This is a genomic window from Streptomyces sp. GbtcB7, assembly GCF_019091445.1.
GTDB lineage: Bacteria > Actinomycetota > Actinomycetes > Streptomycetales > Streptomycetaceae > Streptomyces > Streptomyces mirabilis.
This window is the reverse complement of record NZ_JAGXJM010000010.1, coordinates 171,759-229,429: the sequence shown is the minus strand read 5'-3', so window position 1 is coordinate 229,429 and position 57,671 is coordinate 171,759. Positions and strand designations below refer to the sequence as shown.

At 67.6% G+C, this 57,671-nt stretch carries 48 protein-coding genes, 1 tRNA gene and 4 pseudogenes (2 of these 53 cut by a window edge); 18 read left to right on the top strand and 35 right to left on the bottom strand.

Going from position 1 to position 57,671, the window contains the following annotated elements; all coding sequences use genetic code 11:
• The 25 genes and pseudogenes from KVT44_RS18735 to KVT44_RS18615 form a co-directional block, all read right to left on the bottom strand.
• On the bottom strand, positions 1–640 hold the 5' portion of the coding sequence (locus KVT44_RS18735; protein WP_099920644.1) for a F0F1 ATP synthase subunit gamma. It extends 275 nt beyond the left edge of the window; 640 of the gene's 915 nt are visible here — the first part of the coding sequence; the start codon lies at positions 638–640; its stop codon lies off the left edge, out of view.
• Between the two features lie 21 nt (positions 641–661).
• Positions 662–2,251, bottom strand: coding sequence for a F0F1 ATP synthase subunit alpha (gene atpA, locus KVT44_RS18730; RefSeq protein ID WP_054233223.1), 1,590 nt, complete (start codon positions 2,249–2,251; stop codon positions 662–664).
• A gap of 124 nt (positions 2,252–2,375) precedes the next feature.
• Entirely contained in the window at positions 2,376–3,200 is an 825-nt protein-coding gene (locus tag KVT44_RS18725) for a F0F1 ATP synthase subunit delta (protein ID WP_217567846.1), read from the bottom strand.
• On the bottom strand, positions 3,197–3,745 hold the full coding sequence (locus tag KVT44_RS18720; protein ID WP_099920646.1) for a F0F1 ATP synthase subunit B: 549 nt from the start codon (positions 3,743–3,745) through the stop codon (positions 3,197–3,199). The genes KVT44_RS18725 and KVT44_RS18720 overlap by 4 nt, the downstream gene beginning before the upstream one ends.
• 39 nt (positions 3,746–3,784) lie before the next feature.
• On the bottom strand, positions 3,785–4,021 hold the full coding sequence (locus KVT44_RS18715) for an ATP synthase subunit C (protein ID WP_045558932.1): 237 nt from the start codon (positions 4,019–4,021) through the stop codon (positions 3,785–3,787).
• 76 nt (positions 4,022–4,097) lie between these two features.
• Positions 4,098–4,868: a F0F1 ATP synthase subunit A gene (gene atpB / locus KVT44_RS18710; RefSeq protein WP_217567879.1), complete on the bottom strand. Its 771-nt coding sequence runs from the start codon at positions 4,866–4,868 to the stop codon at positions 4,098–4,100.
• A gap of 273 nt (positions 4,869–5,141) precedes the next feature.
• A complete protein-coding gene (locus KVT44_RS18705; RefSeq protein ID WP_099920648.1) occupies positions 5,142–5,579 on the bottom strand; it encodes a hypothetical protein in 438 nt (145 codons plus the stop codon).
• A gap of 284 nt (positions 5,580–5,863) precedes the next feature.
• Positions 5,864–7,246 carry an MraY family glycosyltransferase gene (locus KVT44_RS18700; protein ID WP_217567845.1) on the bottom strand — a complete coding sequence of 461 codons (1,383 nt, stop codon included), beginning with the start codon at positions 7,244–7,246 and terminating at the stop codon, positions 5,864–5,866.
• Positions 7,247–7,372: 126 nt separating this feature from the next.
• A complete protein-coding gene (gene glyA / locus KVT44_RS18695) occupies positions 7,373–8,614 on the bottom strand; it encodes a serine hydroxymethyltransferase (RefSeq protein ID WP_217567844.1) in 1,242 nt (413 codons plus the stop codon).
• A 112-nt stretch (positions 8,615–8,726) separates the two neighbouring features.
• A pseudogene (locus KVT44_RS18690) lies at positions 8,727–8,954 on the bottom strand (protein-tyrosine-phosphatase); the annotation flags it as partial.
• A gap of 107 nt (positions 8,955–9,061) precedes the next feature.
• A pseudogene (locus KVT44_RS18685) lies at positions 9,062–9,289 on the bottom strand (protein-tyrosine-phosphatase); the annotation flags it as partial.
• Between the two features lie 107 nt (positions 9,290–9,396).
• Positions 9,397–10,062 carry a low molecular weight phosphatase family protein gene (locus KVT44_RS18680; RefSeq protein WP_054233230.1) on the bottom strand — a complete coding sequence of 222 codons (666 nt, stop codon included), beginning with the start codon at positions 10,060–10,062 and terminating at the stop codon, positions 9,397–9,399.
• On the bottom strand, positions 10,059–10,706 hold the full coding sequence (locus KVT44_RS18675) for an L-threonylcarbamoyladenylate synthase (protein ID WP_054233231.1): 648 nt from the start codon (positions 10,704–10,706) through the stop codon (positions 10,059–10,061). The genes KVT44_RS18680 and KVT44_RS18675 overlap by 4 nt, the downstream gene beginning before the upstream one ends.
• A gap of 53 nt (positions 10,707–10,759) precedes the next feature.
• A complete protein-coding gene (gene prmC / locus KVT44_RS18670) occupies positions 10,760–11,605 on the bottom strand; it encodes a peptide chain release factor N(5)-glutamine methyltransferase (protein WP_054233232.1) in 846 nt (281 codons plus the stop codon).
• A 122-nt stretch (positions 11,606–11,727) separates the two neighbouring features.
• On the bottom strand, positions 11,728–12,804 hold the full coding sequence (prfA, locus tag KVT44_RS18665) for a peptide chain release factor 1 (RefSeq protein WP_054233261.1): 1,077 nt from the start codon (positions 12,802–12,804) through the stop codon (positions 11,728–11,730).
• 137 nt (positions 12,805–12,941) lie between these two features.
• Positions 12,942–13,163 (bottom strand): 50S ribosomal protein L31, encoded by a 222-nt coding sequence (rpmE, locus tag KVT44_RS18660; RefSeq protein WP_033323852.1) that lies wholly within the window; start codon positions 13,161–13,163, stop codon positions 12,942–12,944.
• A 195-nt stretch (positions 13,164–13,358) separates the two neighbouring features.
• Positions 13,359–14,498 carry an LCP family protein gene (locus KVT44_RS18655; RefSeq protein ID WP_190172738.1) on the bottom strand — a complete coding sequence of 380 codons (1,140 nt, stop codon included), beginning with the start codon at positions 14,496–14,498 and terminating at the stop codon, positions 13,359–13,361.
• Between the two features lie 208 nt (positions 14,499–14,706).
• Positions 14,707–16,590, bottom strand: a complete 1,884-nt coding sequence (locus KVT44_RS18650; protein WP_217567843.1) for a trypsin-like serine protease — start codon at positions 16,588–16,590, stop codon at positions 14,707–14,709.
• Between the two features lie 126 nt (positions 16,591–16,716).
• Positions 16,717–18,756, bottom strand: a complete 2,040-nt coding sequence (rho, locus tag KVT44_RS18645) for a transcription termination factor Rho (protein WP_217567842.1) — start codon at positions 18,754–18,756, stop codon at positions 16,717–16,719.
• A gap of 388 nt (positions 18,757–19,144) precedes the next feature.
• Positions 19,145–20,074 (bottom strand): homoserine kinase, encoded by a 930-nt coding sequence (gene thrB, locus KVT44_RS18640; RefSeq protein WP_054233236.1) that lies wholly within the window; start codon positions 20,072–20,074, stop codon positions 19,145–19,147.
• 467 nt (positions 20,075–20,541) lie between these two features.
• Positions 20,542–21,600 (bottom strand): threonine synthase, encoded by a 1,059-nt coding sequence (gene thrC / locus KVT44_RS18635; protein WP_217567841.1) that lies wholly within the window; start codon positions 21,598–21,600, stop codon positions 20,542–20,544.
• A gap of 6 nt (positions 21,601–21,606) precedes the next feature.
• The gene (locus tag KVT44_RS18630; protein WP_075028992.1) at positions 21,607–22,896 is read right to left on the bottom strand and encodes a homoserine dehydrogenase; all 1,290 of its coding nucleotides are present in this window, start codon (positions 22,894–22,896) and stop codon (positions 21,607–21,609) included.
• A 240-nt stretch (positions 22,897–23,136) separates the two neighbouring features.
• Positions 23,137–24,528, bottom strand: a complete 1,392-nt coding sequence (gene lysA, locus KVT44_RS18625) for a diaminopimelate decarboxylase (RefSeq protein WP_054233238.1) — start codon at positions 24,526–24,528, stop codon at positions 23,137–23,139.
• Positions 24,529–24,545: 17 nt separating this feature from the next.
• Entirely contained in the window at positions 24,546–25,730 is a 1,185-nt protein-coding gene (gene nrtL, locus KVT44_RS18620; protein ID WP_217567840.1) for an ArgS-related anticodon-binding protein NrtL, read from the bottom strand.
• 361 nt (positions 25,731–26,091) lie between these two features.
• A complete protein-coding gene (locus KVT44_RS18615) occupies positions 26,092–26,628 on the bottom strand; it encodes a response regulator (RefSeq protein WP_308314043.1) in 537 nt (178 codons plus the stop codon).
• Between the two features lie 158 nt (positions 26,629–26,786).
• Between KVT44_RS18615 and KVT44_RS18610 the strand changes: the two genes are divergently transcribed.
• Together KVT44_RS18610 and KVT44_RS18605 are read left to right on the top strand one after the other, a co-directional pair.
• A tRNA-Arg gene (locus KVT44_RS18610) sits at positions 26,787–26,858 on the top strand.
• 178 nt (positions 26,859–27,036) lie between these two features.
• A complete protein-coding gene (locus KVT44_RS18605; RefSeq protein WP_217567839.1) occupies positions 27,037–27,276 on the top strand; it encodes a YozE family protein in 240 nt (79 codons plus the stop codon).
• Positions 27,277–27,431: 155 nt separating this feature from the next.
• Here the strand turns inward: KVT44_RS18605 and KVT44_RS18600 are convergent, their stop codons facing one another.
• On the bottom strand, positions 27,432–28,115 hold the full coding sequence (locus KVT44_RS18600; protein ID WP_217567838.1) for a calcium-binding protein: 684 nt from the start codon (positions 28,113–28,115) through the stop codon (positions 27,432–27,434).
• A gap of 140 nt (positions 28,116–28,255) precedes the next feature.
• Here KVT44_RS18600 and KVT44_RS18595 point away from each other — a divergent pair, with 140 nt between their 5' ends.
• Together KVT44_RS18595 and KVT44_RS18590 are read left to right on the top strand one after the other, a co-directional pair.
• Positions 28,256–28,669 (top strand): hypothetical protein, encoded by a 414-nt coding sequence (locus tag KVT44_RS18595; RefSeq protein WP_217567837.1) that lies wholly within the window; start codon positions 28,256–28,258, stop codon positions 28,667–28,669.
• 586 nt (positions 28,670–29,255) lie between these two features.
• The gene (locus tag KVT44_RS18590; protein ID WP_217567836.1) at positions 29,256–29,726 is read left to right on the top strand and encodes a PH domain-containing protein; all 471 of its coding nucleotides are present in this window, start codon (positions 29,256–29,258) and stop codon (positions 29,724–29,726) included.
• On the opposite strand, the gene KVT44_RS18585 is transcribed toward KVT44_RS18590, so the two are convergent.
• A complete protein-coding gene (locus KVT44_RS18585) occupies positions 29,727–29,876 on the bottom strand; it encodes a hypothetical protein (RefSeq protein WP_217567835.1) in 150 nt (49 codons plus the stop codon).
• Positions 29,877–30,272: 396 nt separating this feature from the next.
• Between KVT44_RS18585 and KVT44_RS18580 the strand changes: the two are divergent.
• The 3 genes and pseudogenes from KVT44_RS18580 (at position 30,273) to KVT44_RS18570 (ending at position 32,149) form a co-directional block, all read left to right on the top strand.
• Positions 30,273–31,142 (top strand): annotated as a pseudogene (locus KVT44_RS18580) (IS5 family transposase).
• The gene (locus tag KVT44_RS18575; RefSeq protein ID WP_254649552.1) at positions 31,139–31,342 is read left to right on the top strand and encodes a hypothetical protein; all 204 of its coding nucleotides are present in this window, start codon (positions 31,139–31,141) and stop codon (positions 31,340–31,342) included. Before KVT44_RS18580 ends, KVT44_RS18575 begins: the two are co-directional and overlap by 4 nt.
• Positions 31,343–31,798: 456 nt before the next feature.
• A complete protein-coding gene (locus KVT44_RS18570; protein ID WP_217567834.1) occupies positions 31,799–32,149 on the top strand; it encodes an antibiotic biosynthesis monooxygenase in 351 nt (116 codons plus the stop codon).
• 1,090 nt (positions 32,150–33,239) lie between these two features.
• Here the strand turns inward: KVT44_RS18570 and KVT44_RS18565 are convergent.
• Positions 33,240–33,431 carry a hypothetical protein gene (locus KVT44_RS18565; protein WP_217567833.1) on the bottom strand — a complete coding sequence of 64 codons (192 nt, stop codon included), beginning with the start codon at positions 33,429–33,431 and terminating at the stop codon, positions 33,240–33,242.
• Between the two features lie 398 nt (positions 33,432–33,829).
• On the opposite strand from KVT44_RS18565, the gene KVT44_RS18560 reads away from it, so the two are divergent.
• Positions 33,830–34,675: a GAF domain-containing protein gene (locus KVT44_RS18560; RefSeq protein ID WP_217567832.1), complete on the top strand. Its 846-nt coding sequence runs from the start codon at positions 33,830–33,832 to the stop codon at positions 34,673–34,675.
• A gap of 733 nt (positions 34,676–35,408) precedes the next feature.
• On the opposite strand, the gene KVT44_RS18555 is transcribed toward KVT44_RS18560, so the two are convergent.
• A complete protein-coding gene (locus KVT44_RS18555; protein ID WP_217567831.1) occupies positions 35,409–38,141 on the bottom strand; it encodes an SIR2 family protein in 2,733 nt (910 codons plus the stop codon).
• A 203-nt stretch (positions 38,142–38,344) separates the two neighbouring features.
• Between KVT44_RS18555 and KVT44_RS18550 the strand changes: the two genes are divergently transcribed.
• Entirely contained in the window at positions 38,345–39,391 is a 1,047-nt protein-coding gene (locus KVT44_RS18550) for a macro domain-containing protein (RefSeq protein WP_217567830.1), read from the top strand.
• A 433-nt stretch (positions 39,392–39,824) separates the two neighbouring features.
• Here the strand turns inward: KVT44_RS18550 and KVT44_RS18545 are convergent, their stop codons facing one another.
• The 3 genes from KVT44_RS18545 to KVT44_RS18535 are packed head-to-tail and all read right to left on the bottom strand — an operon-like array spanning position 39,825 to position 41,002.
• Positions 39,825–40,148, bottom strand: coding sequence for a hypothetical protein (locus KVT44_RS18545; RefSeq protein ID WP_217567829.1), 324 nt, complete (start codon positions 40,146–40,148; stop codon positions 39,825–39,827).
• Between the two features lie 4 nt (positions 40,149–40,152).
• Positions 40,153–40,461, bottom strand: a complete 309-nt coding sequence (locus KVT44_RS18540; protein WP_217567828.1) for a hypothetical protein — start codon at positions 40,459–40,461, stop codon at positions 40,153–40,155.
• Positions 40,451–41,002 (bottom strand): bifunctional DNA primase/polymerase, encoded by a 552-nt coding sequence (locus KVT44_RS18535; RefSeq protein ID WP_217567878.1) that lies wholly within the window; start codon positions 41,000–41,002, stop codon positions 40,451–40,453. Before KVT44_RS18535 ends, KVT44_RS18540 begins: the two co-directional genes overlap by 11 nt.
• Before the next feature lie 272 nt (positions 41,003–41,274).
• On the opposite strand from KVT44_RS18535, the pseudogene KVT44_RS18530 reads away from it, so the two are divergent.
• From KVT44_RS18530 to KVT44_RS18515, 4 genes and pseudogenes are all read left to right on the top strand, one after another.
• A pseudogene (locus KVT44_RS18530) lies at positions 41,275–42,268 on the top strand (hypothetical protein); the annotation flags it as partial.
• Positions 42,269–42,545: 277 nt separating this feature from the next.
• Positions 42,546–43,550: a DUF6215 domain-containing protein gene (locus tag KVT44_RS18525; protein ID WP_217567827.1), complete on the top strand. Its 1,005-nt coding sequence runs from the start codon at positions 42,546–42,548 to the stop codon at positions 43,548–43,550.
• A 392-nt stretch (positions 43,551–43,942) separates the two neighbouring features.
• Positions 43,943–44,341, top strand: a complete 399-nt coding sequence (locus KVT44_RS18520; protein ID WP_217567826.1) for a hypothetical protein — start codon at positions 43,943–43,945, stop codon at positions 44,339–44,341.
• A 643-nt stretch (positions 44,342–44,984) separates the two neighbouring features.
• On the top strand, positions 44,985–45,425 hold the full coding sequence (locus tag KVT44_RS18515) for a hypothetical protein (RefSeq protein ID WP_217567825.1): 441 nt from the start codon (positions 44,985–44,987) through the stop codon (positions 45,423–45,425).
• Between the two features lie 681 nt (positions 45,426–46,106).
• Here KVT44_RS18515 and KVT44_RS18510 read toward each other — a convergent pair.
• On the bottom strand, positions 46,107–46,289 hold the full coding sequence (locus tag KVT44_RS18510; RefSeq protein ID WP_302832068.1) for a hypothetical protein: 183 nt from the start codon (positions 46,287–46,289) through the stop codon (positions 46,107–46,109).
• Between the two features lie 204 nt (positions 46,290–46,493).
• Between KVT44_RS18510 and KVT44_RS18505 the strand changes: the two genes are divergently transcribed.
• Positions 46,494–47,216, top strand: a complete 723-nt coding sequence (locus KVT44_RS18505; protein WP_217567886.1) for a hypothetical protein — start codon at positions 46,494–46,496, stop codon at positions 47,214–47,216.
• 41 nt (positions 47,217–47,257) lie between these two features.
• On the opposite strand, the gene KVT44_RS18500 is transcribed toward KVT44_RS18505, so the two are convergent.
• Positions 47,258–47,761: a CAP domain-containing protein gene (locus tag KVT44_RS18500; protein WP_217567824.1), complete on the bottom strand. Its 504-nt coding sequence runs from the start codon at positions 47,759–47,761 to the stop codon at positions 47,258–47,260.
• A 438-nt stretch (positions 47,762–48,199) separates the two neighbouring features.
• A complete protein-coding gene (locus KVT44_RS18495) occupies positions 48,200–49,039 on the bottom strand; it encodes a patatin-like phospholipase family protein (protein ID WP_308314041.1) in 840 nt (279 codons plus the stop codon).
• Between the two features lie 219 nt (positions 49,040–49,258).
• On the opposite strand from KVT44_RS18495, the gene KVT44_RS18490 reads away from it, so the two are divergent.
• The 4 genes from KVT44_RS18490 to KVT44_RS18475 form a co-directional block, all read left to right on the top strand.
• Entirely contained in the window at positions 49,259–50,920 is a 1,662-nt protein-coding gene (locus KVT44_RS18490; protein WP_302832067.1) for a M1 family metallopeptidase, read from the top strand.
• Positions 50,921–51,262: 342 nt separating this feature from the next.
• Positions 51,263–53,230 carry an N-acetylmuramoyl-L-alanine amidase gene (locus KVT44_RS18485; protein ID WP_217567822.1) on the top strand — a complete coding sequence of 656 codons (1,968 nt, stop codon included), beginning with the start codon at positions 51,263–51,265 and terminating at the stop codon, positions 53,228–53,230.
• 775 nt (positions 53,231–54,005) lie between these two features.
• A complete protein-coding gene (locus KVT44_RS18480; protein ID WP_217567821.1) occupies positions 54,006–56,588 on the top strand; it encodes a Pls/PosA family non-ribosomal peptide synthetase in 2,583 nt (860 codons plus the stop codon).
• Positions 56,585–57,671: the start of an amino acid adenylation domain-containing protein gene (locus KVT44_RS18475; RefSeq protein ID WP_217567820.1), read on the top strand. 2,162 nt of this gene lie beyond the right edge of the window; 1,087 of the gene's 3,249 nt are visible here — the first part of the coding sequence; it begins with the start codon at positions 56,585–56,587; the stop codon falls past the right edge of the window. The genes KVT44_RS18480 and KVT44_RS18475 overlap by 4 nt, the downstream gene beginning before the upstream one ends.

Sequence of the window (57,671 nt, the reverse complement as noted above, 5' to 3'; positions counted from 1 at the left end):
ACAGCGGAAGGATCTCGCCCTTGGGCGCCTCTTCCGCGACCTCTTCGAGGCGCAGTGGCAGCAGGCGGCCGTCGACCGCCGTCTGCGTCATCATCGACACGAACTCGGTGTAGACGATGTGGAGTTCATCCACGCCGCCGTCCGCCGTCGCCGTCTCGATGGCCTCGATCAGCGGCGCCGCGACCTTCTTGGCGTCCGCGTAGGTGGGCTCGTCGGTGAAGCCCGACCACGACTGCACGACCGTGCGCTCGCGGAAGTTGTAGTGGGCCAGACCGCGGCGGCCGACGATGTACGTGTCGACCTCCTTGCCCTCCTCCTCAAGACGGGCGGTCAACAGCTCCGCCGCCTTGATGGCGTTGGAGTTGAAGGCGCCGGCCAGTCCGCGGTCGCTCGTGAGGAGCAGCACCGCGGAACGGGTCGCCGTCTCCGCCTCCGTGGTCAGCGGGTGCTTGGTGTTCGAGCCGGTGCCGACCGCCGTGACCGCGCGAGTGAGCTCGGTCGCGTACGGCGCGGAGGCCCTCACCTTGCGCTGCGCCTTGACGACGCGCGAGGCGGCGATCATCTCCATCGCCTTGGTGATCTTCTTGGTCGCGGTGACGGATCGGATGCGACGCTTGTAGACCCGGAGCTGGGCTCCCATGAGTCAGGTCCCTTCCTTACGTCACTTGGCCGCGGCCGGAACGTCTTCGCCGAGAAGCTTGCCGTCCGAGGTCTCGAACTGCTTCTTGAAGTCCGCGATGGCGTCCGCGATGGCCGTGAGGGTGTCGTCCGACATCTTGCCGCCCTCCTTGATGGAGGTCATGAGTCCCTGCTCCTTGCGGTGCAGGTACTCCAGGAGCTCCTTCTCGAAGCGGCGGATGTCGGCGACCGGTACCTCGTCCATCTTGCCGGTGGTACCGGCCCACACGGAGACGACCTGGTCCTCGGTGGCCATCGGCTGGTACTGAGCCTGCTTGAGCAGCTCGACCAACCGCTGACCGCGCTCCAGCTGGGACTTCGACGCGGCGTCCAGGTCGGAACCGAAGGCGGCGAACGCCTCCAGCTCGCGGTACTGGGCGAGGTCGAGGCGGAGCCGGCCGGAAACCTGCTTCATCGCCTTGTGCTGGGCGGAGCCACCGACGCGGGAGACCGAGATACCGACGTTCAGGGCCGGACGCTGGCCGGCGTTGAACAGGTCGGACTCCAGGAAGCACTGGCCGTCGGTGATGGAGATGACGTTGGTCGGGATGAACGCCGACACGTCGTTCGCCTTGGTCTCGACGATCGGCAGACCCGTCATCGAACCGGCGCCCAGGTCGTCGGAGAGCTTCGCGCAGCGCTCCAGCAGACGGGAGTGCAGGTAGAAGACGTCACCGGGGTAGGCCTCGCGCCCCGGCGGACGGCGGAGCAGCAGGGACACGGCGCGGTAGGCGTCGGCCTGCTTCGAGAGGTCGTCGAAGATGATGAGGACGTGCTTGCCCTCGTACATCCACTGCTGGCCGATGGCCGAACCGGTGTACGGCGCAAGGTACTTGAAGCCGGCCGGGTCGGACGCCGGGGCGGCGACGATGGTCGTGTACTCCAGCGCGCCGGCCTCTTCGAGGGCGCCACGCACGGAGGCGATGGTCGAACCCTTCTGACCGATGGCGACGTAGATGCAGCGGACCTGCTTCTTGGTGTCGCCCGAGCGCCAGTTGTCGCGCTGGTTGATGATCGTGTCGACAGCCAGCGCGGTCTTGCCGGTCTGACGGTCGCCGATGACCAGCTGACGCTGGCCACGGCCGATCGGGGTCATCGCGTCGACGGCCTTGTAGCCGGTCTCCATCGGCTCGTGCACCGACTTGCGGACCATGACGCCCGGGGCCTGCAGCTCGAGGGCGCGGCGGCCGGTGGTCTCGATCTCGCCGAGGCCGTCGATCGGGTTGCCGAGCGGGTCGACGACGCGGCCGAGGTAGCCCTCGCCCACGGCGACGGACAGCACCTCACCGGTGCGCTGCACCGGCTGGCCCTCCTCGATACCACTGAACTCGCCGAGGACGACCGCACCGATCTCGCGCTCTTCCAGGTTCAGCGCGAGACCGAGGGTTCCGTCCTCGAACTTCAGCAGCTCGTTCGCCATCGCCGAGGGAAGGCCCTCGATCTTGGCGATACCGTCGCCGGCGACGGTGACCGTACCGACCTCCTCGCGCGAGGCCGCGTCCGGCTTGTACGACTGGACAAAGTTCTCCAGCGCGTCCCGGATCTCCTCCGGCCGGATCGTGAGCTCCGCCATCTGGGTTCCCTGCTCTCCTTGTTGGGCCCGAAGTTTTCTTGGGGGGTCTGGGGTCAGCCCCCAGGAATCCTCTGCACGGCCCAACCAGGGCCGTAAGTACTACGTGGTTACGCGTATTGAGTTGCTACTGGCCGGCGATGCGGCGGCGCGCGTCCTCGAGTCGGTCCGCGACGGCACCGTCGATGATCTCGTCGCCGACCTGCACCCGGATCCCGCCGACGACCTCGGGGTCCACGTCGAGGTTGAGGTGCATCGGGCGGCCGTAGAGCTTCGCCAGAGCGGCGCCGAGGCGCTGCTTCTGTCCGTCGCTCAGCGGGACCGCCGAGGTGACGACAGCGACCATGCGGTTGCGGCGATCGGCGGCGAGCTTGGACAGGGACTCGAGTCCCGCCTCCAGGCTACGTCCCCGGGGCGCTGCCACAAGGCGCGTCACCAGGCGTTCGGTGGTCGGGTTGGCCCGGCCGCCGAGCAGGCTGTGCAGCAGCTCGCTCTTGGCCGCCTTCGAGGCGGTGCGGTCGGTCAGCGCGGCGCGCAGCTCGGTGTTCGAAGAGACGATCCGACCGAAGCGGAACAGCTCGTCCTCGACGTCGTCGAGCGCGTTCGCCCGCTGGGCGGCCGTGAGGTCGGCGATGCTCGCCAGCTCCTCCAGCGCGTCCACCAGGTCACGCGACTGCGACCAGCGCGAGCGCACCAGGCCGGCCACCAGGTCCGCGGTCGGCCCGCCGACCTGGCCGCCGAGCAGGCGCTGGGCCAGCTCGGCCTTGGCCTCGCCGGGCTGCGCCGGGTCGGTCAGGACCCGACGCAGCGACACCTCGCGGTTGAGCAGCGCGGTGACGCCGGCCAGCTCGTCGGCGAGCTGGACCGCGTCCACGGACGTCGAGTCCGTCAGCGCATCGAGACGCTCACGAGCTGCAGCGAGGGCCTCGCGGCTTGCTCCGTGTGCGGTCATCGAGTCGCCTCGGCCTTCTCCTCGAGATCGTCGAGGAAGCGGTCGATGACGCGGCTCTGCCGGGCGTGGTCCTCGAGGGACTCACCGACGAGCTTGCCGGCCAGGTCGGTGGCGAGCTTGCCCACGTCCTGGCGCAGCGCCTGCGAGGCGGCCTTGCGGTCGGCCTCGATCTGGGCGTGACCGGCGACGACGATCTCCTCGCGCTGCCGCTGGCCTTCCGCACGCATGTCGGCGATGAGCTGGGCGCCCTGCTCCTGCGCCTCCTGGCGCAGACGCGCGGCCTCGTGCCGAGCCTCGGCGAGCTGGGCCTTGTACTGCTCCAGCACGCTCTGGGCTTCGACCTTCATGGCGTCGGCCTCTTCGATACCGCCTTCGATCGCCGCGCGGCGCTCTTCCAGAACCTTGTTGATGTTCGGGAGGAGCTTCTTCCAGAAGAAGAAGAACACGATGGCGAAGGCGATGGTGCCGACGAGCAGCTCGGGGCCGGCCGGGATGAGCGGGTTCTGCTCTTCCTCGGCTGCGAGAGCAACCAGGTTGGCGATCACATCAGTGCCTTTCGTCGAAAAGTGTCAGGTGGCTAGTGCTTAGCGACCGAACACGAACGGCATGACGATGCCGATGAGGGCGAGCGCCTCACAGAAGGCGAAGCCGAGGATCTGGTTGGCACGGATCAGGCCGGCAGCTTCGGGCTGACGGGCCAGGGCCTGGGTGCCGTTACCGAAGATGATGCCGACGCCGACGCCGGGGCCGATGGCGGCGAGGCCGTAGCCGATGGAACCGAGCGAACCCGTGACAGCGGCGAGGGTCTCAGTGGCAGCCATGCTGAATCTTCCTTCTCTTTCTTGGACCGGCGGGGGTTGGCCACCGGACGTTCTGGGGCTTGCGGGGGGCGGTGACTCAGTGGTGCTCGGCGAGCGCGCCCTGGAGGTACGAGCAGGCCAGCAGCACGAAGACGTACGCCTGGACGGCCTGCACGAAAAGCTCGAAGAGGATCATGATGATGGTCATCACGAACGACACACCGGCCGCCGGGATCATCCAGCTGTTCAGCAGGTACCAGGAGGCGACCGTGAACATGACCAGCATCAGGTGGCCGGCGAACATGTTGGCGAAGAGTCGGACCGCGTGCGTGAAGGGTCGGACGAAGATGTTCGAGAGGAACTCGATGACCATCACGAGGGGCAGCACCCCGCCGAGCGACTTGTCGTAGCCCGTCACGTTCTTGAAGAAGCCCACGAAGCCGTGGCGCTTGAACGTGACCGAGATCCAGAGGATCCAGACCAGCGCGGCGAGTACCACCGGGAAGGCGAAGACCGACGAGACCGGGAACTGGGCCAGCGGGATCACGGACCAGATGTTCATGATCCAGATGAAGAAGAACAGCGAGACCATCAGCGGGACGTACTTCTCGCCCTCGCGCTTGCCGAGCGTCTCGTAGACGATGCCGCGGCGCACGAAGTCGTAACCGGCCTCACCGACCATCTGCAGCTTGCCCGGGATCACCTTCGCCTTGCCGAAGGCCGCCCAGAAGAAGGCGACGACAAGGATGGAGGTGACGAGGGCGAGCAGCATGACCTTGTTGAACTCGAACCCCCCGACCGTGGCGAGCGGCTTGAAGAGGAACGAGTGCAGGCCCGGAGCCGGAAAGCCACACCCGTTGTCGGACATGATCCGACAGCTCCAGTCAAAGGCGAGCTGGGTCTGGTCAGCACTCACCACGGGCTCCTTCGGCGTGACGCATAGGTACGGCAACCTCGTTGTGTCGGCGCGGCGCGCAGCCGCGGTTCGGCACTGGACTGGTGTAACGGATGTGAGGGCGGCTGTGGGGCATCAAGCCTCGCGATTGAGCAGGCGTCAGCTCAGATGCCCGCGCCCGCGATGCCGCAGTTGGCACCGGACGATAGCAGGATCTCCCACATGGCTTTATCCCACCCCTACCCCTCACGACGAGGACCCTGATTTCTCGGGCTTCTCGCTCTTCTCGGGTTCGGGGTCGACATAGAAGATCTTGGCCTTCATGTGCGCCCGCGCCTGCGCCGCCATCCACACGACGGTCGCGAGGACGAGGCCGACCGCGAACGCCCTGGGGTTGAACAGAGACGTGTTCTTGAAGAGTGCCACGAAGATCAGGAGCAGCAGGAGCTGGGCTACGTAGAGCATCAGGCCCATGGCCTGGAACAGCTGCGGGAGCGTTTTTGCCGTCCACTGCAGGACGTAGAGGCCGATCCCCATGAAGAGGATGGCCAGCAGTGTGCCGATGCCCGCACCGAGCGCGCCTTTGCCACCCGCGACCACGCCACTGACGGCGACGGCGATCGCGCCGACGGCCGCCGTGGGGACAGCGGTGTGCAATAGGTTCCGGGCGTCATTGGACGGCATGGCGGCAACTCCGCTTGCTTCGGGGGCAGGGTGTCGTCATGGACGAGCGTAGTCCCGGGCTGAGAGAGAACCTCACGCCAAGGGGCCGTCTCACTACGGTCCTTCGGCTCTATCCCGGGTTCTCGTGAACCGTATCACAAACTATTTGATGCGGTCTTTACCTAGAAGGTGTGCTCGCTGTCACACATGAGAGTGAACCTGCGCGTTTGTGCAATATCGAGGGCGACTTGTCTGGTATTGACGCGGTTTGCCGGTGATCCCTCTTGCAGGATTCTTACTTTGCGTCAGCGTGAAGATTCGGCTTTACGCCCTTCAAGGAAGCGCGCACGGGGCCCAATTGCCGTCGCTCCGTTGACTCCTGAGACACCCGTGGTGACCGGGGAACGGTGTTCGCGGACGCCTTCTTCCCGCTCCTGGGCCGCCTTCTCGTGGGACATCGGCTCCTCGTACGCGACGGAGGCCATGGCAGCCTCCGCCTCGGCGGCCAGGGCGACCCTGCGCCGGCGGCGGTAGCGCGGCGGCACCAGGTGCTCGGCCCAACGCGGGGCACGCGGCGTGAAGCGCGGCAGCAGGAGCAGTACGAGACCCACCGCGCTGAGCGCCGCGATGCCCAGCACGATCCACATGGACGCCGAGTTCACCGAGAAGGCGAGCGCTCCGAAGGCGATCAGCGCCGACCAGAAGTACATGATCAGGACGGCCCTGCTGTGCGAGTGGCCGACCTCCAGGAGGCGGTGGTGCAGGTGGCCGCGGTCGGCGGCGAAGGGCGACTGACCACGCCAGGTGCGCCGCACGATGGCGAGCACCAGGTCGGCGGCCGGGACCGCGATGATCGTCAGCGGCAGCAGCAGCGGGATGTAGACCGGCACCGTCTGGTGCACGGTGTTGCGCTCCGAACCGGAGAACAGGTTCATCGCGTCCGGGTCGATCTGCCCGGTGATGGAGATCGCGCCGGCGGCCAGCACCAGGCCGATCAGCATCGAGCCGGAGTCACCCATGAAGATCCGGGCGGGGTGCATGTTGTGCGGCAGGAAGCCCAGACACATGCCCATGAGGATCGACGCGAAGAGGGTCGCCGGGGCGGCGGCCTCGATGCCGTAGCTGTACCAGATGCGGTACGCGTACAGGAAGAACGCGGCGGAGGCGATGCACACCATGCCGGCGGCCAGACCGTCGAGGCCGTCGACGAAGTTCACCGCGTTGATCGTGATGACGACCAGCGCCACGGTGAGCAGGGTGCCCTGCCACTGGGTCAGCGCGACCAGGCCGACGCCGGGGATGGGCAGCCACAGGATCGTCAGACCCTGCATGACCATCACACCCGCGGCGATCATCTGGCCGCCCAGCTTGATCAGGGCGTCGATCTCGAACTTGTCGTCCAGGACACCGATCAGCCAGATCAGCGCGGCGCCGGAGAGCAGGGCGCGGGGCTCGTTGGAGTCCGAGAAGACCGCGTTGAGGTTCCGCAGATGGTCGGCGACCAGCAGACCGGCACACAGACCGAAGAACATCGCGATGCCGCCGAGCCGCGGCGTGGGTTCCCGGTGCACGTCACGTGCCCGGATCTGCGGCATGGCTCCGGCCACGATCGCGAACTTCCGTACCGGCCCTGTCAGCAGATACGTCACCGCGGCCGTGATGCAGAGCGTCAGCAGATATTCACGCACGGGCTTCCCCACAGGTCTCGCTGGCCATCTCAGCCCCACACCCTAGCGATGCGCGCATATGGTTGGGGACTTCCGGGTAGCGACGATGGTTGCACGAGTGGCTGTGCACACGTGTGCGCGTACCCCTCACTCGTCCGGATAGGGCGGAAATCTCCCGGCCAGATCCCGTACTTCTTCACGTGCCCGCTTGCTGTCGGCCTCGTCCCGCAGCACCGCCGCGAACAACTTCGCGACCTGCGACATCTCCGCCTCGCCCATCCCCTGCGTGGTCAGCGCGGCCGTGCCCAGGCGCAGGCCGCGGGCGTCGCCGTGGGGCAGCGCACAGGTGTCGAGGACCATTCCGGCGGCGGCCAGGCGGCCTCGTGCGCCGCGTCCGTCGAGACCCAGCGGAGCGGTGTCCGCGGTGAGCATGTGGGTGTCGGTCCCCCCGGTGGTGAGGGCGAGCCCCTCCGCGGCCAGCCCCTCGGCCAGCACCTTCGCGTTGGCGACCACCTGATGCGCGTACGCCGCGAACGCGGGCGTCGCGGCCTCGCCGAACGCGACGGCCTTGGCGGCGATGGTGTGCATCTGGGCGCCGCCCTGGGTGAAGGGGAAGACGGCCCGGTCGACCCGCTCGGCCAGCTCGCTGCCACAGAGGATCATGCCGCCGCGGGGGCCGCGCAGGACCTTGTGCGTGGTGGCGCAGACGATATCGGCGTACGGCACCGGACTGGGCGCCGCTCCCCCGGCGACCAGGCCGATGGGGTGGGCGGCGTCGGCGATGAGATAGGCGCCGACCTCGTCGGCGATCGCCCGGAAGAGCGCGTAGTCGATGTGCCGGGGGTATGAGATCGCCCCGCAGACGATGGCCTTCGGCCGGTGCGTACGGGCCAGGGCGCGCACCTGCTCGTAGTCGATGAGCCCGCTCTCCGCCTCCACCCCGTACCCGACGAAGTCGAACCAGCGGCCGGAGAAGTTCGCGGGCGACCCGTGCGTGAGGTGGCCGCCGAACGGCAGTCCCATGGCCAGGACGGTGTCCCCTGGCCGCAGCAGGGCGGCGTACGTGGCGAGGACGGCCGAGGATCCGGAGTGGGACTGCACGTTGGCGTGCTCGGCGCCGAAGAGGGCCTTGGCGCGCTCGACGGCCAGGCGCTCGGCGACGTCGACGATCTCGCAGCCGCCGTGGTGGCGGGCGCCGGGATACCCCTCGGCGTACTTGTTCGCCAGCGGCGACCCGAGGGCGGTCAGCACCGCCTTCGAGGTGAAGTTCTCGGCCGCGATCAGCTGGAGCGTCGTCGACTGCCGCGCCAGCTCCCCCATCAGGATCTCGGCGAGCTCCGGGTCCTGCAGACGCAGAACATCCGCTTCCAGCGTTTGTGTGACCGGCATGGTGGGCTCCGGGCCTCGGCGGGGTGCGCTACGTCCAATGTAGAACCGGGACCGGTGGGACGCCCGGTATTACGGCCTATCGGGCGCTCCGCGAGAAAACGCCCACAACGACCTACGCGCGCGCCCGCACCCCCGTCAGCGCCGTCACCACCGGATCCAGTGCCTCGTTGATCTCGTCGCCGATCGAACGGAAGAACGGCAGAGGCGCACCGTACGGATCGAAGACCTCGTCCGCCTCCGCCGTGGGCGCCAGCAGCCACCCGCGCAGAGCGGCGGCGGCCCGCACCAGGGCGCGGGCACGTTCGACCACACCGTCCTCCAGGGGCGGGAGCGTGGCCGGGACCCAATCCCGCACGCGCCCCTCGCACCACTCGGCCCTGGCGGGCCTCCCGGGCTTCGGGGTCGCTGCGCCGGACTCCGTCCGACGAACCCCCACCACGGGGCGGATCAGGCGCGCGCCCGCACCCCCGTCAGCGCCGTCACCACCGGATCCAGTGCCTCGTTGATCTCGTCGCCGATCGAACGGAAGAACGGCAGAGGCGCACCGTACGGATCGAAGACCTCGTCCGCCTCCGCCGTGGGAGCCAGCAGCCACCCGCGCAGAGCGGCGGCAGCCCGCACCAGGGCGCGGGCACGTTCCACCACACCGTCCTCCAGGGGCGGGAGCGTGGCCGGGACCCAATCCCGCACGCGCCCCTCGCACCACTCGGCCCTGGCGGGCCTCCCGGGCTTCGGGGTCGCTGCGCTGGACTCCGTCCGACGAACCCCCACCACGGGGCGGATCAGGCGCGCGCCCGCACCCCCGTCAGCGCCGTCACCACCGGATCCAGTGCCTCGTTGATCTCGTCGCCGATCGAACGGAAGAACGGCAGAGGCGCACCGTACGGATCGAAGACCTCGTCCGCCTCCGCCGTGGGAGCCAGCAGCCACCCGCGCAGAGCGGCGGCAGCCCGCACCAGGGCGCGGGCACGTTCGACCACACCGTCCTCCAGGGGCGGGAGCGTGGCCGGGTCTATGGCGCGGACCAGCCTGGTGAACTCCTTCAGGGTGAAGGTGCGCAGGCCCGCGGAGTGGCCCATGGAGATGACCTGGGCGCGGTGGTCGCGGGTCGCGGTGAGGACCAGGTCGGCCCTGATGACGTGGTCGTCGAGGAGCTCGCGGCCGACGAAGCCGGAGGGGTCCGCGCCGAAGTCCGCGAGGACCGTCTCGGCGTTGGCCTCCATGGGGGCGCCCTCGTGCCCCCAGGTGCCGGCGCTCTCGACGATGAGTCCGCCCCACAGGGGGTCGCCCAGCCGGTCCGCGAGGGCATGGCGGGTCAGCCGCTCGGTGATCGGCGAGCGGCACACGTTGCCGGTGCTGACGTGGAGGATGCGGAAGGACCCCCTGGGGGACCCATTGGTCCCCGTGATCCCCGTGCCTATGCCACGCCCCGCGTCAGGGGCTGTCAATTCGCCACCTCGAGGTCGGGTACGACCTTCCGGAGCTCCTCCGCCGACAGCGCACCCGCACGCAGCAGGACCGGCACCTTGCCGGTGACGTCGACGATCGAGGAGGGAACGTTGCCGGGGGTCGGACCGCCGTCCAGGTACACGGAGACGGAGTCGCCGAGCATCTCCTGCGCGGCGTCACAGTCCTCCGGCGCCGGGTGGCCCGTGAGGTTCGCGGAGGAGACGGCCATCGGGCCGACCTCCGTCAGCAGTTCGATGGCGACCGGGTGCAGCGGCATACGGATGGCCACCGTGCCCCGGGTGTCGCCCAAGTCCCACTGCAGGGACGGCTGGTGCTTGGCGACGAGGGTGAGCGCACCCGGCCAGAACGCGTCGACGAGCTCCCAGGCCATCTCGGAGAAGTCCGTGACGAGGCCGTGCAGGGTGTTCGGGGAGCCGATGAGGACAGGGGTGGGCATGTTGCGGCCCCGGCCCTTGGCCTCGAGGAGGTCGGCGACGGCTTCCGAGGTGAACGCGTCGGCGCCGATGCCGTAGACCGTGTCCGTCGGGAGGACCACCAGCTCGCCACGGCGGACGGCGGACGCGGCCTCACGCAGACCGGTGATGCGGTCGGTCGCGTCGTTGGTGTCGTATCGCCGTGCCATTTAGCGGGCCTCCTCGTACACGTACTGCTGGCTGGGGGTCACGATGCGCGCGCTCACGGCATCGCCTTGCGGGCGGTCGCGAACCGCGGCCGGTTGTTGAGGTCCGGGTGATCGGCCGCGTCGGCCCAGCCCCGCTCCTCGGTGAAGATCCACGGCACCTGCCCGCCCTGGGTGTCGGCGTGCTCGATGACGACGACGCCGCCGGGGCGCAGCAGTCGGTGCGCGGTGCGCTCGATGCCACGGATGAGGTCCAGTCCGTCCTCGCCCGAGAACAGGGCGAGTTCGGGATCGTAGTCCCGGGCCTCCGGCGCCACGTACTCCCATTCCGTGAGCGGGATGTACGGCGGGTTGGAGATCACCAGGTCCACCTGGCCGTCGAGGTCCCTGAAGGCCTCCAGGGCGTCTCCCTGGCGCAGGTCGACCCTGGACCCCTCGACGTTCTTGCGCGTCCACTGGAGGGCGTCCTCGGACAGCTCCACGGCGTGTACGCGGGAGCGCGGGACCTCCTGCGCGAGCGCGAGCGCGATGGCGCCCGAGCCGGTGCACAGGTCGACGATCAGCGGCTCGACGACATCCATCGCGCGGACGGCGTCTATGGCCCAGCCGACGACGGACTCCGTCTCCGGACGCGGGACGAACACCCCGGGGCCCACCTGGAGTTCCAGATAGCGGAAGTAGGCGTGTCCGGTGATGTGCTGGAGCGGCTCGCGGGCCTCGCGGCGCGCGGTCACCTCCCAGTAGCGGGCGTCGAAGTCCACGTCCTTGACGGTGTGCAGCTCGCCCCGCTTCACGCCGTGCACGAAGGCAGCGAGCTCCTCCGCGTCGTTGCGCGGCGAGGGCACGCCGGCGTCGGCCAGCCGCTGGGTGGCCTGGGCCACTTCCGCGAGCAGCAGGTTCACGCTGGTCCTCCGGGGCTGAGCTGTTGTCGTACGGCTTGACGAGCAGGGCTTACAGGTACGGCCTCACAGAGCTGCGTCCGGCCGTCCGGCCGTTGCGCCGTTCGGCCGTCCGCCGTTCCGCCTTACGCGGCCGCGAGCTTCGCGGCCGAGTCGGCGTCGACGCACGCCTGGATCATCGCGTCGAGGTCCCCGTCGAGCACCTGGTCCAAGTTGTACGCCTTGAATCCGACGCGGTGGTCCGAGATGCGGTTCTCCGGGAAGTTGTACGTACGGATCTTCTCGGAGCGGTCGACGGTGCGGACCTGGCTGCGGCGGGCGTCCGCGGCCTCACGCTCCGCTTCCTCCTGCGCCGCGGCGAGGAGCCTGGAGCGCAGAATACGCATCGCCTGCTCCTTGTTCTGCAGCTGGCTCTTCTCGTTCTGGCAGGAGGCGACGACTCCGGTCGGAATGTGCGTGATGCGCACCGCGGAGTCGGTCGTGTTGACGGACTGGCCGCCGGGGCCCGACGAGCGGTAGACGTCGATGCGCAGGTCGTTCGCGTGGATCTCGACGTCGACCTCCTCGGCCTCGGGCGTGACCAGCACACCGGCCGCGGAGGTGTGGATACGGCCCTGCGACTCGGTCGAGGGCACCCGCTGCACGCGGTGCACCCCGCCCTCGTACTTCAGGCGCGCCCAGACACCCTGACCGGGCTCGGTGGCACCCTGGCCGCCCTTGGTCTTCACCGCGACCTGGACGTCCTTGTAGCCGCCGAGCTCGGACTCGGTGGAGTCGATGATCTCGGTCTTCCAGCCGACGCGCTCGGCGTAGCGCAGGTACATGCGCAGCAGGTCGCCGGCGAACAGGGCCGACTCGTCGCCGCCCGCGCCCGCCTTGATCTCGAGGATGACGTCCTTGTCGTCGCTGGGGTCGCGCGGGACCAGCAGCAGACGGAGCTTCTCGGTGAGCTCCTCGCGCTGCTTCTCCAGCTCCTTGACCTCGGCCGCGAAGTCGGGGTCGTCGGCGGCGAACTCCTTCGCCGTGCCGATGTCGTCCCCGGTCTGCTTCCAGGAGCGGTACGTCGCGACGATCGGGGTCAGCTCGGCGTAGCGCTTGTTCAGCTTGCGCGCGTTGGCCTGGTCGGCGTGGACCGACGGGTCAGCGAGCTTCTTCTCCAGATCGGCGTGCTCGCCGATCAGTTCCTCGACCGCCTCGAACATCTCCGGCTCCAATGGACTGTCCCCAGCTCCATCATGGGCTCAGGGACGTAGGTAAGACGAATGTGGGGGCTGCACCGCAAAGCGCCGGTCCCGGCGCCCCCGTGCCGGGGACGCCGAAGACCGGCGCTGTGGGCTCGCTACTTCTTGGCAGCGGCAGCCTTGCCGAAGCGGGCCTCGAAGCGGGCCACGCGGCCACCGGTGTCGAGGATCTTCTGCTTGCCCGTGTAGAACGGGTGGCACTCGGAGCAGACCTCGGCGCGGATGGAGCCGCTGGAGATCGTGCTACGGGTGGTGAACGACGCGCCACAGGTGCAGCTGACCTGCGTCTCGACGTACTCGGGGTGGATGTCGCGCTTCAAGGTGTCTCCTAGTTTCGGGAGGGCGCCGGGTCGCCACCGCGGGATGCGGGTGCGTGAACCGGAGCCGACGTACCAGTCTGCCAGGACTGGCGCCATCCCCCAAAACCGGGGTCTGGGGTTGTCTATTCCCTGCGGGCCGGTTTGTGGCTGGTCGCGCCCACGCGGCGGAGCCGCACAGTGTCACGCCCCGCGCCCTTACGGGGCGCTGACGACGCCCTTCGCCGTGCCCGTGGCCGTGCCCTTCGTGGCCGCCTTCGGGATCGTCCGGTCGTTCTTCAGGGCGGTCCACACCAGCTGCGCCTTGGCCTTGTCGACGAGGACGCGGTTGGCGTCCGCGCTGTCGTACTGGACCGGCATCGTCACCATGTTCATGTTCGACGAGCTGATGCCCTTGAGGCCGTTGGCGAAGGACGCGAGGTTCTTGACCGTGCCGAGGTCGGAGTCGGTCGTGACGGTCTTGGTCGCGGTGTCGGCGAGGTCGTACAGCTTCGTGGGGCTGGACAGCACGCCGATGTGCTTGACCTGGTTGACCAGGGCCTTGATGAACGCCTGCTGGAGCTGGATGCGGCCGAGGTCGGAGCCGTCTCCGACGCCGTGCCGGGTGCGGACGAGGCCGAGCGCCTGCTGACCGTCGAGGGTGTGCGTGCCCGCGGTCAGGTTCAGATGGCTGTCGGGGTCCTTGATGTTCTTGGTGGTGGTCACCCGAACACCGTCGAGGTCGTCGATGAGCTTCTGGAAGCCGCTGAAGTCGACCTCGATGTAGTGGTCCATGCGGATACCGGACATGGATTCGACGGTCTTCACCGCGCAGGCGGCCCCGCCGGTGGAGTACGCGGAGTTGAACATCACGCTGGTCGCGGCGGCGTGGGTGACGCCCTTGGCGTCGGTGCAGGAGGGGCGCGGGACGAGGGTGTCGCGGGGTATGGAGACCACGCTGGCCTTCTTGTGGCCCTCGTATATGTGCACGATCATCGCCGTGTCCGAGCGGGCGCTGCCGTCGTCGATGCCGCCGCCCAGCTTCTTGTTGCTGCCGGAGCGGGTGTCGGAGCCCAGGACCAGGATGTTCTCGGAGCCGTTGTCGACCTTCAGCGGCCGGTCGGTACCGAGGGCCTGGTTGATGTCGACGGTCTTGATGTTGCCGTTGAGCTTGAAGTACAGGTACCCGGCGCCGGCGCCCCCCAGCACCACGATGCCCGCCGCGGTCCAGGCCGTGATGAGCAGGGCCTTGCTGCGCGTGCTGCGCGGCTTGCGGCGGCTGCCGCCCGCGCGGCGACGCGGGGCGCTCGTTCCGGGATCACCCGGCGTGCCGGGTTCCGGCATGCTCTCGGCAGGCATGGGCTCCTCTTGTCCTCGTTGCGGTCGGTTACCCCCTGCTTTCAGGGCCAAGCCCGGTCCGGTGCGCCATGTAGTGCCTCATGGTCGCTCCGTACGGTCAGACGGGGAAACTCGGGCAAGGGTTGCACAACGCACTGTGCCCACCGCGTGGCGCGATGGGCACAGTGCGTGACGGGCGAGTTCGAGGAAACCTCGCTCACCTGCGATTTCAGCCGAAGATGTCGTACTGCTTGAAATCAGTGCCGATCTTGATGGCTGTGGCGAAGATCTCGCTGGTCGCCTTGCCGGTACCGGGGTAGAGGTAGAGCGTGCCGGCGGGCGTACGGGCCAGGAAGTCGGCCTTGCCGTCACCGGTCACGTCGCCCACCGCGTCGAAGGCGTTGTAGCCGGCCCAGGTGCGCACCTTGATCCGGCTGGAGAACGCGCCGGAGCCCGCCTTGCCGGTGCCCTTGAAGAGATAGACGTACGAGCCGGTCTTGCTGCGCGCGATCAGGTCGGCCTTGCCGTCGCCGGTGAAGTCGCCGTGGGCGCGCAGGGAGTTGTACTGGTTCCAGCCGGAGCTCACCTTGACGCGGGCCGAGAAGGTGCCGTTGCCCTTGCCCGGGTAGATCCACAGGACGCCGCCGGAGTCGACCGAGAGCAGGTCGGGCAGGGCGTCACCGGTGACGTCGCCCGGGGCGACGACGCGGGTGCGGGTCTTCCAGTCGCTGAAGAGTTTGGTGTCGGCCCACTTGCCCGTGGACGGCAGGTAGTGCCACCAGTGGATGTCGCCGTTGGAGGTGCGGCGCTCGACGACGTCCTGGTAGCCGTCCCGGTCGAGGTCTGCCTGCAGGACGACGTTCGACGTGCTCCAGCCGCCCCACGACTGCCGGGCGCCGAACGAGGTGCCGTTGGAGTCCTTCTCGTACAGCGTCTTGGTGGAGGAGTTGCGGACGAACAGGTCGGCCTTGTGGTCACCGCTCAGGTTCGTGTCGTCGACGCGCGGGTAGGCGGCACCGACGTACGTGCTGACCTTGGTGAAGACGCTGTACGCGCCCTTCTCGACGCAGTCCACCACGCCCCAGGAGACGACGCCCACGATGCGGCCGCCGACGATCAGCGGGCCGCCGGAGTCGCCGTTGCAGGCGGAGGTGGTGCCGGTGTCGCTGCCGGTCGCGGGGTTGCCCGCGCAGACCATGTGGCCCTTGATGAACTCGGTCTTGTAGTAGCCGCCGCACGTGGTGTCGGACTTGATGGGCAGCGTGGCCGTCTTCAGGGTCTCGGAGATGTCCTGGGTGGCGGAGGAGGTGCGGCCCCAGCCGTAGAGCGTCGCCTTGGTGCCGGAGGCGTACGAGGCGGTGTCGCCCGACGTCGTCATCCGGATCGGCTTGGCCTTGACGGGCCCGTCCAGCGTGAGGACCGCGATGTCGTTGTCGATGGTCGACGCGTTGTAGGAGGGGTGGTTCCACTGCCGCAGGACGGGGGTGGCGGTGCCGCCGTGCAGATCGGTTCCGCCTGCCGAGGGAAGCTGAGAAGTGCCGGTCACGACGGCGCCGTGGGCCTTCCAGTCGTAGCTCTTGCCGTGCTCGTCCTTGACACAGTGCGCGGCGGTGAGGATCTTCGTCGGCGAGACGACGGAGCCCCCGCAGAAGAAGCCGAAGTCGTCACTGGTGTCGCTGGTGCCCTTGTCGTCGAGGTACCAGAGCTGGGCCATCCACGGGGCGGTGGTGATGGTGGTCGTGGTGCCGCCGATGATCTTCGGGTCGACGGAGGCGCCGCTCGTGTTCGCGCTCGCACCCGTGCTCGTACCGGTGGTAGCGGTCTTGCCCGAGCCGGTACCTGTACCCGTACCCGCGCTCGCGCTCGCACTCGACGAGGACTTCGTCGTCGGCTGTCCGGCCGTGCCGTCACTCGCCATGGCTCCGGCGATCCGCTTCTGCAGCGTGGCCAGGCTCGGCGAGGTGCCGCTCGTCTTGGCGAGCGGAGCCGGCTGCGCGGTGGCGGCGTTCGCCGACGACATCAGGAGCGCACCCCCGACGGCTGCCGCCAGAGCCGCCGCCGCGACGGGCACGGCGATGTGTATCCGGCGTCTGTGACGACCGCGCCCGGACATGGACGTATCCACTCAAGTCCCCCCTGAGACTCATACGTTGAAAGAGAGCGCGATCGTACATGTGTCCCAGGCAGCACAAAGGGCCGCCCCCGTCACGGGGAGCGGCCCTCAGCTGTGCGGATGTCGTCAGTCGTTGCCCGGCATCGGCGTCGTCTTCTGGATCTGCAGCAGGAACTCGGCGTTCGACTTCGTCTGCTTCATCTTGTCGAGCAGCAGCTCGATCGCCTGCTGCTGGTCGAGCGCGTGCAGCACGCGACGCAGCTTCCAGGTGATGGCGAGCTCGTCGCTGCCGAGCAGGAGCTCTTCCTTACGGGTACCGGACGCGTCGACGTCCACCGCCGGGAAGACGCGCTTGTCGGCGAGCTTCCGGTCGAGCTTGAGCTCCGCGTTGCCGGTGCCCTTGAACTCCTCGAAGATCACCTCGTCCATGCGCGAGCCGGTGTCGACGAGCGCGGTGGCCAGGATGGTCAGCGAGCCGCCGTCCTCGATGTTGCGCGCGGCACCGAAGAAGCGCTTCGGCGGGTACAGCGCGGTCGAGTCGACACCACCGGACAGGATGCGGCCGGAGGCCGGGGCGGCGAGGTTGTACGCACGGCCCAGACGCGTGATCGAGTCGAGCAGGACGACGACGTCGTGGCCCAGCTCCACGAGGCGCTTGGCGCGCTCGATGGCGAGCTCGGCGACCGTGGTGTGGTCCTCGGCCGGGCGGTCGAAGGTCGAGGAGATGACCTCGCCCTTGACCGACCGCTGCATGTCGGTGACCTCTTCCGGACGCTCGTCGACCAGGACGACCATCAGGTGGCACTCGGGGTTGTTGTGCGTGATCGCGTTGGCGATCGCCTGCATGATCATGGTCTTGCCGGTCTTCGGCGGGGCCACGATCAGACCGCGCTGGCCCTTACCGATCGGCGCGACGAGGTCGATGATGCGGGTGGTCAGCACGCCCGGGTCGGTCTCCAGACGGAGCCGGTCCTGCGGGTAGAGCGGCGTCAGCTTGTTGAACTCCGGTCGCCCGCGCCCGGATTCGGGCGCCATGCCGTTGACGGAGTCCAGGCGGACGAGCGCGTTGAACTTCTCGCGGCGCTCGCCTTCCTTGGGCTGACGGACCGCGCCGGTGACGTGGTCACCCTTGCGCAGACCGTTCTTGCGGACCTGGGCGAGCGACACGTACACGTCGTTCGGGCCCGGCAGGTAGCCGGACGTACGGATGAACGCGTAGTTGTCGAGGATGTCCAGGATGCCCGCGACGGGGATCAGGACGTCGTCGTCGGCGAGCTGCGGCTCGTTGGTGGCGAACTCTTCGCGCCCACGACGGCCCCGACGGTCGCGGTAGCGCCCGCGACGGCCGCGACGGCCGCCCTCGAAGTCGTCGTCGTCCTGCGGGCCGTTGTCACGCTGCTGGCGGTCCTGACGGCCGCCGCCCTGCTGCTGACGGTCCTGACGGTCCTGGCGCTGCTGGCCGGCGCCGCCCTGGCCCTGGCCCTGGCCCTGCTGCTGCTCGTCGCCCTTGCCACCGCGGCGGTCACGGTCACGGCCGCCCCGCTCGCGGTCGCCACGCTCGCCGCGGTCACGGCGGTCCCGGCGGCCCTGCCGACCGTCGACACCGTCACCGGCGTCGGTCCTGGTCTCGGCGGGGGTCTCGACGACGGCGGCCTTCGGCTCGCTCTTCGCCTCGGCGGTGACCGTCTCGGGGCTGCCGGCCTCGGCGACGGCACGGCGACGGCGGCGCTCACCCGCGGGGGCGTCGTCGCTGGCCGGCTGGCCGGGGATCTCGATCTGCTGCTGGGCCACGGCCTTCTCGGCCGCGGGCTTCTCGGCGGCCTTCTTCTCGGCGGCCGGAGCGGCGTCGTCGCCGGTACGAGCCTTGGAGGTGGCCCGGCGCTTCGGCTTGGTCTCGGTGGCGGCCTCGGCCTTGGCCGGGGCACCCCCGCCCGCCTGCGCCTCCTTGATGACCTCGATCAGCTGGCTCTTGCGCATCCGCGCGGTGCCCCTGATACCGAGGCCGGACGCGACCTGCTGCAGCTCGGCCAGCACCATGCCCTCGAGGCCGGTACCGCGGCGCCGCCGGGAGCCGGCACCGGAGGCAGGCGCGGCAGAGGCGTCCGTGGCGGGCGCGGCAGCGGTCTCCTCGACACGTGCGCCCATCAGATCGGTGGTGTCGCTCACGAAGGGTCCTTCCCTGGAGCGGACGTCGGCCTGTCTGGCTCGGCGACCGGTTGTGCTGTCCGGCATTGGTCCTTGCTGTGTGGACCGTGCCGGGGCGGTGGTCCGCCAAAGAGGCGGAAGACATATCTGGTGATGACGATTCCGGAGCCGTGGCACTGAATTGCGGTGTCATCGGCACGGTCACGCCGGTTCCGGAGCGTGCTCAGCACTGCTCAGGGCATAGCACCCAATGCATGGCACAAAGCAGTTTGGGAGGCTCCCGGAAGAATGGTTGTCCCGGACGGGGACACGAAGCACCTCGCCATGGTGGGGTCGGGTGCAGACTTGAGGTTAACACTACCGGATCCAACAAACATTCCCCCTCTCCAAATCCGGCAACCGCGCGCTTTTAATGGACGCCCGCCGGGGCGAGCGGCAGGACGCACGCCCCCGCCTCGTCGAGGTCCAGCCGATTGGCGGCCCAGCCCTGACCTGCGAGATGAGCGACCTTGTCGGCGGATTCCTCGTCGGCCAGCGCGAGGACGGTGGGGCCCGCGCCGGAGATCACCGCGGGGATGCCGTCGGCCCGCAGCCGCTCCACCAGCGCCGCGCTCTCCGGCATGGCCGGGGCGCGGTACTCCTGGTGCAGCCGGTCCTCGGTGGCGGGCAGCAGCAGCTCGGGGCGCCGGCTGAGGGCCTCGACGAGCAGTGCGGCCCGGCCCGCGTTGGCGGCGGCGTCGACGTGCGGAACGGTGCGCGGCAGGAGACCGCGCGCGGTCTCGGTGAGAACCGGCTTTCCGGGAACGAAAACCACCGGAACGATGGAATCGGCAGGGTCCATCCTGATCGCCCGTGCGGCTCCGGCCTCCATCCAGGAGAGCGTGAATCCGCCGAGCAGACAGGCCGCGACATTGTCGGGATGGCCCTCGATCTCGGTGGCGAGCTCAAGAAGCGCGGTGTCGTCGAGTTTGCTGTCGCCGCCTATGGTCACGGCGCGCGCGGCGACGATTCCGGCGCAGATGGCGGCAGAGGAGGAGCCGAGGCCCCGCCCGTGCGGAATGCGATTGGCGCAGACGATCTCGAGGCCGCGCGGTTGTCCGCCCAGCAGATCGAAGGCGGTGCGCAGGGAGCGTACGAGGAGGTGATTCTCGTCGCGGGGCAGCGTCTCGCTGCCCTCACCTGCGATGTCGATGTGCAGCCCGGAGTCGGCCACCCGGACGACCACGTCGTCGTACAGCCCCAGTGACAGGCCGAAGGCGTCGAAGCCCGGCCCGAGGTTGGCGCTGGTGGCGGGGACGCGCACCCGGACGGCGGCGGCGCGGAACGCTGGACCGGCCATCGCTCGATGACTCTCCTTGAGCTGCGTGATGTACGAGATTTTCGATGTGCTGCGAGAGGAACTGCGTGTTTCGGATGAACTCGGATGAACTGCGAGAGGGACTGCGATACGTACGGAAGACCCGGAGACCGCAGTGACTGTCCTGACTGCACTGACGGCGCGGCACCGCGGCATATGCGGCGGGCGGGTTCGGTACAGCCTATCGAAGGAAGGTTCTGTGGCGACATAGGGCGCACAGGAGGCGCACGATGCGTGTCGTAAGCCCCCCGTGCACCCCCTGTCGGGTTGCGGTAGGGGTGGCCTTGGCGGCGGCCGGATTTCGCCAACTTCTGGCGAATTCCGCCCGCCGCTGATGGCCTCTGACAGGCCCCGACGGCTTTTGGCGGATGTGCGCCAGGCGGCTTTACGCCACTCTGCCCACCCCGCCGTCCGCCGGTCCGGGCCCCTTTGCTTACGGCTCTTTTGCCTTACGCCAGTCCGAGCCGCTCCGCCGCCGCGGCCGCGTCCACAGGAACGGTAACCGGCTGCGGGGCGCCCGCAACGGCCCAGTCCGGATCCTTGAGCCCGTTTCCAGTGACCGTGCAGACGATCCGCTGGCCGGGGTCGACCTTGCCCTGCTCGGCGGCCTTCAGCAGACCGGCGACCGACGCGGCGGACGCGGGCTCGACGAAAACGCCCTCCTGCGCGGCCAACAGCCGGTAGGCGCGCAGGATCTCACGGTCCGTCACCTCGTCGATGAAGCCGCCGGACTCGTCCCGCGCGGCCAGCGCGAACTTCCACGAGGCCGGGTTGCCGATGCGGATCGCCGTGGCGATCGTCGACGGGTCCTTGACGACCTCGCCGCGCACGATGGGTGCGGAGCCGGAGGCCTGGAAGCCCCACATGCGCGGGGTCCGCTTGGCGATGCCGTCGGCGGCGTACTCCGTGTAGCCCTTCCAGTACGCGGTGATGTTGCCCGCGTTGCCCACCGGCAGGACGTGGATGTCGGGCGCGTCGCCGAGCATGTCCACGATCTCGAAGGCGGCGGTCTTCTGCCCCTCGATGCGCACCGGGTTGACCGAATTGACCAGCGCCACCGGGTAGTTGTCGGACAGCGAGCGCGCGAGCGTCAGGCAGTCGTCGAAGTTGCCGTCGACCTGGAGGATCTTCGCCCCGTGCACGAGGGCCTGGCCCATCTTGCCGATGGCGATCTTGCCCTGCGGGACGAGCACGGCACACACCATGCCCGCACGCACGGCGTACGCGGCGGCGGAGGCGGACGTGTTGCCGGTGGAGGCGCAGATGACAGCCTTCGCGCCCTCCTCCTTGGCCCGGGTGATGGCCATGGTCATACCGCGGTCCTTGAAGGACCCGGTCGGGTTGGCGCCCTCCACCTTCAGGTGGACCTCGCAGCCCGTGCGCTCGGAGAGCACCTGCGCGGGCACGAGCGGCGTACCGCCCTCACGGAGCGTCACGACCGGCGTGCTGTCGGACACCGGAAGCCGGTCCCGGTACTCCTCGATGATTCCGCGCCACTGGTGGGTCATTGCTGGTTACTCTCCTTCAACCCGCATGATGCTGGCGACACCCCGCACGGTGTCGAGGCTGCGCAGCGCCTCCACAGTCCCGTTCAAGGACGCGTCGGACGCTCGATGGGTGACGACGACGAGAGAGGCCTCGCCGTCCTTGCCCTGCTGGCGCACCGTATCGATCGATACGCCGTGCTCGGCGAAAACGGTGGCCACCTGGGCGAGAACACCAGGTTTGTCCGCCACGTCGAGGCTGATGTGGTAGCGCGTCACGACCTCGCCCATGGGCGAGACGGGCAGCTGGGTGTACGCGGAGTCGCCGGGCCCGGTCGCGCCGCTGAGCTTGTTGCGGCAGACGGCGACGAGGTCGCCGAGCACGGCGGAAGCGGTCGGGGCGCCGCCGGCGCCCGGCCCGTAGAACATGAGCTGCCCGGCGGCATCCGACTCGACGAATACCGCGTTGTACGCGCCGCGCACGGAGGCGAGGGGGTGGCTCAGCGGAATCATCGCCGGATGCACGCGCGCCGTCACCGATCCCCCGTCCGCCGCCCGCTCACAGATGGCGAGCAGCTTGATGGTGCAGCCCATCTCCTTCGCCGAGGCGAAGTCGGCGGCGGTGACCTCGGTCATGCCCTCGCGGTACACGTCGTCGAGGCGCACACGCGTGTGGAAGGCGATTCCGGCGAGGATGGCGGCCTTGGCGGCCGCGTCGAACGCCTCGACGTCGGCGGTCGGGTCGGCTTCGGCGTACCCGAGCGCGGTGGCCTCGTCGAGGGCTTCCTGATAGCCGGCCCCGGTGGAGTCCATCTTGTCGAGGATGAAGTTCGTCGTCCCGTTGACGATCCCCATCACACGGTTGATCTTGTCACCGGCGAGGGACTCGCGCAGCGGCCGGATCAGCGGGATGGCGCCGGCGACGGCGGCCTCGTAGTAGAGGTCCCGGTCGTTCGCCTCCGCCGCCGCGTGCAGGGCTGCCCCGTCCTGGGCGAGGAGCGCCTTGTTGGCGGACACGACGGAGGCGCCGTGCTCGAAGGCGGCGGTGATGAGGGAGCGGGCGGGCTCGATACCGCCGATGACCTCGACGACGACGTCGATGTCCCCGCGTTTGACGAGGGCGGTGGCGTCGGTGGTGACGAGCTCGGGGTCGATGCCCTCTCGCACCTTGGAGGGCCGGCGGACGGCCACACCCGCCAGCTCGACGGGGGCCCCGATCCTGGCCGCGAGGTCGTCGGCGTGCGTCGTCATGATGCGCGCCACCTCTGAGCCGACAACCCCACAGCCCAGCAGCGCCACCTTCAGCGGACGCGTACGCATCATCCGACCTCGTTTCCTCATACCGTCTACGGTTGGACCAGTCTCACTCACCGGACGGGAGTTTCTATCCCTGGTCCGGATCGTGAGACATCTATTTCATTTTTCCGACAGGCGGCGGCAGAAGATCTTCCACCTGCGCCGACCGTCCATTCCGACCTCGATCAGCCAGTCGTTCCGACCTCGACCAGTGGGTCATTCCGACCTCGACCAGCCACGGTCATTCCTCCCTCGACCGGCCGGTCATCCGACGTCGAGACGCAGGAGGTCCTCCTCCGTCTCCCGGCGGACGATCACCCGGGCTTCGCCGTCGCGCACGGCGACGACCGGCGGGCGCAGGGCGTGGTTGTAGTTGCTGGCCATGGACCGGCAGTAGGCACCCGTGGCGGGTACGGCGATGAGATCGCCGGGGGCCAGGTCGGAGGGCAGGAAGGCGTCCTTGACCACGATGTCGCCACTCTCACAGTGCTTGCCGACGACGCGGACGAGCATGGGCTCGGCGTCGGAGGTGCGCGAGACGAGGGCGACGCTGTACTCGGCGTCGTACAGCGCGGTCCGGATGTTGTCGGACATGCCCCCGTCGACGGAGACGTACGTCCGCAGCCCGTCGAGCGGCTTGATGGTGCCGACCTCGTAGAGCGTGAAGGCGGTGGGCCCGACGATGGCCCGCCCCGGCTCGACCGAGATCCGAGGCGTCCGCAGCTTCGCGGCCTCGCACTCCCGCGTGACGATCTCGCCCAGTGCCTTCGCGATCTCGTGCGGCTCGCGGGGATCGTCGTCACTCGTGTACGCGATGCCGAGACCACCACCGAGGTCGATCTCGGGCAGCTCGACCCCGTGCTCGTCACGAACGGCGGCCAGCAGCGACACCACCCGCCGGGCGGCGACCTCGAACCCGGCCATGTCGAAGATCTGCGAACCGATGTGCGAGTGGATGCCCACGAGCTCGAGCCCGTCGAGCGCGAGCGCCCGCCGCACCGCCTCCGCGGCCTGCCCGTCGGCCAGCGCGATCCCGAACTTCTGGTCCTCGTGGGCGGTGGCGATGAACTCGTGGGTGTGCGCCTCGACCCCCACGGTCACGCGGATCTGCACCCGCTGCCGCTTGCCGAGGGACTGCGCGATGTGGGCGACGCGGACGATCTCCTGGAAGGAGTCGAGAACGATCCGCCCGACCCCGCTCACGATGGCGGTGGTGATCTCTTCCTCGGACTTGTTGTTGCCGTGGAAGGCGATGCGGTCGGCGGGCATCCCGGCGGAGAGGGCGGTGGCGAGTTCACCGCCGGAGCACACGTCGAGGTTGAGCCCCTCCTCGTGCAGCCACCGCACGACGGCGCGCGAGAGGAAGGCCTTCCCGGCGTAGAAGACATCGGCGTCGTGCCCGAAGGCGGTCCGCCAGGCACGGGCGCGCTCGCGGAAGTCGGTCTCGTCGATGAAGTAGGCGGGGGTGCCGAACTCCTCGGCGAGCCTGGTGACTTCCATCCCACCGACGCTGACGACGCCGTCGTCCGTACGGCTGACGGTGTGCGCCCAGACCTTGGGGTCGAGGGCGTTGAGGTCGGCGGGCGGGGCGCTGTAGTGGCCCTCGGTGAGGACATCGGCGTGACGGGGCCCGGCGGGGTGTGCGGAACGGCTCATTTTTCTCTCACAGACGGTCACAGATAGTCAGGGGCGCTGATGCCGAGCAGGGACAGGCCGCCGGCCAGCACCGTCCCGGCGGCTTCGGCGAGCGCGAGCCGGGCGCGGTGGGCGGCCGAGGGTTTCTCGTCGCCGAGCGGGAGCACGGTGTGCTGGAAGGCGAGGAGGGCGTCGGCGGTGGTGACGAGGTGCCGGGCGAGCCGGTCGGGCGCGCGGTGCAGGGCCGCCTGCGTCAGCACGGCCGGATACCCGGCGAGCGCCCCGACGAGCTCGTCGCCGCCGGGTACGTCTTCGGGTACGTCACCGGGATCGCCGGTGCAGCCGAGCGCGGCGGCGTTACGGGTGAGGGCCCGGGTGCGGGCGTGGGCGTACCGGACCCGGAAGAGGGGGTTGCTCTCCCTCTGAAGCAGGTGATCGGCACTGATCCGCGGCCGGTCGTGGGACGCGGGGTGCAGCAGGGCCCACCGGGCGGCGTCGGGACCGAGGGGGGTGGGGTCTTCGGGGGCGGGGGTGGGGCGGAGGGTTGTGGTCTGGGGGTGGGGGCGGTGGAGGCGGTCGAGGCGCGGGGGATCGGCCTGCGGTGCCCTGGTGCGTGGGGGTTCGGCGTGCGAGGGGTCATTGCCCGCTGTCTTGGCCTGCGAGAGGTCGGTGCCCGCTGGATTGGCACGCGAGAGGTCGGTGCCCGGGGGCTCGGCGCGCGAGAGGTCGGTGCCTGCTGGCTCGGCGCGCGAGGGATGGATGTGGTGCACCTCCGCACGGCCGCCCTGGGTGGCCACGATCCGTACGAGCGTGTCGGCGACGACTTCGGCCCGGATGTCGTACGGAATCCGGAGCGGGACGATCTGCCCGGCGAGGATGTCGCCGTGCCCATAGGCGTCCCGTCGGCGCTGGATCTCCCGTACGAGTGAGGCGCCCGCGCCACCCCCCAGCCGAATGTTGAGGAACCCCGGCCCGGTGATCGCGACGTCGGCGACACCTTCGCTGCGGGTGAGGTGGGGCCGCAGGATCTCCGCGACCTGCCGAGCCGGCCGCCCGGCGGACCGCGCCAACTGCAACGCGATGTTCGTGGCGTAGTCCCCACACCCACCCGGCCCCGGCGGCGTCACCACCGCCCGCACCGGCACGACCACGCTCAGCTCACCCTCGTCCACGGCACGACGCACCGCGCGCAGCACGGTGCGGGAGAGCTCGACGGGGGTCACGGGACAAGCGTAGGGGAGGAGGGGGGTGGGTAGGCGAGTCGGTTTGGCAAGGGTCCGGGATGTGGACGGGGTACGGAGGGCGAGGGTGTTCTCACTGACGTAAGGGGGAGTGACCGTCCACGTCGTTGAGCGTCGGCCGTGGTGTCGGAGTACGGGTAACGGCGTGTACGGAGCAAGGGGTACTCGGACGGAGTGCGGGGACGCCGCGAAGCGGGGCCGGAGCCGCACGACGGCCGCATCCGGGCGACGGAAACCCACCCCACCACTCTCACGCAACACCGATTCACCGACACACAGACGGACACGCGCTCGCGCGGGAGCCCACCGCCGACTCCTCACCCCTCAGCTGCGCGGCGCCCGCTCAATGACCGGCACGCTGGGCCTCCTCGGCCCCGAGCTCCTCGGCGCCAAGCTCATCGGGACCGAACGCTTCCCCACCAAAGGCACCGCCACCACCGCCCCCACTCCCCCTCCGCTCCATCAACTCCCTTACGAGCCGCACGAGTTCGGCAGGCTCAAAGGGCTTGGCGAGAAAGGCGTCAACGCCGACGTCGAGCCCGCTCTCGACCTCGTACTGCGTACAGGCACTGACGATGGCGAGGGGAAGATTCCGGGTCCGGGGGTCGGCACGCAGCCGGGCGGCGGTACGCAACCCGTCGAGCCGAGGCATGACCACATCCAGGGTCACCACATCGGGCCGCACGTGATGCACGACGTCCAGGCATTCGGCACCGTCGGCCGCGGTCACGACCTCGATGCCCTCCAGCTCGAGGTTGACCCTGATCAGCTGCCGGATGACCTTGTTGTCGTCCACAACAAGCACCCGGCCGGACGCGCCTGGCACAACTCGAGAGTAGGTCCGCGCCCACCGCGCCGTCCGGGTTTTCCCCACTTCCACCCCCGTGCGGGGGTCCCGACCACCCCCAGGACGCCCCTCGCGGACGCCTCCGCTCCCCCTCCCCCGAACACCGCCCCACCCCCACATAAACCCATGCCAGTCCCCCACGAAAGAGCTGGTAGGGTTCTACCCGTCGCCGCGAACACCGCGCCCGACACGCCCCCGTAGCTCAGGGGATAGAGCAACGGCCTCCGGAGCCGTGTGCGCAGGTTCGAATCCTGCCGGGGGCACTCGCCACACAGCCAGCAAGAATCAGGCGCTGAGCTGGGCGGATGCCTAGATGAGAGAGCGGGAGTCAGTCTCACTGACTCCCGCTCTTTCTCGTTGTCTCTCAGCGTTCGCGACACACCTCCGACACACTCACGCATAGGGCACCCCTGACGACGTCGGGCGACCGTGCGGAAGGATGTGGACACGCCCAAACCGAAGAGCTTCACAGCGTGGTTGAAGACCCAAGCCGATCGTGAGAGTGGCATTGGCGACCTCGCCCGCGATGTCGCCAATGATCCCGAATGGCCCTCACGGAAGGGGCGGTCGGGCCAGCGCGCCTATCTCGAAGAGTGCGGCGCCATCCCAGCCGCCATCGAGATGTTCGAAAACGCCTGGGCTCGATACGAGGCGTACCGGGCAGCGCTAGGCGATGCCTGAGTCGGTAGCGCGGGTCAACAGGGGTTTTGGCCACCCGCTGGCACCTCTAGCGCTAAGGGGCTTGGCGGAAGCGGTGGAGTGGGCGTGCCTGATCACGAGGGGCGGCACTTCAAGCCCGGCTGCATGCAGATCGTTGGCCGGTGAGAGACCCGCCGTCAGCGGGTGAAAACGGGCGTTGGATAGCCATTGCGCTTCGGGGTGCAATTTACATCGGCTTCAACGTTGTAGCATTTGTTTCTATAGCCCGTTCCGCCGTTTGCGTAGTCGTCGCCGGACCCGCCATCGATCGTGTCGTTACCCTGCTCGCCGTAAAGCCTGTCGTCTCCGTTCTGCCCGTATAGATAATCATTTCCCGAGGAGCCATAGACGGCGTCACCCCCTCCTTTCGCATAGATAGTGTCGTCTCCCGCCCCACCTATTAGCCTTTCGGTCCTCGAATTACCTACAAGGAAGTCGTCTCCAGACTCCCCGTGGGTGCCGAACGAGACCAGGTTGCTGTTGTTCCACACCTCGTCATCGCCATCCCCTGCACACACTGCGATCCGCAGAGTGCCTACTGAGGGCCACCGAGTCGCTGGCTGGTGGGTGAGTCCGTCGACCACTTGGTCTCCGTCGTCCGTGACCCGTACGTAACCGCCACTCTCTGAGATGGTGATCTTGTTCTCTTTCCCTGCGGCAGCCCGTATGTTCAGCGTGCCCCCGTCCAATGTGACGGTTGTGGCGGTGAATGACCCCTGGATGCAGTCGCCATCTGCCTTAGCTGTCGCAGCGGCCGCCGGTGTTAACGCAGAGGAGGTAAGTGCGAAGGCTGCCAGAATGTGGAAAAGGAGCCGGTCCATGGGGAATCCCTCCCAGGCGGGGCACTCAGTGGGTATTCCTTAAAATCTCCCCATAAAGTCTCCCACTGCTGCACGTCGAATGCACGTCGAGGTATGAGGACTAGCTGAGCAGGATCGCGGTCATCGAGTGCCCCAACTCCATGGAGTTGAGCAAGGAGCTGCGGGAACAGCTGGGGAACTGGAGCCTGTGGCAGGCAGCCGACGCGGGTGTGGACAGCTCCTACGCGCCTTACCCTGAGGAGTTCTACCGGGACGCGTTGTCCGTTGCGCCCGGCTGGAAAGTCGGCGGTTGGCCTTTCTGGGGCCCCACCGACCCCGTCCCCCGGCTCTGCCCCGCCTGCGGCAGCGAGATGGATGCGCTCCTGACAATCGCCACGTTCGAAGGCGAAGATTCCACCCGCAGCTGGCTCCCGTACGAGAACCCGGCCGAGGAATCGCCCACCGGCTTCGACCCCTTGCAGCCCACCTCGGTCCAGATCGGCAGCGGCTACGAGCAGCAGCTCTACATCTGCCCGGGGGCGCCGGAACACCCCCACACCGAACTGATGCAGTAACCGGTCAGACGGCACCGGGCCCGCCTCTGCCGACCCTCCGCGCCCGACAATGGCCGCACAACGGGACGGACGAGTCGGCCTTTACCCCCGCCGGCGACCTCCATTGGCCCCGCTCGTTCAGGGCGGCATGGGTAAGAAGAACAAGAAGCCGCGCAACGCGCGGATCGGATCACAGAACCCCGCCAACCGCGCAGCCGCAGCGGCGCCGACCTCGTCCCCGAAGCCCCGCGGCGACGGGTGCGGCTAGGCGTTGGCAGCGGAAGCCGCTGCCAACGAGGCCCGCTACCGGGCGAGGGTGCGCACCGTGCTGCGGTCGTCGTGCTCGGGACACTGGCGGCGGATGCTCTCGCCGCTGCTGGTTGCGCTGGAGCTGAAGTGTGGGGTCGTCGTTGATGGCCGGGGCCCGACGGATCGCGCCAAGAACGAGGGCGGGCAGGGTGTCGGGCCAGCCTGCCCACGCCCGGCGACAGCAGACGCTGAGATCAGCCGTGGACGACCGTGCCGTCCCGCACCGGGGGGCATGGTCATCAAATTGCGGCCTGACGGGATCTACGCACGGCAGCAGGCGAATGGAAGGATCACGAGGATGACAAGCGATGCCGAGCTGTCCTTCCGCATCATGGGCGCGTCCGCACGCTGGGTGACCGCGCTGGCCGCGCTGGCGGCGATCGGGGCAGGGGTCGCGGCCGGTCTCGGTGTTCCGGGGCACGACCAGTGGGTGGGCTGCTCCTCGGTCCTCGCTGCGGGGACCCTGATAACGGCTTTCGGGTTCCTCGGGCGCCGCCTGGAGGCGGGCCAGGACGGGCTGCGGTACCGCACGGTGCTGCGGTGGCACCGACTGGAATGGGACGAGATCGACCGCTTCGAGGACGTGCGGGTACAACCCGGCGACCGCCGCCTCAGCACCCACAACCTCCGTGTCGTGGCCAAGCTGCGCAGCGGCGAAGCCGTCTGGCTTCCGGTGCCGTACGCAGGCTCCGTGGACGCGTTCAGCTTCGAGGACCAGCTGCGCGCCCTGCGCGCAGCACACCATCACTACAGGCCCGGCACCCCATGACTACCTGGATTCCGCGTGCAGTTCCAGCTCGACAACGAGACCCCGATGGTCCGAGCCGGGCAGCGAAACGAAGTGCGCCGAGTCCACCTGGGAGTCACGGCTCACCAGGACGTGGTCGATCTGGGTGCGCAGCAGCCGACCGTTCTCCACGGGCTACGACCACGTTCGGGGCTTGCCCGCGAGCCTGGCACTGTCGTTCAGCTTTCCCGGCCCCTACTGCTGAGCTCTCGTATTCAACCGTCGCCAGTGCCCCAAGGAAACCAACTCGCTGGTGACCGTGCGTGATCAATGTGTCAGCGTCTGAAGTTGCCTGCACGGATGAGTGAACTTGTGTGCACGCCAGATCGCCGGTCGTGCCTACGTTTTCCGGCGTGTTCGGCCAGGTTCCCTTCGGGGTCGCCGTAGTGAAAGCTTGCAATAAGTGGGGTGCGTTTCTTCTCGAGTGAGCGCCATGTACCTGAGAGGTCTTTAAGTCCGATCTTCCTCGGTTCGTGATCGCTCGATCGTGGTACGGATCGCCATACGGGCCAACTGTTCGTCATGCGCATGCTGGAATGCGGGCATGGACGAAGACCGTATCCGAGCGACCTCTTGGATGAGCAGTGGGCGCTGATCGAGCCGATGATCACGGCCTGGAAGCAGGACCGCGTGGGCCGTTCGGCGACCGGGGACCCAGGCGTCTGTGATCTGCGGGAGGTCGTGAACGCGATCTTCCATCAGAACCGGACAGGCTGTCAGTGGCGCTACCTGCCCCATGACCTGCCGGCCTGGTCGGCGGTGTTCTACTACTTCACGCTCTGGCGCCAGGACGGTCTTGACCAGCGGATCCAGGAACTCCCGCGCTGCCAGGTGTGAGAGAAGGCCCGCCGATTAGAGGACCCGTCCTTCGTGATCATCGACACCCAGTCCGTGCGTGCGGCTGCGGGAGTTCCGAAGACCACGACGGGACTGGATGCGAACAAGGGGACGCCGGGGCGCAAGCGGGGACTGGCCGTCGACATGCTGGGACTGATCATCGGCGTCGTCGTCCTGGCCGCCTCCGCCCATGACAATGCCGCCGGCACCGTCCTGCTCGACCCGGCGGCCGAACGGTGCGGGAACCGTCTGGAGAAGGCCCTGGTGGACCAGGGCTTCAAGGACGAAGTCATCATCCACGGTGCCCTGCTGGACATCACCGTCGAGGTTGTCCACCGCAACCCGGCCGACCAGGGCAAGGGCTTCGTCCCGCAGCCGAAGCGGTGGGTGGTCGAGCAGGTCAACGGCACCCTGATGCTGCACCGGCGCCTGGCCCGCGAGTACGACCACCGGCCCGAGAACTCCGCCTCACGCGTCTACTGGGCCTCCACCGCGAACATGTCCCGTCGCCTCACCACACCCGCCCCGGCCTGGCGCGACACCCTCCGGGCGGCCGCGTGAACATCACTGAGTTCCTGACCGATCTCCAGGCCCGCCACGACGAAGCCGTTGTCCATGCTGATGAACTCCGGTGTCGGATAGAGGACTTGACCGGCGCACTCGCCGAGACCGAAGCACGCCTCACGGAGTTGGCCACCGCCCGGAAGGTCATCGCGGAACTCGCGCCGACCGACGAGGAGGCGAGCTCGATCCGGCCATGAACGTCACCCGCAGCCGCCTCGGACGCCTCACCCGTCAAGGCTTCCTCACTCAACCCGGACGAAGCCGCTACCAGAAACGGACTTGACGTCCTCTGAGGGTGCATCAGCCCACGACAGTGGCTGTCCGCACTTGCCGGAGGCCCTTCCACATGCGGGGCGGTGCTCCTGCGGATTCACGGAATTTCACCTCCGCCCGTGTCGGCCGCGAGCCCGCGCCCCCCTCAGGGTCCGGTGTCATCCCCACGTATGACACGGCTGCGCGCGGTCCGACCGAAGTCGCCCATCGGAACGGGAACTGCGGCTGACTTCACGGCCCGCTTACGCCGGGACGATGGAACGGTCCCAGAAAGCAGTACCCCTACGGACAAGCGAGCGTCGTGAGCGTCGCCGGACCCAGTACGGCGGTGGCCGGCCTCGGTGCCGTGGGACTACCGATAGCGAGAGGAAGTACCGAAGATGGCCAAGCTGCAGAGCCTGGACCCGATTACGCCGATGTTCGCGCAGTTCAAGGAGAAGACCGGGCCCATCGTCCTGGCCAACACCTTCTTCGTTCCGAAGGAGAGGATTGAAACGTTCCTGACCCTCTTTCGGAGGCAGGCGGAGTTCATGAAGGCTCAGCCGGGATTCGTCTCCCTGCAGATGCACAAGGGAACGGCGGACAGTCAACTTCTGATGAACGTCGCGGTCTGGGAGTCGACCGAGGCTCTCGCCACGGCGTTCGGCAGCCCGGAGTTCCAGCGCATGGCTGCCGAGTTCCCCGACGACATCGTGTCGTACCCGCACATCTTCGAGCAGGTCGACGTATGACACAGCAGCTGTAGAGGCGTGACCGTGCTCGGCAGCGACTCCGCCCTGCGCGGCACCGTCCCCTTCCATGGTCGACGGGTTCCTCGCCCCCGCTCTCGTCCACCGCGGCAGTTCACGTCTGCCGAGTTCGAGGTGGAGGCCAAGATCCTCGCCCACGACGGCGAAGTCCGCCCGCTACCGTGAGGGGCGAGCCGATGGCGAGATGCCCTGGGGGGGCGGGGCCGCACGCCGACAAGGTGTTCCGCGTCCGTGGATCTGCACGAGTACCTCGGCCTGCCCACCGACGAGTCCTCGATCAACGTCACCCGCTCACGCCTGGGACGACCCGTCCACCAAGGACTCCTCGAACAACCAGCACGCGGAATATCGGAAACGGACTTAACGCCCTCTGATAAATCCATGGAGCCCAGTGCTACGGGCCACCAAGCTCCAAGGTCCTTGTGGCCGACAGCCGAATCGCGTGAGAATCAGCAGCATCGCGGCTGGTCAGCGGGGTGGTCACTCAAGAAGAAACGCACCGGAGTGCCGGTGTCCGGGCTGTCCGGTCACAGACGGCTGTAACACCCAGGCGCGGGGTGTTACAGCCCGTCGGCGAAGCCGACCTCTCATGGACGCAGGAGCCGGAGGCGACTTCCGCTTCGCACTGTCTGCGATACAGGAGGGCACTGCACAACTTAAGCGATCAAGGAATTATCAGGTCAGAGGCTATTTGCAAGGCAATCTCTGATTGTGCTCCGGAGCCGTGTGCGCAGGTTCGAATCCTGCCGGGGGCGCAGAAGCCGGACCAGCGTGATTACGCCGCTGACCTGCGGAAGTGCCAGACAACGAGAGTCGGACTCAGTCTCACTGAGTCCGACTCTTTGTCGTTGGTTCGCGCCAGTCGCGATAGAGCTGAGCACTGCTGGCCCGAAGTACCTGCAGGCATCGTGCGGGCCCCCGGAAGGCTGTTGCTCCCCAGCTGTCGACGAGCCCCGCTCAGGCGCAAACGCCCCCATGATTCGAAGCAACCTGCCAGACTTAGCGTCACTCAGATGCCCCACATAGTCACGAGGTGCGATCAGTGGATTGGGCTACGGCGGCAGCTTGTGGTTCAGCCGGCGGCGCCGTTGTCGAAGCAGTCGTGATCTTTGGCCGGATCACCTTGTGGCAGACGGAACGTCAAAAGGCGGCCGAACGCGGCCGCAAGAAACCGCGCCTGAAGAAGTTCGTCGATGTGCCAGCGCATGGCCTTGCCCTGCTGACACGGGTACTCATGGGTGCGGGCGCCGGCTGGCTCTTCCACACACAAGTGACTGGCGTGTACGCAGCAGTAGCAGCTGGCGCCGCTGCACCTGCCCTCTTGCGACAACTGGGAACGGCTAGGGCGCTCGGCCAAGACACGAGTACTGACGCGCAAGCAACGGACGTATCGTCGTCCGACACCCCAGGTTCTGAACTGTCGGGCCACACGGCCGCCGCCGCGAACACCGCGCCCGACCGAGGGAACCCCAGAGTGCCTCGTTCGCGAGTTGACCTGAGGGAGGAATCAGTCGAATGACAGGTCGCTCGTTCAGCAGCCGATACTGGAACTCCCTCCTCACACGGAACGTCGAAAAGCCTCCCGGGGAAGATCTCTGGTCACGCTATGTGGCTGAACTCTTGGATACACCCCTGGCCTACAGGCAAGGGCGTAGATCCGAGATGCAAGAAGAAGAGCACTCCCGATCTACTACAGAGGAACCCTACAGGGCCCTGGAAGGCACATCACGGAATCCGCTTAAAGCCGCACCATTCTTTCCGATCAGGAAATTCCCTTTTGCGTTTTTCGGTGCGCTCGCAGCCATTTTCTTCACCTACACACAAACAGGTGATGTGCTATTCACGGCGATTTTGTCAATCTTGATTTGCACAGCAGGCCTCATTGTCGATGGCGCAGTTGAACGGGCCAAGAACACAGGGCGCACGGAATCTGCAATTTTTGAATCAGCAGTGACAGTCACATCAGAGCAACTCGGGATACTTGCACTAAATCACCCCAAGGATCATGAGATCCTGAAACAGATCATCTCAAAACTTACTGAAACTGCGGCCATCGCGGCACACCCAAAGGCAAAGAGCGCCTTCTATTCTCTAGAGCGAGTCAACTCCCTTCGCCTAATTGCAACAAATGCACCTTCCGAATTCACTTCCGTATTCAACATGGACAGTGAAAACGGAAAGTTCATGCATCAAATTGCACGCAACAGTCGAATCAGGCGAATCTCGGACCCCACAAAGGATCCCGACAATTACCGCATTGACTTGCCGGGCAAATATCGCGCCGCCTGGATCTGCCCCGTGCTAGCAGACAAGAAGCCCTACGGTCTGCTAGTAGTCGAGGTTCCAAAATTGGAAAAAGATCCAGATTCGATCGAAAGTAAGCTCAGACTCGTGACATTCCTCATGAGTGCAGCATATGCAATCAGGACTAGCGATCGCCAAGAACCTGGCATGCTGCCTCAGCAAGGGCGCTCAGAAGTTCAAGGTAGCTTGCCAAGCATGGAATAAACGATCCTGACACTGCACCTAGCAGCACCGTTGCGTGTTCTCGGATGGTAAATTAGAGAACACGCAACGGAATTCCCTGCCTACCTACACCCAGCCCATCTCCTTTTCAACCTTTGTGTTCATGGCATCTTCCTGGCCGTAGATACAGCCTTCGCAGACGCGGTGAATAACCTCGGGTGAGTTGCCGACCCGACGGACGACCTCAGCTATTAATTTCGGTCAAGATGATCTTATTGTGACATCTAGACGCTCGAATATGAACTCCAGCATCGTGCGATCCGTCCCACTAGTTCCCTAGGCTGGCATATCCAATACGGAGTCTAGGCTCACGCGTCTCACCATGCGGAAAATTTCTCATATTTGTACGGCTCTACGATGAATTCATGCTCACGCCAACCGTCTCGACGACGGCAGTAGTTGCCTCGCCCGAGCCGGGACAGCGCCCCGCTAGGTCCCGCCTGTGGCAAGGTGCCATAGGCCAATGTCGAGGGTGGGTGGCGGGCGCTCGGATGGAGACGCGGCTTCCTCCCACTCGACGAAGAACTCGCTTGGGACCGACCGATCGAAAAGTGCTACGCCGCCTACGAAGGCACGGCGCCAATGCCCTCCCAGCAAGTCGCTCGGGGCGAAGGAGGTCGCGCCAGATCAGACAGGGCCCCGGTCTGTGGCCCTCTCGGTGATCCAAACGAAGCAGCCGAGCGCCCCTCCCTGACCGTGCTGCGAGAGCTGGGCATTACGCCCGCCCTCGCCGCTGCTCGGCCAGCCGACGCAGGTTGTCGAAAGAGAGCATGTCGTGCAGCTCGATCGGTATCTCCATCTCCTGCAGGGCCGAGGTGGCGGCCTTGTGGAGCATGGTGGCAAGTCTGCCGCAGAGCTTGCCAGCGGGCAGTTGCTGGAAGTCGTCGAGTTGCTTGAGCCGGAGCTGGTTCAGGTACCTCGCTGCTTCCTTTTCGCTGCGGATACGCCCAAGAAGGACATAGCAGACCTCGGGGGCGTCCATCGTGACCCCATCGCCCGTCTGGGCATTTAGCCCCGCCGCGGACTTGGCAAGGCTTACAAGCGCGTATCCCGCCCGGACGGAGTCGAGAGTGAAACCGACCCTGTCATCCAGCGCCAGCGCCGCCAGACCGGCCGACGTCTGCGCGTGTCCGTCGTCCCTCAAGGAGATCGAGAACTCCACCAAAAACCCCCGAACTGCGCGGTGGAAGTCGCGGTAGTCGCGTACGCGCGGGGCCAGTTCCCGAGCATAGGCAACGGACCGGTGTCTGCCTTCCAGGCGTAGAGCCCTCAGTAGCGAGACACGCGACTCCAGCACACCCGACCCGGTGCCCTTGACCGCCCCGGTGGCGGCCCACACCGCTTCCGGCGCAGGAAGGACACGAGAGATCAGGTAAGCGTCACGGTATCCGTCGACGTCGCTCGCACCAGCCTCCATCAGGGCACCGCCGGCCTGCCCGACCAGTTCGTATACCTTCTGAGCAGGCCCTTCCCTGTGCAGGTAGTCGACCACCGTCGACGCGATGGCCGGGTGCCGGCAGTACACGCGGTTACCGGCGAAAGTGACAGCCGCTTCATGGCCGAGGGTCTTGAGGATCTTGCCGTCGGCAAAGACGGCGTCCAGCCCCACCATGGCTGCGATCACGGGTCGGCTGGCGCCCCTGCTCAAGTTCCCGTCCTTGTCGAGGGTGTGCTGCATCACACAAATGCCAGCGAACACGTCGCTGAGGTCGACGGAGTCGGTCAGCTTGATCTCGCGGAGCTTGCGCAGGAGGTCCTCGACGCGGCTTCCAAGTTCTGGGCCATAACGGACGTCGAGGACGGCTCCGAAGAGGGTGTTGCTCTCGGCGGCCATGACACCTGCCGAGGAGGCGAGCCGTTTCGCAGCCACTTCGACGTTCTGGAGCGCGTTTGGCAGCAGCCCCATGCGTTGCCACGCTGCAGCGATGTTCCGGGCGTCGTCGCCCGTAATACCGTGAAAGAGAATGTCGTCGATCCACCGCTTCAGATAGGTGCCAGCGCCCTGCCACCACAAGCGATCGTGGCTGGCCAGTAGGAACACGATCCCCGAGCCCTCGGCCGTCCACACGTCATGGGTGGTTACGAGGTCGTCCATGATCAGATCGGCCTCGTCAACACAGACCAGAGTCTGCCCCCCGGAACGGATTTCGTTCAGCCACGCCTCCGTAATCGGAGGTGCGCCCGGTTCGCGCCACAGAACGTTCCATTCGGTGCGCGACGCCGCCACTGACAGGGCCACCTGACGCAGGGCCAAGGACTTGCCCTCACCCAGCGGGCCGATGGCCACCGCACCGCCTCCGCCACCGCCATCGAGCCACTTGAGTACCCTCTCCTCTAGGGTCACCGCCGTGCTGAGTGCCGGCCAGCGACCCGGCTCCGCGTCCGCCCACACCGGCTGCCTGCCCTCCGCGAAGGCACCCGGCACATACGACGCGACGGCGACCGGCCTGCGCGGCACGCGCGAGTACCCGAAGGGCGAGGAGGTCTCGTCAGCTTCAGTCTCATCCCGATCGAGTTCGCCGGTGAACAGTTCGTGCCCGTCAACTCCCAGGTAGAGGCTGAATCCTGGTGCCGCCGCGAGTTCCTTCAGCACCCCGTCGCCGACCACGGCGGCGGCATCCGTCTCGTACGCAGCCCAGAGCACCTCGGCCTGCAGTAGATCGGCCTCATTGAGGACACGGCTGCGCAGGCTCTTCATGAATCCGTCGAGCCACCCGCTATAACCCACGACGAGGACGACGGAGTTCCTCAGCAGCTCCTGCAACACCAAGTCCAGCTTGGGCCGGTCTGCGGTGATCCTCGATGGCACGTTGCTCGTCGCCGGTCCCGTCCAGTAGCCGTGAATGTGCAGCACGGGCTGGGTAACGGCCTCCCGCAACTGTTCCGGCGTAGGGGCCGAGTCCGTGGGGACCGGAATGGGGACCGCATCAACACCCGCCTCGCGTAGGGCGATCTCAATCAGCGGGTCGAAGTTCGTGGTGATGATCGGCCCCCGCACCTTGCCACTCAAGGCAGCGAAGAACCGGGCGAACCGTTGGTAACCGAGAGGGATTTGCCAGTTCCCGGACTTGACGTACGCCCGGCACAACTCCTCGTCCCGCGCGACCTTGGCCACGTCCTCCTCGGCCACGTCGCGGCACGCCCGCAACACTGCGGTGCGGATCGCCCGCATGACGAAGGATTCCCCGGCCTGCTTGGTCAGCAGGGCGGCGGCGTTCTGGTACTTCAGGCCAGGATCGTTGATGGGCGTGATCGTCTCATCGAACTTGGCGCGTCCCCGCTTCGGCACATGATCCCGGAAGATCTGAGTGAGTTCCGGGACACCCGGGAGAACCGCACTGCTGATCCCTGAACCGAAGACGGTGACAAGGCGGCGATCCGCCTCCTCGGCTATCACCTCAAGGCGGATTCTAAGGTCAGAGATGTCGCCGACGTCGATTGGATCCATAAGAAGATGAAACCATCGCAGGAGGACGGATGCACTCGCCCTGGGCAACATATCCCCGCACGGGACGAGTGCGTGTGCGCAGACGGGATGTTCACGGCCGATCAGGTGCAGCGCCGAGGTAGTCGGTGCATATGATCGGCGTCCGGCGGGCGCGTCGCGGAGCGACCGCGCACCGGCCACCGATGCCGAGGGGGATGCCACCGTTGAGTCCGCTGCACCTGGCCATCACCGCAGTCCTTGCCGTCTCCGGCATCGCGCTACAGATCTGGTCGTCGGCGCCCAGTCGAGCCGAGCGGCAGTACGCCCTCCAGTTGCCCGTGATCCTTCTCTACTCTTTGGCGGCGGCACTCTTCCTGTTCTCCGCCTTCCCAGACTCGCTGACCGAAGGCCGGGCGCTGGGGTTCGGGCTCGGCGGCGCCGCGGGCTTCGCCGCGTTCTTCATGATGGCGTCCTTCGCATGGCTGGCCAGAACGCGCAGACGCGACGAACTGGCAGCGGAGCTGAAGAAGGCCCTTCGGGAAAACGTCGCGCTCCGCAGAAAGCAGTTGAGCGAGCGTAAGCCGGGAGACGCCCCACGCCCCCTCGCCCAGTGCACCAGGTACGAACTGCCATTGCGCGGCGATCGGAGGCATCGGGTCGGAATGATCACCGGGAATTTGGCCAATGTCCTAGGGACGGACGTATGGGTCAATCCAGAGAATACCCGGATGGAGATGTCGCGCATCGACGAGCCCACAATTTCCGCAACGATCCGCTACAACGGCGGCCGCAGGGACGACGCCGGCCACCTAGTCAACGACACCATCGCCCTGGAGTTGGCCGAGCACATGGCAGGCCGCTCGCACGTGTCGGCTGGCCAGGTGCTGGTCACCGGGCCGGGAGAACTGCAGGAGAGCCACCAGGTCCGGCGGATCCTGCACGTCGCCGCCGTCGAGGGGGAGCCCGGCTCCGGTTACCGCCAAGTCATGAATCTGGAGCGGTGCGTCCACAACATCCTCGCCGAGATCGACAGTCTCGACGCGGCCGGAGAGGCACTGCGCTCGGTTGTGCTGCCTCTACTCGGGACCGGCGGGGGTAACAGCGACCTGCACAAGACCGTGGACACCCTGCTGGCGGCGACGGTGGGCTTCTTCCGATCACACGCGACGTCGCGGATCCGCGTCGTCTACCTGCTGGCTTACACAGACGTGCACGCCGCCGCTTGCAGGGCGGCCCTGGACGCGGATCCGGCACTCTCGTCGGAGGACTGATCACCTGGGGTTCCAAAGCTGAGGAACCAACTCAGGGTGTTGTGTCACTGTCGCCATCCTTTCAGACGGCCCAACACGCTTACTACCAGCCCCCTACAGTCTTCGGCAGGCGCCATGCGGTGGGAGTTCGATACCACCGAACTATCCTTTATTACCGTGACTTCCAGACATGACTCGCGCTAGGTGCAAGGTTGAGCGTCACGCCTCGCCTTACAGAACCTACGCATTATTCACCCCCCCCGGTCGGCTCTGCCGCTCCGTCCGGACTGCGGCGCTGGGACGCCGGTCCCGACCGGGCGGCAAGCTGGAGGCCGTGCACAGGAGAAGGCCGCGAACGACGGTCGCCAGGGGGAGACGAAGTCGGACGGGGCCGGAGCCGACTGGTCACGAGAGCATGCTCGGACCGCGACGAGCCGGGGTTCTTCAGCGTCAGTCAGGCAGCAGAAGCCCGACTCTTGAGGGCGTCTGTCGGCACTTGAGCCGTAGAGTCGAGCATCTCTGCCGCGAGGCCCGACGTAATCAGCTCGGCCAGCAACAAGGCCGCCTCTGGGCGGATCGTTCCGAGGCGCACCAAGTCGTCGCCCAAGACGTTCACGTCGGCTGCAAGGCCGGGGAAGTCTGACTCCAGGCCCAAGTCGGTGAGCAGTGAGGCCAAGGTGCCGGCGCTGCGTCGGGCCTGTGTCCAGCCGCGGACGTAGGGGACGTCCGGCATCAGATTCTCGGCGCGCTTGGCGACGACTCCTCGTCTGTCGGTCATGCGGTCAGGCCTTTCGTATCGGCTGCTCAGGTGCCCGGCTGCACTCATCACTGACGGTCAGCCCGGAGGCCAAAGCGCGCCGCAGTAGTTCGGCCAGGCGCGCCGCGGTTTCTGGTGACACGCGCCCGAGTTCGACCAGGCCGTGCCCGAAGGCGTTGAGGTCTGCGCGGAGGTAGGGAAAGTCCTTCTCCATGCCCGCGTTGATAAAGGCGTCTCGGAGAGCACTGGTCGCGTTGCGGGCCGCGTACCAACCGTCGCTGTCGAGCGGTGACCACCGGGCAGCGTCGTGACGTTGGGAGGCGTCATCCGGCATCGGTGGCCGTCCTCTCAGGAAGGGCCATGGCCACGGCGGCGGGAGAGGGGTACTGCTCGCCGTACCGGTCGACGCGCGCCACCAGTTCGGCAGCCGCCACGAGCATGGTTGCCAGGGCGACCGGACGAAGGGGATTGGCCTCCGGGCGCCGGACCGGGGCGCGGAGCCATTGGTAGCGGTCGCCGGACAGAGGCATAGGGCCAGGAACGACTACCGCGGAGCCAAGGCTCAGGTATCGATGCGGTGGAGGGGTCTGGGTCTCTCGTCCAAGGAAGTGGGCGAAAGTCTCTTGGCTCCGAGAGCTGAGGAAGAAGCCGACGCGCTTGGCCTTGTGATCCAGCATGGCGGGGCCCAATGGGAGTCCTCGGCACACAAGTTGATCGAAGGCCTCCAGCCCGATGCGTTCCTCGATCGTCACCACGTCGAAGAGACGGCCGGCGGGCAGCATGCACGGCGTACGGGGGTCGTCCGCCCATACTGCACGGCACATCACCGGATCGTCGGCAGCCGCGGACAGCCACTCGATGCCCCTTCTGGTCATCCTCTGCACGTCATCCCACCTCGGTCCGGCTGCGTAGCGGCCTCAATGCCGCCGTATGTCCAGAGTCGAGGTCAGGGGACTGGCCAGGGCAGATGACGAGAGGTGACGGGGGATGACGCAGCGAGCGGTGGTGCGTCATCCCCCGTCACCCGTCGGGTAAGGAACGATCTCTGCTTACCGTCCGCGAGAGGGGATTACCAGCGCGTACATTCGATGGTGAGAGTGAGTTGTCGTATTGGCGCACGTTCGGAGAGGGAACGGTCACGTCTTCGATGCAGACAAGCATCCGATTACGTGAGGCCCGTACAAGCCGTGGTTGGAGTCAGCCGCGCTTGGTGCGCGAGTTGCGCCAGGCAGCCGCCCGCCGTGGTCAGCCTCTCCCCTCGGACGCCAGTGTTAAGCGGCGTATCGCCAGTTGGGAGAACAGACACAGTCTCCCGGACGACTTCTACGGGCCGCTCCTGTGCGATGTCTACGGCACCAGCGCCGCTGAACTCGGTCTGAGCTACGGCGGGAGCCAGGACTCGGCGCTTCTGGACGCCAGCTACCCGGCCAGCCCAGACGCCGCGATCAGAAGCGTCGGGCAACTGTGGCGCGCCGACCTCAACGGTTACGAACCCTTGCTCCAGGCCGAGCCGTCCGAGCCAGCATGGAATGAAGCGTCCCTTCGCTGGTTGGTGGCGCCAGAGCCGGCCACTCCCCAGCAGCGACAAGCCAGCCTCCGGGTCGGTCTGGGGGATGTGGCTGCCATCAAGACCACCGCGGACATGTTCGCCCAGCTCGATGACCAGTTCGGGGGCGAGCACGCACGGCGCGCAGTAATCCAGTACCTGAGCAACGAGGTCGACCCACTGCTACAGGGCCGGTACACCGAGCAAGTCGGCCGGACCCTCTTCTCCACACGCCGAGGCAACGCTCCTCGCTGGTTGGATGTCTTACGACGCGTGCCACCACGGCCTAGCCCAGCGGTACTTCCTCCAGGCGCTCCGACTGGCGCAGGACGCCAACGATCGTCGGTTCGCCGGAAGCGTCCTGTCAGCCATGAGCCATCAGGCCACTTTCCTGGGGCACTACACGGAGGCCGCCACCCTTGCCCGCGCCGCGCTCATGGGCATCTCTCCTGTGGCCACGCCGACGCTGCGCGCCCAGTTCCACGCCATGGAGGCCCGTGCACTCGCACGTACTGGCGATGTCCGGGCCCGCGAGGCTGTGTTGAGTGCCGCAACGCGAACCTTGGAAAGCCGGAACAACGGCGACGAGCCAGAGTTATGCACTGATCGCGAGTGAGCAGCGAGTGGGTTTCAGGAACCTAAAGGCCGGCAGCGGACGGCGGGGCACGGGCGTGGCGTGGGTGTCCGAGCTCAGGGCAGTGGAGTGTCCAGAACATCAGGCAGCTTTGGCTCAGCCCTGGCACCCGCTGTCGTCCCGATAGCCGATCTCGGGACCGTCGGCTTGGCGCCTCTTGCTTCGGCAGGCCCTGCACGTGCCCGGAACTGTGGCTTCCATCATGGCGAATGTGATCTTGTCCTGATGAGATCGCCGGATGCTCGGTTTCCTCCTCCGTCTCCTGCCGTTCTGGGTCCGCGAGCCCCTGCTCATCGCGGTCGGGTCTGTTCTCGGCGTACGCATCATGTATCTCGCCGTCCGCGATCACGATCGGGTCGCGGCCGGTCTCGGCGTGGTGTTCCTCGTGTTCACCGCAATACGCGTCCACGCGGTGATCCGGGCCCTGCGCGCACGCCGGAACCCGAGTCCGACAGCCTCCGCAGACGGGGCGGCAGTCGATGCTGCCGCCCAGCCCCAGGCCCAGGCCGGAACCGGGCCGCGTCCCAGCCCGGACACCCCGGAGAAGGAGCACAACGCATGGAGCCAGGCCGTCGCGGCCGTGGCCGTGTTCGGGGCACTCGCGGCCGCGCTGTGGGTGGCCCCACGCTTCATGCCGTCCGACGACAACGCCCCGCAGCCGGCCTCGTGTTCGGGCGAGGCACACGAGGAGCTTCCGAAGGCCTACAAGGACACGCCCCAGCCTGTGACCGGTGAAGAGCTCTGCAAGGCGCTCAACCGACCAGACCTGGCCAAGCTCCTTGGAACGCCTGGAGAGACCGCGACCACTGTTTCCAGCACCAACAACACCGCTCCTCTGACTGATGGGAAGGTCGCCCAACCGGAGGCCGAGGTCGCGTTCGACACGTACACCGTGAATGTCTCGGCCACTTACAACGAGCTGTCGACCGACCAGTACGTGAAGCTGATGAAGTTCGGGGATGAGAAGGACATCAAGACGCTCAAGGTTCTCGGTCGGCCCGCGGTCCTCTCCTCGGATCACACCATGAAGCTCGAGATCAATCTCGGGAGTGGCGGATCCGGCGGACCGGTCGAACAAGGCCCCCTGGCCAGGACGCTGTCCGTGGCCCTGGACCGTAATGACCGAGGCGGCTACTGCGAGATCACCGTGTGGAGCACGTCCGGAGCCCTCCCGAACGACAGCGCTCTCCTCAACATCGCCGAGAAGGTTCTTCCGAGGATCCCCGAACGACCTGTCCGATGAGACGCCGAAAACATCTCGGCGAAAAGATCGGTCCAGTCACGCCGCCGACGACGGCATCAGCCTTGTGCAACTTTATTACTGGCTCAACTGCGCTACAACGACGACGTTCCGCAGCTCTCAGTACGGAGCCACGACGGCAAGCGCCTGCTCTCAACGCGGTGGAAATTTCCCTACACCATCAAGCCCTGCACCAAGTGCCCGCGCAAGCGCGGGCCAGCCCCTGGGCCTCGGCCCCTCTGCGCCTGCGGCGCCAGGGCCGAGCCCTGGGGCCGCGGCGGCGTACGGCCCCGAGTCGAGAACAGTCAACACGCCGATGGGCCGGTTGGCTCCGACCGCAGGCCGGTGTGCGCCGGTGGCGAGTGGCCTCACCTGGGCGTATACGATCCCCGGCCATGAAGCGTTCGATGATCGCGTTGGGCAGCGCAGGAGCAATCACACTCGCCCTGGGCGGGTATGCCGTCGGGGCGACGCGACACGACGGCGCGTCCGAGCGGTCCGCGACGTGTGAGCAGGCCAACCAGGATTTCGAGAAGCGGGCCGGCCAGTTCCGGAAGCAGAAGCAACGGGCGGCCCATGATGACGAGTACTTCAATTCCATAAGTTGGGAAATGGAGTCGACCCGGGTGAAGATCCTCAGCTTGATCGTGGTGCAGAATCCGACATGCTTCGGTGCCGGGACTCGTGCGACAGCGGCGTATCTGCAGCAACACCGATCTGAGGGCGAACAGGACGCCGGCGCGTGTGAACTCGCCGACGTCCCCTCCAAGGACTGCACGATCGCGGTTGGCTGAAGTGGGCGTCTGCTCGTTGCGTGCCCGATCAGAGGGCCGCAGCCGCGGCGAGCCTCTTCTACGGCCTGGCTGTTGTACAGCAGTGAGGTACAGCAACTATCGAGACCGGAGTCAACCGTCAGCAGTCCCGCATGACTGTCTGACCAGGCGAGCAGACCTCAGTGACCGTCGCGCCCATGGTTCGCATCGAGGGGCGCTGACCACCTGGAAGGTTGCTCAGCCATCGATGCTCAGCCATCGATGCTCCGCCACCTATGACCTCGAACAATGCCCATGGAGTACTCTCCCCGTCGATCCGCGCGAACGTTGGAAGTCCCTGTGTGCGCCGTTGTCTCCGGGCTGCGAGCCGTGCTCGCGATAGGTAGCGCCTGGGTTCTCGCGGGGGAGATGGACCGCCAAGCATCGGGCCGGGCTGGAGGACGCAGGTACGCCAGGGGGAACAGGACCCGCCGGTGAACCGGCTGGCGTCATCATCGGACATCGGATTGCTTCAGGTTGTAGTCCAACTCACCTTGTACGCATGGTGGTTGATGGGCCCTCAGGTTACTGACGGGACTCCCAGGGCAGATAGGATGCTCAAGTTGTCCACGTTGATCAAAGACGGGCAGCAAAATACAAGATCGAGCAAGGGAGTTGCGCCTTTATGGCTCGGAAGAGGAGAACCGCCGCTTCGTTCGCGGCCGTGTCGATGCTCGCCCTGGCAGCGACGACGCTCGGGGCCGGCACTGCGAGTGCGGCTCCGACCTTCACCTTCAAGTGCGTCCACCTCACATCGCCCAGCGAGTGGGAAACCGTCGCCTACAACCAGGACGGCCACTACGTCGGCCTGGCGCTGTTCGACCAGGACCCCTACGGCGGCAACCCGGGTGACGCCCTGTACGCGACGGACGCGGAGTCCGATGGGTACTGGGTGGAGGCGCACCTGAGCACGGGCCGCGTCGCGAGCACAAAGGGGCACACCGCGGGGTACACCGCCGGACCCGTCACAGGGGATCTGCCGGAGGACCACACGTACTCCCTGTCCATCGAGATGCACAATGCCGACTGGACCTACAGCTCACAGGGCTGCACGGCCAAGTCGTGACGACTCGCACCATGCCCTTGTGCCCGGCGAGCCGACCACGCCTCCCGGCGAGGGGTTGAAGTCGACGAGGACGGCTTGACGGTTCCGTGAAGACGAACATGCTCGACGAACTGGCCCGCAAGCTGGAGAAGCGATCCTCAGCGGCAAGGCTGATCGGGAATGCCCGTAGCTTCGCGACGGGCGTCGGCTCAAAGGCGGATGGGACCGGGTCGCGGAACATGGCCTCTTGCCGGCTGATCGTCGAGGCATGGAACAAGGCACGTCGCACAACCGGATCGAAATCGGCGGTTAGGACACGGCATCAACGGCGGTGCCTCGCGGCCCTGGGCCAGAACGCGAGTAGCGAGGCACAGTCGCTTACGCGCCAACGTGATCGTCGGACCGGGTCCATGGAGCTCTGGGAGTCATCGAGGTCCATGTCTCCTTGCAGGTCTGTGGACCATCCGTGGACCGACAAAGGCGCCCCCCTCTGAACCTCTGACCTGCTGAAACGCGCGAGACATATGGGGTTTCCGGAGCCGTGTGCGCAGGTTCGAATCCTGCCGGGGGAACTCGCCTATGACCAGCACAGATCATGCGCTGACCAGGGCGAATGCCGAAGTCCGTGAGCCGGACTCAGTCCCACTGAGTCCGGCTCTTTGTCGTTGATACGCACTGATCGCGACTTGCGATAGAGCGCCGCTACGCCTCAGGGGCGCCCTCCCCGCCCCACCCCATCGTCTGTTCGATCTTCTTGTTGTTCTCCTCCTCGGTGTCGTCGATGCAGCCCGCACAACGGCGGTGGATGACCTCCGGGGAGTTGCCGGCGCGGTGGGCCACCTCAGCCACCGGAAGCCCGGCGCGGAGCCAGTTAGTGATGCACATGGCCCCAGGTGATACGGCTTGCGGGCCAAGGGAGATTCCACCCTGTCCGACGGGAGCGCGAGCGGCCTGGCCTCCTGCCGCACCCGCCGATACTGAGACGCGCGCTCCCTCCCATACGGCCGGAGGGAAGAGCCGCCATCGAGGCGGAGCGTCGCCTGTCGCCGCCTTACGTGTCGATGGCTCGCCCTGTGGTCGAATGCGGGCGTGTCCCTTGACGCCATCGATGCTGTGAACTGGTCGGCGATACCCAACCCGACCTGGCACCAGTGCGACGATCCTGAGCGTGTCGCTCACGCGTTGCGACTGCTGACGGTGTCCAGCACCGCCAACCAGACAGGCGACGCGGCGGCCCTTCTCGCCGGCGGTGGCTTCGTCTGCGGCCACGCCGCCATGGTGTTCCCGGCAGCCTACGCAGCCACTCCGATCCTGCTGGACCTCGTCGAAAACGGCCGACGGCGGCGTATCAAGGACGCGGCCCTCGGGCTGCTGTCCGAGGCACTGGACTGTTTCCCGGCCGCCGGCCACAACCGCGTGGACACTCCCTATGGCATCGACATCCCGCTCTGCTGCGCCATAGCGCGGCACATACGCGACCATCACAGTGCACTGCTCGCCCACGGACGCGGCGGCAAGAGCCTCCTGGCAGAGGCGGAGCGTCACTGGCGACTGACCGTCGAGGAGACCGAGCCCCAGTCCGATGGCACCCTGATCGCCCTCGCCGTCCTCGAAGGCGCACCCTTCGACACACCGGCCGAGGCCGAACCGCACACACCGCCGTTCATGCGACCCGCTCCGGCGGTCCGTGTCGACGCCCTCATGACCGATGCCTCCGGCGCCACGTGCGTCCGACTCACGCAACCCCCGTCCGGCTCGCTGTCCGCAGGATCCACTCTTTACCCGGCTGAATGCGGCCGCCGCGAACACTGAACTCGGGCCGACACGTGTGTTCACGACTGCCGCACACAACGTCAGGGCGCGTACTGGCACACCGTGATCGAGCCGGTGGGAACGCCGCTCTTGGTGCCGCAGCCGATCTTCCCGTACCTCTCGCTGATCATGTTGTAGTAGTGACCCCATTTCCGGTAACCGGGGCTGTCGGTGTCGTGGTTGGGGTCGGCGTCGTAGGCGCTCTTCTCCGCGGCCCATTGCCCCGTGGCCTGGGTCGCAGGAGCGGAGGATATGTTTTCAGCGGCGTTGCTTATCGGGCCGTGGTGCAGGCTGCCGCCCTCGGTGGATGCCGGGTTGTCGGCCCAGGCCTGGGCCGCATTGGCGAGCGAGTCGTCCCAGGTCAATGGCGACTGGCCGGCCTGCTGGCGCACGCTGTTGGTCTCGGAGACGATGGCGTGTTGATCGGAGGGGCTGACCTCGGAGACGGTCGCGGAAGCGCCCGTCGTCAGTATTGTGCCACCGGTCAACAGCGCCGCCGCGACGATGGTCGCGGCGCGACGGTGCAGCAGAGTGGGGTTCTTCATTGCGACTCCCTGGTCGCACGGAAGACAGCAGCGCCGAGAAGGCCTGCTGGGGAGTGTCGGCGTGGAGCACGGCCGCCACGGAAGCGAGCCGCACCGCCGACTCATGCCGTGGCCAGACAGCCATCGGCGACAAAGTGGTCTCGTCGGCGGCCGCATGACCGCATTCGGTACGACAAGCCTATGCCTGGGGTGCCCGTGCAGCGACCGGAGACACAGCGACACGGGGCCAGGGATCGTGGGTTCGCATGCCCCCGTGGCGAGGCGTCACCGTCGGGGGCGCGGTGAAACGTCCAAGTTGTAACTCGGGTGCGGTCGCGGTGAGTTCAGTGGGTACGGCATTCAGTCCGGCTGGCGCGTCACGCAATCGTCCCGTCCCGAGCCCCAGTTGGCTTCGAGTGATCGCAGGCTCCCGACCCGGATCTCGAACTCGGCCGAGGCTCAGCCGTGCCAGACGGCTCGGACCTCTTCCGCGTACTCGGCCGCCTGGCGTAGGCCTGCCTGGGCCGCGCCCGGAATGCGGGACGCGTCCAGCGCGTTGCGGCCGAACGCGCGGCGGGCCGCTCGGTCCGGGACCAGCAGGGCGGCCCGGGTACCGCCCGCCTCGAGGGCGGCCACCTGATCGAAGGCGCTCGGGGTCGCGCCCGGCACGTCGGGGATCGGGGCCAGGACCACAACCCGTCGGCAGTCGTGCGCCAAGTCGGCGTTGGTCGTGGAGCGTACGCCCCCGTCCATCCAGCGGCCCGCCCCGATCGTGATCGGCGGGAACAGCGGTGGCAGTGCGCACGTGGCCGACATCGCCGTCACCAGGTCGACGCCGCTGTCGGCGCTGAAGCCGGTCGGTTCGCCGGTGAGCGCATCCACCGCGAACAGCCGCACGGGCCGCTCCGGCCAGTCCTGAACCGGCAGTTGGGGACGGATCGCGTCGAACACGTCGGCCTCCGTCACGTCGCGCACGTTCAGGGAGAGCCGGCCCAGCCGCTTGACCACGGTCGCCGGATCGCGCGAACCGAGCGCCGCCCACAGGTACTTGACCGTCATGAAGAAGGTGAAGTCCACCTCCATCATGGCTCGCTTCCGGGCGACCTGTACCTCGTACAAGTCGGCGGGCGCCGCTCCTGCGGCCAGTTCCACGGCGAGCAGCGAGCCGGCCGACGTGCCGGCGAGCACGTCGGCGCCGCCGAGGTCCAGCCCGGCGTCGGCCAGCCCCGCCAGCATGCCGACCTGCCATGCGTACGCGGTCAGGCCGCCCCCGCCCAACACCAGCGCCGTATCCGCCACGTCCACCCTCCCCACTAACGGGGACTGATCCCCGTTTCTTGCCTTGACGCTAGCACGTAACCGGGGAGCAATCCCCATTTCCGCGCAGCACCCAATCGCAGCACCCAATCGCAGTACCCAATCGCAGTACCCACACGAGGTGGCCGACCATGAAGCGACCGACACGGATGCGCCCTGAAATAGGCGGTTATGGGCTGATCCTGCTGACATAGTGCGGCCATGGAGATCCACGACCCCCGGCAGCCGCATCAGTTCCGTCGCCTGTGTGGCCTCCGCAGCCTCCGTGGACCCCATGGTCCCCGTGGTCTCCCGGGACTCCGTGGTCTCCCAGGCCCCCGTACCCGCCGTACGGCGCTCCTCCTCGCCCTCGCCGGCGCCGTCGGGATCGGCGGTGCCGTCGTCCTCGTCGGCGCCCTCCCTCACGGAGACCACCCCTCCCCCGCCCGCCCCGGCACCCTCGCCACCACCGCCCCCTCCAGCACCACCCCCTCCGCCGGATCACCCGGCGCGGCCCCCTCCCCCGGTGCCCCGGGTGTCGGCGACCCGCTTCTGCCGCTCGACGGCAACGGGGGGTACACGGTCAGCCGCTACACGCTCGCCTTCGACTGGCGGGCGCCCAGGACGCGCTTCGACGCCAGTACGACCATCAGCGCGAGCGCCACGCAGGCCCTGTCCCGCTTCGACCTCGACTTCGCGGGCAACACGCTGCACTCGGTCACCGTGGACGACGTACCGGCGAGGACCGTGCGCGACGGAGACGAGCTCGTCGTCACGCCCGCGAAGCCGATCCCCCAGGGCGGCGCGTTCACCGTGCGGGTCGCCTACACCGCCGACCCGACACAGCGAAGGCACCGCGGCGACGCGATCGGAGACTACGGCTGGGTGCCCACGCCCGACGGCACCGTGCTCTATCCGCAGCCCGACGGGGCCAAGATGATCTTCCCGACGAACGACCATCCGAGCCTGCGGGCGCCGATCACCTTCCTCATCACCACTCCACCGGGTGTCAGCGCGGTGGCCAACGGGCGGCTCGTCGAGCGCGCCCCGCGGCCCGACGGACGGGTCCTGTGGACGTACGACTCCGAGCAACCGGTCGCGGCGCAGCTGGTGCAGATGGCGATCGGGAAGTTCACGTTCGTCGAGAGCACCGGTCCGCACGGGCTGCCCGTCCGGGACGTGGTCCCCGGTGACCTGGTCACCGAGACCAAGGCCTATCGCTCGCTCACGCCCGAGCACCTGGCCTGGCTGGAACAGCGGCTCGGCCCGTACCCCTTTCGCCGTTACGGCGTGCTGGTGGGGGACACGGACCTGCCGGTGGCGCTGGAGACGCAGTCGCTGTCCCTTGTGCCGAAGGGCGACCTGCAGGGTGACCGGGTCGACGCCGAGCGCGACCTCGTGCACGAACTGACCCATCAGTGGACCGGCGACAGCGTGGCCATCCGGCGGTGGTCCGACCTGTGGCTGAGCGAGGGGCACGCCCGTTTCTACGAGCGTCTCTACTCCGAGGCGCACGGCGGCGACAGCATCGAGTCCGCGATGCGGGCGGCGTACGAGCAGCACGACCAGTGGCGTCACAACGAGGGGGCGCCCGCCGAACCCCGCACCGAGGCCGCCCTGTTCAAGCAGGTGCGGTACGACGGCTCGGCGCTCGTGCTCTACGCCCTCCGGGAGAAGGTCGGTGAGGGGACCTTCGAGAAGATCGAGCGGTCCTGGGTGACGAAGTACCAGGGGCGGGCGGCCGGTACCCAGGACTTCGTCGCGCTCGCGTCCGAGGTCGCGGGCGAAGACCTGAAGCCGTTCCTGACTCCGTGGCTGTACGGGGACCGCACCCCGCCCATGCCGGGACACCCCGACTGGCGGGTGGACCCGGTCCAGGACTGAGCCGTCACCTCCCCCGTAAGAGGGGACTCCCGCGCGCCCCGTACGACGGCACTCCCGCGCACCCGTACGACGGGACTCCCGCGCGCCGCGGCGCGCTCGCGCCGACTCCCCGCCGGGGCGGACGTTCTGCCGCCGACCGGGTGGCCTCTGCCGGGTGGCTGGGCCACACCAGTGACGCTTGGCGCGACGGGGCGTGTCGGGCACGGAAACGTACGGGGGGTGATGCAGAGGGCAACTCCTTTGTCCTGATTGCGACGAGCATGATTGGAGACCCTTGCGATGAGAAGACGTGTCGCCCCCCGTGTCCCCAACTCCCCACGTGAGCACCGCCGTACAGTCCGCATGACCGCCTCCGCGGCGCTCCTGATGCCGCTGCTGGCCGGCCCGGCGGCGTGCGCCGGCGGGACATCGGCCGACCGCCAGCTTCAGAACGTCTTCACGGACGCCGCGAACGAATACCACGTGCCGCGCAGTGTGCTTCTGGGCGTGTCCTACCTGCAGTCGAGATGGGACGCCCGGCCGGGCACCCCGAGCGTCCTCGGCGGCTACGGGCCGATGCACCTGGTCGACGCCCGCCGGGCCGAGGCCAGGGGCAAGTCCCCGACACCGGCTCCGTCGGAGTCGCACCGCGGAGGTGCCCAGCCGCCCGCGGCCGCGGCGGGGCCCTCGGCCTCGCCCGGGGCGGCGGGCTCCCCGGGCGGACGCTCCGCGCAGCCCGCGGACCTGCGCCGGGCCGCCGGCCTGATCGGAGCCCCGGTGGCACGGCTGCGCACCGACGCCGCCGCCAACGTACGCGGAGGTGCGGCGCTCCTCGCGGAGACACAACGGCAGCTCGGCAAGCCTCTCAGCGCCAACCCGGCGGACTGGTGGGAGGCGGTGGCACGCTTCCCGGGGACGGGCGACACCGCGTCGGCGGCGGAGTACGCGAACAACGTCTTCGCGGTGATCCGCAAGGGCGCGCACCGCACCACCGACTCCGGACAGCAGGTCACCCTCCCCGCCAGCCCGGGCGTACACCCCCGCACCCCTCACTCCCAGGCGGCGCGGCGGCCCAAGGAGGTCGAGTGTCCCGCGGGGCTGACCTGCGACTGGCTCGCCGCGCCGTACGTCGAGTACAACGACAACGGCGACTACGGCAATCACGATCTGGCCGACCGGCCCAGGGACCAGAAGATCGAGTACATCGTCATCCACGACACGGAGGCGGACCTGCCGTCCATGCGTCAGACCGTGCAGGATCCGACGGAGGCGTCCTGGCACTACTCGATCCGCTCCAAGGACGGCCACGTCACCCAGCACATCAGGACCAAGGACGTGGCCTGGCACTCCGGGAACCAGTTCGTGAACGCCCGTTCGATCGGCATCGAGCACGAGGGGTTCCTCAGACGGCCCGACGCCTGGTACACGGAGCAGATGTACCAGTCCTCGGCCAAACTGGTGCGTTACCTGGCGAAGAAGTACGACATCCCGCTCGACCGGCAGCACATCTTCGGGCATGACAACGTGGCGTCGCCGACCGCCTCGAGCATCCCCGACATGCACGACGACCCCGGCCCCTTCTGGGACTGGCGGCACTACTTCGATCTCCTCGGCGCGCCCCTGCGTGCCACGGCCGGGCCCGACAGCGACCTGGTGACCGTGCTGCCGGACTTCGCCACCCACAAGCCGCTGTTCACGGGGTGCACCAAGAGCGGTGTGAAGTGCGCGCCGCACGGCTCCAGCGCCGTCCGCCTGCACACCGAGCCGGACGAGCACGCGCCACTGATCCAGGACCCGGGCCGGCGCCCCGACGGCGAGGACTCCACGGAGGACGTCAACGACCTGGGGTCGCGCGTCTCCGCCGGCCAGACCTACGCGGTCGCGGGACGCAGTGGCGACTGGACGGCGATCTGGTATCTGGGCCACAAGGCGTGGTTCAAGAACCCGAAGAACCATCCGACGGCCGTCGGCGCGAGCGGCCGGTTCGTGACTCCGAAGGAGGGCTTGAGCGAGATCCCGGTGTTCGGGCGTGCCCTCCCGGAGGAGGAGGCCTACCCGGAGGGAGTGGAACAGCAGTCCGAGTCACCGCTCCCGTACACCCTCCTCGCGGGCCAGCGATACGTGGCACAGTCCCGGCCCGTCGGTTCCTACATCGACAGGTCGACCTTCAGCGACACACCGAGCCTGGTGGTGACGGGGCGCGAGGAGTACTACGAGATCCAGTTCGGCCACCGGATCGCCTACGTCCGCGCGAGCGACGTGGACCTGGTGCGTGTACCCGGCACGGAGAAGGCGCCATCAGGACATGCGGCGCCCCCTGCTGGGCAGTAACGCGGTCCCGGTCCGAGCCGGAGGCGCCCACGCGGTCGCGTGGGCGCCTCCGGCTCAGGCATGTATGGGGTACCGGGCGATTCAGGCATGCATGGGGTGCCGGGCGGATCAGGCATGACAGTGTGCCGGGCGGCTCAGACGTGCTGGGGTGCCCGGCGGCAGTTCTCATCGTGGACGCCCCCGCGCCCTCTCCTCGCGCCCGTGAGCGGCCGGAGGCCCGGCCGCGCGCCGCGCCCCTCCTCCACGTCTCCACAACTTTCCACGTCCTCACAACTCTCCACGTCCCCACAGATCCCCGCCTGCCCAGAGTCCTCCGCGTCCGAGTCCGAGTCCGAGTCCGAGTCCGAGTCCGCGTCCGCGTCCGCGACCCCGTCGGTGGCGTCCGCCCGCCGTTCCGGAACAGGTACACGCCACTCGTACGCAGTAAGGCGAATCCCGTGCGCAACTCCTCGCCGGCCCGTCGGGCGGGATCGTGGACGAGGAGTGAAAACGGGCGGCGACCGCTCTGTGCCGCGGGCATCGGGCGTCAGCGGCGAGAACCCCCTGACGCCGTCGAAGGCCAGTGCCATACCGACACGATCCGGTTCGAGTGGCAGCCCCACGGATGGGCGGCTAAGACTGAGTCAACGGTCTTGTGACCGGGCCGGTTTCGTGACCGGACAACAGATCCCGACCTCATGGCTTCCGGATTACTCGCTCCGGCCATCGAAAAGCGCGCGTACAGGGCGTCGACCGTATTGGCAGGCGGCGTTCGAAAGTTCCTCAAGGAGCTCGTATGGAGGAGAAGTCCGTCGAAGTCCTGACGCCTGGTCCGGGTGAATCCGCACTCGACAAGCGTGGGTACACCGGACCGAAGAGCGGCATCGAGAAGGAGCTCGCCGAGGTGTTGGCCGGCGTCATCGACGTCGAACGAGTATCGGTCGAGAGTCACTTCTTCAACGACCTCGGCGCCAACTCATTGGTGATGGCCCAATTCTGCGCACGGATCAGGAAGCGGCCGGATCTCCCCTCGGCGTCGATGAAGGACATCTACCGGCACCCGACGATCCGAAGCCTGGCGACGGGTCTCGCGGACGCCGAACCGCTTCCGGCCGAGTCGTCGATTCCGGCGCCGGCCACGGTGGTGACGCGGGCCGGGACGGCGCGGTACGTCCTCTGTGGAGCGCTTCAGTTCTTGTTCTTCATGGGATATTCATTCCTCGCCGGAATTGTCGCCGACCGGGGCTACGGATGGGTGTCCGCAGGCTCGAACGCGATTGGCATCTACCTGCGATCGCTCGTATTCGGCTCCATCGGTTTCGTCGCTCTGTGCACCTTTCCGATCGTGGCCAAATGGATTCTCGTCGGCCGGTGGAAACCGCGCGAATTCCCGATCTGGGGACTGACGTATCTGCGCTTCTGGACGGTCAAGGCGCTGATCCACGCCAACCCGATGATCTTCTTCGTCGGCAATCCCCTGTACGTGCTGTACCTGCGCGCCCTCGGCGCCCGGATCGGCAAGGGGGTCACGATCCTCTCCCGCCAGACTCCGGCCTGCCCCGACCTGCTCACGATCGGCGCCGGAACGGTGATCCGCAAGGACTCGTTCTTCCACTGCTACCGGGCGCACGCAGGGCGTATCCAGACCGGCCGGGTCACCCTGGGCCGGGACGTGTTCATCGGCGAGAAGACCGTGCTCGACATCGACACGGCGATGGGCGACGGGGCGCAGCTCGGCCACACGTCCACGCTGTACAGCGGCCAGACGGTCCCGGACGGCCAACAGTGGCACGGATCCCCGGCACAGCCCACCGAACACGACTACGTGAGGATCGAGTCGGCCGCCTGCGGCACACTGCGCCGGGTCGGCTTCGGTTTCGTCACCCTGCTTCAGGTGTTCTTCGTCTACGTGCCGCTGATGGTCGGGGGCGCGTACATGCTGATCGATCTGATTCCGGCGCTGCACGACCGGCTGGGCCCGGGGTCGGTGGGGTTCACCTCACCGGGTCTCTACGGCGACGCGCTGGTTCTGTCCTTCGTGCTGTTCTTCGGCTTCGTCGTCTTCGGCCTGGCCGTGCTGTTCACCGTTCCGCGCCTGCTGAACCTGGTCATCAAGCCGGACAAGGTCTATCCGCTGTACGGCTTCCACTACTCGACGTTCCGCGCGATCGGGCGCATGACCAACATCAAGTTCTTCAAATGGCTGCTCGGTGACAGCTCCTACATCGTCTACTATCTGCGCGGCCTCGGATACGACTTGTCCCGGATCGAACAGACCGGATCGAACTTCGGTACGGAAGTGCAGCACGAGAGCCCGTATCTGTGCTCGGTCGGCAGCGGCACGATGGTCGCCGACGGGCTCTCCATCGTCAACGCGGACTATTCGAGCTCCTCTTTCCGGGTGTCCAAGGCCTCGATCGGACCACGCAACTTCATCGGGAACAACATCGCCTATCCGTCGGGGGCCAGGACGGGCGAGAACTGCCTCCTCGCGACGAAGGTGATGATTCCGCTCGAAGGCGAGATGCGCGAGGGGGTGGGCCTGTTGGGCTCGCCGTGTTTCGAGATTCCCCGGTCGGTCGAGCGCGACTCACGGTTCGACCATCTCCGCAGCGGCGAGGAGTTCCGTCGCAGTCTCGCCGCAAAGAATCGTTACAACATCCGCTCGATGGTCCTGTTCCTGACGGTGCGGTGGATCTACTTCTTCGTCCTCACGGTGGTCGCTCTCGCCGATGTCGATCTGTACGACTCCTACGGTCATGTGCTGATCGCCGCGTTCCTGGTGTTCAGCCTTGCTTTCACGCCTTTCTACTTCGTGCTGGTGGAGCGCTCCATCGCCGCATTCCGCGGGCTGCAACCGCAGTTGTGTTCCATCTACGAACCGTACTTCTGGTGGCACGAGCGCCTCTGGAAGGTGCCCGAGAACTACCTCAACATCTTCAACGGGACCCCTTTCAAGAGCCTGATCTGGCGGATGCTGGGCGTTCGGATCGGCAGCAGGGTCTTCGACGACGGCTGCCACCTGACGGAGCGGATGCTCACCACCATCGGGAGCGACTGCACGCTCAATGCGGGAAGCAAGATCCAGTGCCATTCGCAGGAGGACGGCACCTTCAAGTCCGACCGCAGCACGATCGGCGCCGGCTCCACGCTCGGTGTCGGCGCCCATGTCCACTACGGCGTGACGATGGGCGACGGCGCGGAACTCGCCCCCGACTCCTTCCTCATGAAGGGCGAGGAAGTCCCGGAGCGCGCCCGGTGGGGCGGAAATCCGGCGGCCGAAACGCGCGAGGCCCCCTATCAGCCTGCCGCGCTGACGTACGAGGCACAGCGTGACCGCTCCGGCCTGCAGGCCCAGTCAAACGGGAAGATGCGATGAGAGTGCAAGTGGAAGCCGATCGGGAGTTCTGGCGCGGTCAGCTCGTGGCCGGTGGGTTCACCGCGGTGCCGCGGTGGACGCCCCGGCCGGTGGCGGGCGTCGCCGACCACGAGACGACGGTCCCGGAGGACGTCGCGGGACCGTTGCGCGGGCTGGCGCAGGACCTGGCGGTACCGCTCGACTCGGTGCTGCTGGCCGCGCACGCCAAGGTGCTCGCCGCGCTGTCCGGTGAGCACGAGGTCGTGTCCGGCTATGTCCCCGCCGACGGCGGCCGGCCGTTGCCCTGCCGGCTGACGACCGAACCCCCGACGTGGCGGACGCTGCTCCTGAACGCCCATCAGGCCGCGTCGGAGCTGTTGTCGCACCAGGACTTCCCGGTCGACGACCTCAGGCGCGAACTGGGCCTGACCGAACCGCCGTTCGAGGCCGTCTTCGATCCGGGCGGTGTGGGCGGTGACCTGGCCGAGGACACCGTGGTGTGGATCGGGTTCTCGTGGCGGGACGGCCGGCTCGTGCTGCGGCTGCGGTACCGGACCGACGTACTCGACGCGGACTGCGCCGCCCGGATCGCCGGTTACCACGTCACCGCGCTCGCCCTGATCGCCGTCGGTCCGGATGCCGAGCACGGACGGCAGGGCCTGCTCTCCGCCGAGGAACTCCACTTCCAGCTCGAAGGGCTCGCCGGACCCCGCCGGGACCTGCCCGACCGCCGGATGCACGAGCTGTTCGAACAGCGGGTGCGGGAACACCCGGACGCCGTCGCGGCCGTACACGGTGAACGGCGGTGGACCTACCGCGAGCTCAACGCCCGGGCCAACCAGCTGGCACGCGCGCTGCTGGCACGCGGGCTGCGCCGGGAGGGCGTGGTCGCGGTGGTGACCGAACGCAACCTGGACTGGCCGGCCGCCGTGCTGGCGGTCTTCAAGGCCGGGGGCGTGTACCTGCCCATCGAGCCGCACTTCCCGGCCGGTCGCATCGCCACCACCCTCACTCGCGCCGGGTGCGCCCTCGTGCTGACCGAGCACGGCAGCACCACCACCCTCGACCAGGCCCTGGAGTCCCTGCCCGGGATCGAGAAGGTCC

Bases quoted from the DNA above. Each gene is read 5' to 3' on its own strand.
- KVT44_RS18485 (WP_217567822.1), top strand. From the start codon at position 51,263: ATGACCGCCTCCGCGGCGCTCCTGATGCCGCTGCTGGCCGGCCCGGCG.
- KVT44_RS18480 (WP_217567821.1), top strand. From the start codon at position 54,006: ATGGAGGAGAAGTCCGTCGAAGTCCTGACGCCTGGTCCGGGTGAATCC.
- KVT44_RS18705 (WP_099920648.1), bottom strand. From the start codon at position 5,579: ATGCCGTCCAATGACGCCCGGAACCTATTGCACACCGCTGTCCCCACG.
- prfA (WP_054233261.1), bottom strand. From the start codon at position 12,804: ATGTTCGAGGCGGTCGAGGAACTGATCGGCGAGCACGCCGATCTGGAG.
- KVT44_RS18500 (WP_217567824.1), bottom strand. From the start codon at position 47,761: ATGAAGAACCCCACTCTGCTGCACCGTCGCGCCGCGACCATCGTCGCG.
- KVT44_RS18535 (WP_217567878.1), bottom strand. From the start codon at position 41,002: ATGACCAGAAGGGGCATCGAGTGGCTGTCCGCGGCTGCCGACGATCCG.
- KVT44_RS18630 (WP_075028992.1), bottom strand. From the start codon at position 22,896: ATGCGTACGCGTCCGCTGAAGGTGGCGCTGCTGGGCTGTGGGGTTGTC.
- KVT44_RS18490 (WP_302832067.1), top strand. From the start codon at position 49,259: ATGGAGATCCACGACCCCCGGCAGCCGCATCAGTTCCGTCGCCTGTGT.
- KVT44_RS18655 (WP_190172738.1), bottom strand. From the start codon at position 14,498: ATGCCTGCCGAGAGCATGCCGGAACCCGGCACGCCGGGTGATCCCGGA.
- KVT44_RS18555 (WP_217567831.1), bottom strand. From the start codon at position 38,141: ATGGATCCAATCGACGTCGGCGACATCTCTGACCTTAGAATCCGCCTT.
- KVT44_RS18590 (WP_217567836.1), top strand. From the start codon at position 29,256: ATGACAAGCGATGCCGAGCTGTCCTTCCGCATCATGGGCGCGTCCGCA.
- KVT44_RS18560 (WP_217567832.1), top strand. From the start codon at position 33,830: ATGCAAGAAGAAGAGCACTCCCGATCTACTACAGAGGAACCCTACAGG.
- thrC (WP_217567841.1), bottom strand. From the start codon at position 21,600: ATGACCCACCAGTGGCGCGGAATCATCGAGGAGTACCGGGACCGGCTT.
- KVT44_RS18570 (WP_217567834.1), top strand. From the start codon at position 31,799: ATGGCCAAGCTGCAGAGCCTGGACCCGATTACGCCGATGTTCGCGCAG.
- KVT44_RS18725 (WP_217567846.1), bottom strand. From the start codon at position 3,200: ATGACCGCACACGGAGCAAGCCGCGAGGCCCTCGCTGCAGCTCGTGAG.
- atpB (WP_217567879.1), bottom strand. From the start codon at position 4,868: ATGTCCGACAACGGGTGTGGCTTTCCGGCTCCGGGCCTGCACTCGTTC.
- KVT44_RS18600 (WP_217567838.1), bottom strand. From the start codon at position 28,115: ATGGACCGGCTCCTTTTCCACATTCTGGCAGCCTTCGCACTTACCTCC.
- KVT44_RS18595 (WP_217567837.1), top strand. From the start codon at position 28,256: ATGGAGTTGAGCAAGGAGCTGCGGGAACAGCTGGGGAACTGGAGCCTG.
- KVT44_RS18545 (WP_217567829.1), bottom strand. From the start codon at position 40,148: ATGACCGACAGACGAGGAGTCGTCGCCAAGCGCGCCGAGAATCTGATG.
- KVT44_RS18675 (WP_054233231.1), bottom strand. From the start codon at position 10,706: ATGGCACGGCGATACGACACCAACGACGCGACCGACCGCATCACCGGT.
- KVT44_RS18525 (WP_217567827.1), top strand. From the start codon at position 42,546: ATGCTCGGTTTCCTCCTCCGTCTCCTGCCGTTCTGGGTCCGCGAGCCC.
- lysA (WP_054233238.1), bottom strand. From the start codon at position 24,528: ATGAGCCGTTCCGCACACCCCGCCGGGCCCCGTCACGCCGATGTCCTC.
- KVT44_RS18715 (WP_045558932.1), bottom strand. From the start codon at position 4,021: ATGGCTGCCACTGAGACCCTCGCCGCTGTCACGGGTTCGCTCGGTTCC.
- KVT44_RS18650 (WP_217567843.1), bottom strand. From the start codon at position 16,590: ATGTCCGGGCGCGGTCGTCACAGACGCCGGATACACATCGCCGTGCCC.
- KVT44_RS18520 (WP_217567826.1), top strand. From the start codon at position 43,943: ATGAAGCGTTCGATGATCGCGTTGGGCAGCGCAGGAGCAATCACACTC.
- KVT44_RS18515 (WP_217567825.1), top strand. From the start codon at position 44,985: ATGGCTCGGAAGAGGAGAACCGCCGCTTCGTTCGCGGCCGTGTCGATG.
- atpA (WP_054233223.1), bottom strand. From the start codon at position 2,251: ATGGCGGAGCTCACGATCCGGCCGGAGGAGATCCGGGACGCGCTGGAG.
- thrB (WP_054233236.1), bottom strand. From the start codon at position 20,074: ATGGCCGGTCCAGCGTTCCGCGCCGCCGCCGTCCGGGTGCGCGTCCCC.
- KVT44_RS18540 (WP_217567828.1), bottom strand. From the start codon at position 40,461: ATGCCGGATGACGCCTCCCAACGTCACGACGCTGCCCGGTGGTCACCG.
- KVT44_RS18510 (WP_302832068.1), bottom strand. From the start codon at position 46,289: ATGTGCATCACTAACTGGCTCCGCGCCGGGCTTCCGGTGGCTGAGGTG.
- glyA (WP_217567844.1), bottom strand. From the start codon at position 8,614: ATGCCGGTCACACAAACGCTGGAAGCGGATGTTCTGCGTCTGCAGGAC.